Source organism: Hymenobacter glaciei (assembly GCF_039539585.1).
In the GTDB taxonomy this organism is placed as follows: Bacteria; Bacteroidota; Bacteroidia; order Cytophagales; family Hymenobacteraceae; genus Hymenobacter; species Hymenobacter glaciei.
In genome coordinates this window covers 1-57,671 of the sequence record NZ_BAABDK010000010.1, presented here as the reverse complement: position 1 = coordinate 57,671, position 57,671 = coordinate 1, and the positions used below count along the sequence as shown (strand labels likewise).

Here is a 57,671-nt window from a genome sequence, read left to right as displayed (position 1 = left end):
ATCAACGCCCGGGGCCGGCAGCTGCGCCGGCCCGCTCCCACAGCGCCGCCGGCAGCCGAGCCGGCCGAACCCTGGCGTGCCCGCTCATTCGGAGCCGGCACAGTACCGCCCGTTTTGCCCGTGTCGCCCGGTGTAGGTGGAACCGTACGAGCCACGCCTGAGGCAGCCCGGGCTATGCTGCTGGCCGGCCGCCTGCCCGATGAGCTGATTGTGAGCGGGGCCCTGCGCCTGAGCGGAGAAGCCCGGCTACGCGAGCTGCCCCGCTGGCTGGAATGCACCCACCTGGAAGTGAACGACTGCCCCAACCTGGAGCTACTGCCCGAGCGGCTGCGGGCCACGAGTGTGCAGGCCGCCCGCACCGCCGTGCGCGAGCTGACCGGCGACTGGCTGGTGCGCGAGCACGTGGGCCTGAGCGGCAACCCCCAGCTGTGCCAACTGCCCGAGCGCCTCACGGCCCGCTCGCTCGACGTGGCCAACTGCCCGTGCCTGGTGCAGCTACCGGCCACGCTGCACCTCACGCACTGGCTGGAAGTAGCCGGCAGCGGCCTAACGGGCATGCCCACCGGCCTGCGCGTGAACCTGCACTGGCAGGGCACGACCGTAGATGAGCGCACCGCCTTCCGCCCCGAAGACCTCAAGGCAGTGGAAATCCTGAACGTGCGCAACGTGACGCGGCGGCGGGTGCTGCTGGAGCGCTTCGGCCTCGACCGGTTTGTGCGGGAAATGGGCGGGCTGGTACTGGACCGCGACCGCGATGCCGGCGGCGAGCGGCAGTTGCTCAGCATTCCGCTGGAGGGCGACGAGCCGGTGGTAGCCCTGCGCGTCATTTGCCCTTCGACGGCGCATACCTACGTGCTGCGGGTGCCGCCGCACCTGCGCACCTGCCGCCGGGCTGCCGCGTGGCTGGCCGGCTTCGAGAACGAGCATGACTACCGGCCGCTCATCGAGACATAGTAATATCTTAAAATTAAATCTTTCTCTTTACTTTTCCCAGGTCCTGCTCCGGACAGTGGGCCGGGGCACGGTTGCCTTCTCACTCCACACTCTTTTCCAGTACCCCTTTCATGCAGATTACCCAGCAACCTTCCACCCCAGTGCTTCTCGAAAATCTGGCCGACACTACCAGTCTGCTATTGCGCTTCCGCGAAGACGTGCCCAATGCCCAGCGGCGGCCCCTCAACGTGGCCCTCGTGATTGACCGCAGCGGCAGCATGGCCGGCGCCCCGCTCCGCTATGCCCTGCAGGCCGCCGCCGATTTCGTGGACCGCCTCACGGCCGACGACCGGCTGAGCATTGTGGTGTACGACGACGCGGTGGACACCCTGCTCGATGCCCAGCTGGTAACCGACAAGGGCGCCATCAAGAGCATTTTGAAGAACGTGCGGGCCGGGGGCCTCACCAACCTGAGCGGCGGCTGGCTGCAAGGCTGCGAGCTGGTGGCCCGCCACAAAACCGACCAGCACGTGAACCGCGTGCTCCTGCTCACCGATGGGCAGGCCAACAACGGCATCACCAACCACGCGGTGCTGAACAAAACAGCGGGCAAGAAGGCCGAGGAGGGCATCAGCACTACGACGTTGGGCTTCGGCAGCCATTTCGAGGAAGACCTGCTGATTGGCATGGCGCGGGCCGCCGGGGGCAATTTCTACTTCATTCAGTCGCTGGACGATGCGGCCGACGTGTTCGGCATCGAGCTGGATAGCCTCAAGGCCATTGCCGCCCAGAACCTGACAGTCACCCTCACCCCGCTCGGCACCACGGTTATCGACGACGTGCTGAGCCTGGCCCGCCCCGAACCCCAGGCCGACGGCCGCCTGGTGCTGCACCTGGGCGATGTGCACGAGAACGAAGACAAGCTGCTGGGGCTGCAGCTGCGGCTGCCAGCCCTACCCGCCGGCAGCCACCAGCTGCTGCACATCGCCTACCGGGCCGATGCCATTCGCCAGGGCAGCATCGAGGCCATTGCCGGCGAACACACGGTGCAGATAACCGCCGGCAGCGTCGAGGCCGTGGTGGCCGCCACCGACAGCCGCGTGCTGCTGGATTTGGCCCGCCTGCGCATTGCCCGCGACAAGGAGCGCGCGGTAGAAATGGCCGATGCCAGCCAGCACCGCGAAGCCGAAGTCCTGCTGCATCAGCTGGTGGCCGACCTGACGGCTAAGGGCCTGCACGAGCACTTCGAGATTGCCGAGGAAATCGACCAGCTGAACCACTACGCCCAGCGTATTGCCAGCCGCCACCTCGACAACGAGAGCCGCAAGGAGCTGCGCGACCAGGCCTTCCAGGGCCGCCGGTCGCGGGTCGATTTGGCGGGCCGGGGCGTGAGCATTGACCCGGCGGCCCACGCGCTGCCGGTGGTGAGCGAAGCCGGCCCGGGCGTGGAGCTGATGTGCTTCCGCGAGGGCGGCAAGCTGCGGGTGCGGGTGCTCTCAGCAGGCTTTGCCGACCTCAACATTCAGTTTCCACGCGCCATCCGGGCCGAGGGCGCGCACTACGTGGTAGAAGAGCTGGAGCTGAGCGCCGACGGCACGTTTTACCGCGCCAAGGGCAGCATTACCCGCCTAGTGCGGCCGGGCGAAACCGACCCGCTGGCCGGCAGCCACCCCGGCAGCGGCGGCGGACGCAGCCGGAGCAGCAGCGCCAGCTCGCGCCCGGCCAAACCGGCCACCACGCTGGCCGATTTGGAGGAAACCGACACCATTGGCTCGGGCATTCTCATTCAGTGCGTGAAGGACGGTAGCAAGCTGCGCGCCCGCGTGGTGAGCGACGGCTTCGACCCCGACTGGAATATGCGTTTCCCGCGCGGCATTCGCGCCGAAAGCACCCTGTTTGTCGTCGACCAGGTGAACACCGCGCCCGATGGTAAGTCCTACATTGCCAGCGGCGAAATCAAGCGCTTCGTGCAAACCACCTAGCCCCGTGAGGCTGTACGCGCCCAAGCCCTGAACCGGAGCATACAGCCGGCCCCGTTACTTTTGCCTGGCCTCAGCAGCCCGGAAGCCCTGCCGGAGCAGTGGTTTCCGGGCTGTCTGCTTTATTGCTGTTAAGCAGCCGGTAAGTAGCGCGAACTTTCAGTTCGCGTCTCCACGCCGTTGGAATGGCTTTAGCGGCGCGGGGACGCGAACTGAAAGTTCGCGCTACGGCCTGGCGGGCTTCTCTAACAAGGGCTGCGTAGCAGCAGTGTTTTACTTACGTCTTCTTCGACTGCCTATTTCTGTTTGCTTATGCTTCCCACCCGCCGCGCCACCCTCACCGATTTGCCCGCCATTCTCGCCTTGGTGCGCCGCGTGGTGCCCCTGATGCAAGCCAGCGGCAATTTCCAGTGGTCAGTTGATTACCCAAACGCGGAAGTGTTTACCAATGACATCGAACAACGGCACCTCTGGGTGGCCGAGCTCGACGGCGCGGTAGCCGGCGTGGCCGCCCTCACCCAAGACCAAGACGACGAGTACGCCCAAGCCGATTGGGACGTAACCCAGCCCGCCCTCGTAACGCACCGCCTGGCCGTGGACCCGGCCGCGCAAGGCCAAGGCGTAGCGCTGGCCTTGATGGAACAGGCCGAGAAGCAAGCGGTGGCGCAGGGTCTAAATTTTTTGCGGGTCGATACCAACTCCGAGAATACAGCCACGCAGCGGCTGTTCCCGAAGCTGGGCTACCGCTTTGCGGGCGAAATCACGCTGGCGTTTCGGCCGGGGCTGCGGTTCTTCTGCTACGAGAAGCGGCTGGGGTAATGGATTCTTTCCGTCTCGGTTTGGTGGTGCTGTTGCTGGGGACAGGCATGGTATGCAGCGTGCGGGCTGGCAAACTGAGCACGGCCGCTGCTGCCACCGGTGGGGCGCTGGGTTTGCTGATTTATCTCGGTAGCGGCTTCACCGGCCTAGTGCTGCTAGGGCTGTTTTTCGCAATGGGCACGGCTGCCTCCAGCTGGCGCATGGCCGACAAGCGCCGCCAAGGCTTGGCCGAGGAGAACCGGGGCCGCCGCACAACCGGTCAGGTACTGGCCAATGCCGGCATAGCGGGCTTGTTGGGCCTGCTGACCTGGCAGCTGCCCAACCACGCCCCGCTAGCCCGCCTGATGCTGGCCGGCAGCTTTGCCGCTGCTACCGCCGACACCCTGGCTTCGGAGTTAGGTAACGTGTACGGCAGCCGCTATTACAACATCCTCACCCTGCGGCCCGATACGCGCGGCCTCAACGGCGTGGTGAGCCTGGAAGGTACCCTGCTGGGGCTGGCGGGCACGGCAGTGCTAGCGGCGGCTTATTGCACGGGCTTTGGCTGGGGGCCGGCGTTTGGGTGGCTGCTAATAGCCGGCACGGCGGGAAATCTGGTCGACTCGATATTGGGCGCGACGCTGGAACGCAGTGGCGTGCTCCGCAACAATGCGGTCAACTTCATCAATACCCTGACGGGGGCGTTGGTGGCGGGTGCATTGAGTTACTGGCTGGGCTGATGTCGGACCACACTTATTCCGGAAGCCGCTCAGTTGCTGATTGAGTCTGTTGCGCATACGGCCAGCGCCCCAGCCGCCGGCTCCAGAGCAGGAATGCGCCCGTGCCCAGCGCCATCATGCCCAGCGCGGCCACTTGGAAATACAGCTTGAAGTGCACGCCGCCCCACGTCACCTCAACCGGCGCAATGCCCACAAACACGAACAGCCACACGATAATGGCCAGGATGACGGGCAGCGGGTACAGCGGCATTTTGAACGGTAGCGCGCTCGTGCCGCGCCGCTTCCGCAGCAGCATCAGCCCCACGGCCTGGCCCACGAACTGCACGAGGATGCGCATGGCCAGAATGGCCGAAATCACCTCGCCCAGCCGGAACAGCAGGCTGAACACGAAGCCCACGCCGCCGAGCAGCAGCAGCGACACGTAGGGGAAATGCTTGGTGGGGTGCAGCTTGCCGAACACCGGCAGAAACTCGCCATCAGCCGCCGCCGCGTAGGGAATGCGCGAGTAGCCCAGCAGCACCGCGAACAGCGACGCAAATGCCACCAACAGCACCAGTGCCGTAGCGAAGGTGGCGGCAGCCGGCCCGTAAAGCCGTTCCACAAACACGCTCACGATGAACTGCGACTTGTCGCCGGCGCTGGCCTGCCAGCCCTGTACCTCCTGCCAGGGAATAACCGTGCCCACGCTCCAGTTTAGGAGCAGGTACAGGGCCGCGATGCCCAGAATGCTGAGGAAAATGCTGCGCGGAATGACTTTCTCCGGCCCCTTAATCTCGGCCCCGAGGTGGCACACGTTGTAGTAGCCGAGGTAGGAATAGATGGTTTTGACCGCCGCCTGGCCCATGGCCGCCGAGATAAGCAGACCCGGCAGCGCCGGAAAACCGCCCGCCGGGAAAATATCGACGTGGTGGTTAGCATGCGTGAGGCCGCCGAAAATCAGCCAGCCCATGAGGCCCAGCACGCCCACCCACAGCGCCACGCCCAGCTTGCCGATGTCCTCGATGCGGCGGTAGAGCAGCACAACCAGCAGCAACACCACGGTGCCGGCCACGGCTTTGGGCTGCCACCACTCCGTCATGGGCACCAGGTAGCCGAAGTATTGGGCAAAGCCAATAGCGCCCGAGGCCAGCACCAGCGGCGACTGAATAAGTGTTTGCCACACGTACAGAAACGACATGTAGCGGCCCCACTTCTGCTCGCCGTAGGCCAGCTTGAGGAAGCGGTAGCTGCCGCCGGCTTCGGGGTAGGCCGCGCCCAGCTCGCTCCAGATAAGGCCGTCGACCGAGGCCAGAGCCGCGCCCACCAACCAGGCCAATAGGAAATTCGGCCCCATAAAGCCCATCACGAGCGGTAGCGTGACGAAGGGGCCGATGCCCACCATGTCAATCATGTTGAGGGCGGTGGCTTGAACTAGGCCGAGGCGGCGCTGCAGAGTGGGTGCGGACATGGGGCGAAAGTAGTACGGGCGGAGGTAGCTGCCGGTAAACACCGCTGGCCGGACGGGCCGCTAATAGGACTTTATACCGGAGCAGATTCAGGGTAGATTCACTCTGCTTCTATATTGCCTCTAGACTTCTTCTATACTTCTTCTATACTTCTCCTATGGAAGGCAGCTGGAGGGTGGCGGGTGAAATTGAACAAAAGCGGGGCTACCGCTTACAGCGTGAAGTGGCGGGTGGTGCAGTTGCCGGGGCGGTCGTGGGCTTCGACGTCGCAGGTGGTGCCGGCGGCGTGGTTTTGCCGCACGGCGTAGTGCCAGTAGCCGGCGGGCTGCAGGGTAGCGGGGCCGGTTTCGAGCTCGGCGCCGCTGGGGGCGAGGAAGCGCAGGATGACGGCGATGACTTCGAAATCGTCGGTGGCCTGCACGAGGAGGGCGTCGCCGGGGCGGCCGTGGTAGGCGCGGGCGTCGAGGCCGAGGATTTCGGGGGCGCGCATGTAATCGGCAATGGCCACGGTGTAGGCGCTGGTGCGGCGCTGGTCGATGCGGGCGGCGTAGTGGGCTTTGGCGGCGGGGTCGCGCAGCTGGGCTTTGGCGTAGAGTTGGGCCTGGTACATGCGGTCGAGGTGGGCCTGCTGCCTGGGCGAGCGGGGCGCGCGCTTGGCTTTATTCTCAGCAGCCTGCACGATGGTTTGGCCGCCCACCTGGCGCACGACGAGGGGGCCGATTTTACCGCTGATGCCTTGCAGGAGGAGGTTGTGGGTGACGCGGGCCATGCGGGCGGGGGGGGGTTGGGATGGAGCGTGAGGTAGTAGTGGTGCGGGGCCCGGCGAGCGGGCGGGGCCGGGGCTAGGGTTGGGAAGGTGCTGTTTGGCCCCAGCCAGGCTTCTTTGCTCGCTGGCCCGTTGGCTATTTCATGCTCGTACTAAAGTATGGGGTACGAGTCAAAGCTGAGCTAAGTAGTCGAGCAAAAGTAATTCGGCTTCAACCGGTCCGACCGCCCCAGGCGGTCGGACCGGTTGAAGCACCTCCGGTTTTGCGCTGACGACAACCGGTCGGACCGCCTAGGGCGGTCGGACCGGGCCGGACGATGACCTGATTACTTCTGCTCGATTACTTAAAACTGATAAGGTCAGGCAGTTTCTGCCCTTCGCCAAAAGGGAAGAATAGAGACAATGAGACAATCACAGCCTGCTGCTGCCAGCCATGTTTCCAGCCTGCCGGGGCATATTGTTAGCACTGGTACGAGAACGGCGGCGCAGTAGAGCGGGCTGGGCGGGGCTTTTTACCTAGAGCAGTTTCGAAGTTAGTGGATGTAGGGGCGGGGGCGAGCCCTACCGGGTACGACCCCGCCCCTACGTCGTTCAGTCTGTACACTGACCACGAAAATGCGCTAAGAATCAGCACATACGAGTGCGCTGTTGCACCTCGTGAGTTGGTTGGAGTGCATTGCCCTCTGGTACTGCGTCGATTTCATGGTAGCCCGCGCCAACCTCCACCACCCCTCCGACCCCGAAGCCAATAACTGGGTGCTACTCCTGTTGCCGCGGATGCTGGCGAGGCTCATCGGAGTGCGGGTAGTGCGGAGGTTTGCGTTGCGCCAAGTCCAGCAGCAAATAAGATGTACCAACCCCGCCCGGTTTGCCGCGTAAGCCCGGGCATGAGTTCACCGGGTTCCTCTTCCAAGCTGGCCATTTACGGGGCCATTGTGGCCAACGTCGCCATTGCCGCCAGCAAGTTCGTGGCCGCGTATTTCACGGGCTCGTCGGCCATGCTTTCCGAAGGCATTCACTCGCTGGTGGACAGCGGCAATGGCGGCCTGATTCTCTATGGCGTGCACCAGGCCGAGAAACCGGCCGACAAGCGCCACCCCTTCGGCCGCAGCAAGGAACTGTATTTCTGGGCGCTGATTGTGGCCATTCTGGTGTTTTCGGTGGGTGGCGGCATGTCGTTCTACGAAGGCATCGAGCACCTCAAGCACCCCGCTCCCCTATCCGACCCCACCTGGAACTACTGGGTGCTGGGCCTCTCGCTGGTGTTCGAGGCTATTTCCTGCTTTTTGGCCTTCAAAGCCTTCAATGCCGACCGCGGCGAGGCCGGTTTCTGGGAAACCCTGCGCCGTAGCAAAGACCCATCGGTATTCGCCATTCTGCTCGAAGACCTGGCTGCCCTGCTGGGCCTCGTTATTGCGCTGGCGGGCGTGTACCTGGGCCATTTGCTGAACAATCCTTACCTCGACGGCGCGGCGTCCATTGCCATTGGCCTGCTGCTGGTGTGCGTGGCGCTGTTCCTCATCTACAAAACCAAGCGCCTGCTGGTGGGCACCGGCGTCGACGACGAAACGCTGGACGCCATCGAAGCCCTTGTGCGCGCCCAGCCCAACATCGACGAAGTGGGCCCGCCCCTCACTTCCTACCTCGGCCCGGCCGACGTGATTCTGGCCCTTGACGTCGAGTTTGCCCACCACCTTACTTCGGAGGAAATTGAGGACGCCATCGACAAGCTGCAGGATGCCATTCGGGCCAAATACCCCGAAATGAAGCGCATTTTCATCGAGGCCAAGTCACTATCAACCCGTGCTGCGTAAACCGCCGCAGGACCAAAAACCAGAACGTCATGGCGCGTCAGCGCAGCATGACGTCCTTTGAATCTTAATAATAGCTCATCTAACCCTGCCGTATGGCCAACGCTAACGCTTCTAAACTCTCCCTCTACGGCGGCATTGTCGCCAACATTGCCATCGCCATCAGCAAGTTCGTGGCCGCGTATTTCACGGGCTCGTCGGCCATGCTCTCCGAAGGCATCCACTCGCTCGTCGATACCGGCAACGGCGCGCTGCTGCTCTACGGCACGGCCCAAAGCCAGCGCCCACCCGATGCCGAGCACCCCTTTGGCCACAGCAAAGAGCTGTATTTCTGGGGCCTGATTGTGGCCGTGCTCATCTTCGCCATTGGCGGCGGCATGTCGTTCTACGAAGGCATCAAGCACATCCAGCACCCCGAGCCGCTTGAAGACGCCAGTTGGAACTACATCGTGCTGGGCCTGTCCTTTTTGTTCGAGAGCCTGGCCTTTTACCTCTCCGTAAAGGCCCTGCTGGCGCAGTCCGACGCCAACGTGGGCTTCGTGAAGATGCTGCGCACCAGCCGCGACCCGGCCGTGTTTGCTTCCGTGATGGAAAACCTGGCCGCCCTGGTGGGCCTGGCGTTGGCGGGCATTGGCGTGTTTCTGGGTCATTTGCTCGACAATCCCTACTTCGACGGCGGCGCGTCCATCGCCATCGGGCTGCTGCTGATGCTGGTGGCCGTGTTTCTGGTGGGCCGCACCAAGGGCCTGCTGGTGGGCGCGGGCGTGGATGCGCCCACGCTGGCCAACCTCGAACGCATTGCCCGCGAGCAGCCGCAGGTGCGCGAAATCCGCTCGCCCCTCACCATGTACCTCGGCCCGAACGACGTGATTATGGCCCTCGACGTGGACTTTGCCGACAACCTGAGCTCGACCCAGGTGGCTACGGCCGTCGAACATTTGCAGGACGCCATTCGCAAAGAACACCCCGAAGTGAAGCGTATTTTTATCGAAGCCAAAAACCTGGTGCCGCCGGCCGCAACGCCGGCAAAATAAGCCCGGCCTCAACCCAAAAGCCTTTTTTCGGGTAATACAAGGAAACACCCGCATTCGCCCGATGGGCAGACGCGGGTGTTTCCTTGTGTCACGCAGCCTCTTTGCTATGAAAATGCTTACCCCGGTAGCCTCGCCCTTTCGCTCGTTTTGGTGGGGTGGCTACGAATGCACCGACCAACTCAATGCCTTCGGCCACCGCGTCGATTTCCTGCCCCTCACCGGCCACTTGCAGCTGATTGACGCAGATTACGCGGCCCAGCAGCCGTTCGATATCGGCACCGTGCGTGAAGGCATTCGCTGGGCCATGATTGAGAAAACGCCTTATCACTACGATTTCAGCACGGTGAAAGCCATGCTCGATGCGGGCCAGCGCCACGGCGTTCAGCAGGTGTGGGACATCTGCCACTTCGGCTACCCCGACGACCTTACGCCGCTACACCCGATGTTTGCCCGGCGCTTTGCCGCCCTCTGCCGGGCCTTCGTCGATTTCTACCGCTCCGAGCGGCCCGACGATGTGCTCATCGTGACGCCCATCAACGAAGTCAGCTTCATTTCCTGGCTTGGCGGTGAAGCCAACGGCACTTCGCCCTACTGCCACGGCCAGGGCTGGCGCGTGAAATACGGCCTGATGCGCGCCTACATTGAGGGCAGCTACGCCCTGCGCGAGGCCGACCCCAGCATCCGCCTGCTCACCACTGAGCCCCTCATCAGCATTGTGCCGCCGCCTAACCCCTGGGCCAGCCACAGCCGCGAAGCCCGCGAGGCGCACAACAACCAGTTTCAGGCCACCGACATGCTCTGCGGCCGCCTGTGCCCCGAGCTGGGTGGTGCCCCCGAGTTGCTCGACATCGTGGGTTTCAACTACTACTACGACAACCAGTGGCAGCTGCACCCCTACCAGAAGCTGGGCTGGCACGACGCGCAGATGGACCCGCGCTGGGTGCCGCTGCACAAGCTGCTGCGCAAAGCCTACCAGCGCTACGGCCGCCCCTTCGCCATCACCGAAACCAGCCACCCCGGCGTGGACCGCCCCCAGTGGTGGCGCATGATTGCCGAAGAATGTGCCCACGTGCTGCGCAAAGGCCTACCCCTGCAGGGCGTCTGCATCTACCCGCTTATCGACCGGCCCGACTGGGACCACCTGCACGAGTGGCATCGCTCTGGCCTCTGGGATGCCGACCTCTCGCAGCCGGGCCCCGGCCGCGTGCTGCACCAGCCCAGCGCCGAAGCCCTGCTGCAGGCCCAGGCCGTGGTAAATGCCGCCAAGCCCGTGCGTCGCCGGGTTCTGCTGCCGGAGCTGCCGCAACTGCTGTAGGGGCGCCGTAGTTTTAGGGCATGAACGCCACTGCCACCATCGTCACGCCTCTAGGTTCGCTGGCACTCACCGGTTCCGACGCGGGCCTGAGTGCCGTTACGTTCCTCGATGAAGTAGCAGCGGCTACCGCTTCAACGGCTATTCCAGGCTGCCTGCGCCCGGCCCACGAGCAGCTGACGGCCTACTTCGGGCGCGAGTTGCGGGAGTTCAATCTCACTTATGCTCCGGAATGTGGCACCGACTTCCAGCGGCAGGTTTGGCAGGCACTCACGGGCATTGCCTACGGCCGCACGGCTTCGTACCTCGACGTGGCCAAGCTGCTGAATAACCCGAAATCGGTACGGGCCGTGGGCGCGGCCAATGGCCAAAACCCGTTGGCCATCGTATGGCCTTGCCACCGCGTCATCGGGGCCGACGGCAGCCTGACGGGCTACGCTGGCGGCATGCACCGCAAGAAGTGGCTGCTTGAGTTTGAGCAGCCTACTCGCCAAGGCGGCCTGTTCAATTAAGGAAGCCAGTTAACAACCCGGTGCAACCTGGCAACACGATGTAGAGACGCGACCCATCGCGTCTCGGCGTTGAACGATGCTGGAACGGCGCGGTTCCGGAGACGCGAACGGCGCGGTTCCGGAGACGTGAACAGCACGGTTCCGGAGACGCGAAGGGTCGCGTCTCTACGCGGTTCTTACAACTTCCTTAACAGTTTCAATAGCAGCGAGGCGGCCCAGTAGGCTACCGTTTATTCTTGTAAGCCATGAGCCAAGTAGTGATTCGGAAAGCCACGCGAAAGGACCTGCCCGTTTTATTGGAGTTCGAGCAGGCCATTGTTGAGGTTGAGCGCCAATTCGACCCCACCCTGGCGGCGGCCGGTGTGAGCTACTACGACTTGGCGGGTATGCTTGACACCGCGGAAGTGGAGCTGCTGGTGGCTGAAATCGACCACACTGTAATTGGCTCCGGCTACGCGCGGCTCGAAGACTCAAAGGTGTATTTGAAGCACCGGCGGCACGCTTACCTCGGTTTCATGTACGTGGTGCCCGACCGGCGGGGGACGGGAGTAAACCAGCAGATAATAGCAGCCCTGGCCCGCTGGGCAGAAGCCCAAGATGTTCGCGAGTTGCGCTTGGATGTATACCACGACAACCAGGCGGCCGTCAAGGCTTACGAAAAAGTCGGCTTCCGACGCCATTTAACTGAAATGCGCCGGGGGCTCTGACGCCTTGGCTACACTACGCCCCAACGAATTTCAGCAGCCCCTGATAGATGATGTTGTGCTGCCAATACAGCTGTAGCACCATGGGCACGTGGTGCCGACCCGGAATAATGGTGTACGGCGGGGCCTGTCCCGTGGCCTTGAGCCGGTCGCGGAAACGGCCCGAGCTGCCGCTGATACTGGGGTATGTTTCGCCGCCGATGTAGAAAATGAATGGCGGCAGGTTGGGCTTAATCTTGTAGATGGGCGACATCTCCTTCCAGACCGCAGGGTCGTTGCCGAAAGGCACCTTATACTTGGCGTCGCCTTCGTACTTCAGCTCCTTCAGGTAGCTATACATGTCGAGCCCGGCCGGGTCGTCCATAATGGCTCCGCGCACGGGGTTCTGGGGAAGGCCATTGCGGGCCAGCAGCTCATCATCCGTCGTCAATAGTGCGGCCAGCCCACCACCGGCCGAATGGCCCATCACAAACACACGGGCCGGGTCGCCGCCGTACTGTTTGATGTTGGCTACCGTCCAGGCCAGGGCGCGGGCGCAGTCGGCAGCCTGCTCGGGCACGTGCACGGCCGGGGCCAGCCGGTAGTTTATCACCACCGCTACCATGCCCTGCTTGGCCAGCCGCCTACCCACGAAGCTGTAGAAGTCCTTATTGCCGCTAGTCCAGCTGCCGCCGTGAATGAACAGCACCACCGGATAGCCGGCTGCATTTGGCGCCGTCTTTTTGGGTGCATACACGTCGAGCAGGTGCCGCTCTTTGTCGAAGTCGGGGGCCGTAGCTGCCACATAAGCAACGTCTTTGGTGCGGTGGCTGGGGCGGGCCACCACGTATTCGGTGGCCAGAACAACGACTATCACGGCTAGCAGCAGGGCCACCGGGGTAAGCAACAGGAAACGACGCATAGCAGGGAACAACGGGCAACTGCTGCCGAAACCCGGTGCAGTGGCCCCACCTACGCCCGTCAGACCTCAACAGTTTGCCCCGGATACAATCCGGAGCGGCGGGCGGCTTGGCAGCGTTGGCTTTATCTTTGTCAGAACCAGCCCGGGCCAATCATTCAGCCCTGGCGCATCCTTTGTTCTTTATTTCTTCTCCGTGTTGATTTCTGCTTCGCTTAAATCTGTTTCGCAGGCGTTGGGCACCCTGCTGGTGCTGGGCCTGCTTGGTGCCGCGCCTGCCCAGGCCCAGCGCAAGGGCCGTACCAGCGCCGCCAACTCCGATGGCAGCCTGGCTGCCACCAGTGCTCCGGCGCCTCGTGCCGCCCGTCTGCAGCCGTTGTTTGGCGGCCTAACGGCGGCACAGGCCACGCAAATCATTGGCGAAGCCCAGCTCAAAGCCATTGCGGCCAGCTTTGCCTCGCCGGCCGAAGCCAGCTCTTTTTTTGCCACCAAAGGCTTTGAGTATCTGAGCGAAAACAAGCCCGATACGGCCACATACCGCTTCAACCTGGCTTGGCTCCTCGACCCCAAAAATGCCGATGCCTACCGCGGCCTGGGCATTGTGGCCAGTACGCAGCCCTCCCCCGATGCCGCCATTGGCCTGCTCACCACCGGCTTGGCCCTGGCCCCTACCAACACCCTGCTGCTGAGCGACCTGGGCACCAGTTACCTCATTCGCTACGGCCAGACCAAAAAGAAGAAAGACCTCACCGCTGGCCTCGACCTGCTGCAGCGCGCCACTACGCTTGCGCCCAACAATGCCAATGCCTGGCACGAGCTGGCCCGCGGCTATTTCTATCAGGAAAAGTACGTGGAGGCCTGGGCTGCCGTGCACAAAGGCCAGGCCCTGAGCCCCAGCAGCCTCGATTTTGGCCTCGTCTCCGACTTGCTGGCCAAGCAGCCCGACCCACAGGGCACGTTTAAGTAAGCCCGCCCCTGTACCGATTCCAGCCTTGGCTGCGTTAGCGCCGTATAGGCGGCCTTATTCACCATCCACTCTGCGTATGCGCTTTCGAGCATTTGTTTTGGGCCTGATGGCCACCAGCGCCCTGGCCGCCCGGCCAGCCGCTGCCCAGCACCAACGGCAGGTGCGCCATTACAACTCCCAGGGCCGCCCCTACTATCAAGGGCCGCTGCACGTTACCCTGGCCGGCGGCACCGGCTTCTACGATGGCGACTTAGGCAACAGCCCCAGCGACAACTTTTACGGCGTGGCCGGCAGCATTGGCGTCCTCTACCGCCTCACCCCGCACCTGCACCTGGGCAGCGAGTTCAGTTACGTGCCGCTCAGTGCGCGCGACCACCTGCGCGAGCGCGGGCTGGCCTTCACGAGCCACAACGGCGTGGGCACTGTGTTTCTGCGCTACGACCTGCTGGCCGACGAGTCTGTTTTCGCGGCCTCTAATGACGAGCCGCCCATTTTGCAGCTTTATGTACAGGGCGGGGCGGGCTTGTTGCTCTACGACCCCCAATCGTACCCGGGCACCAGCCGCGCCACCCGCAACACCGGGTTTTTCGCGCCCGAGCGCAACGACTACCCGGCCCTGGCCGGGGCTTTCCCCATTGGTGCAGGCTTCAGCGTGCACCTGTTCGACCGCTGGCGCGCTGGCATCGAAGGCAACTACTACTTCACCACCACCGACCAGCTCGACGACATCAGCAACAAGCGGCTGGGCGGGGCATCCGCCAACCGCGACGGCTTCGGCACCCTCATGCTGAAGCTTGACTACTCGCTGGAATAAGCCTTGGTCAACTCCTGGCGTTCAAACGATACCGTTGCTTTTTTTGCTTGTCAAGAACCCAACAAAAAGGCCCCGCCAGCAATGCTGGCGGGGCCTTTTTGGCAGTTGCCTACAGGCTACTCTTTCACGAAGCGCTGACGGAAGGTCTGGCTGCCGTCGCTTACGTTAATGAAGTACATGCCCTTGGCCAGGTTGCTCACGTCGAGGGTGCCGTTGCCGTTGTAGCGGGCCGTGGTTACGGCTGCGCCCCGCAGGTCGCTCAGCTGCACGCTCACGATTTCGCTGTTGCCGTCGAGCAGTAAGTGCAGTTCGTTGGTGGCTGGCACTGGGTACAGGCTCAAGGCATGGCTGTCACCTACCGTTAAAGCATAGTTTGCGCCAGATGCTACGGTCGCGGTGCCCGAAGTCTGGGCTACCATGGCAGCACCGGTGGTTACGCCCACGGCATTCCAGGCATTGGTTACCGCCGTTACCTGCGTCGAGCCGGCACCGTACAGGTCGGTAGCAGCCTGAATTGAGTAGGTACGAGCCTGTGCGTAGGTCGAAGAAGCGACCATGTACACGCTCTCCATACGGAAGGTGATTTTAGCCGCCGCGTCGAGGCCGAGCCCGGCTACCGAGAAGGCTACTCCCTTCTCGTTGGTGCCAGTTTTGCCGGTGGCAATCAGGTAGTACCAGTAGTTGAGCACGCCCGAGTTGGTGTGCACGCCGCCGTTATCGCCCGTGCCAGTGTACCAGTTGATGCCTTTGTAATAATCGGGCTGGCCCAGCGACTTGGGGTCGCTCATCGAGCGCAGAGCCGCCTGCTGCTTGTCGATTTCCTCGCCAATGAGCCAGGTCGACTTAGCCTTCACGCCGCCCGAGGTAAAGCCGAGGCTGGCCACGGCGTACGCCTCAATCGAAGCGCCCCAGATGTCGGACAGGCCTTCGTTCATGGCGCCCGACTCGTTCGAATAGGTCAGGTTAGCCGTTTTTTCGCACACGGCGTGGCCGATTTCGTGGCCGCACACGTCGAGCGAAGTCAGCGGGCGGAAGCGGGTGGCACCGTCGCCGTAGGTCATCACCGAACCATTCCAGTAGGCATTCTCGTAGCTGCGGCTGTAGTGCACGTAGCTTTTGATGATAGCACCGGCGTTGTCGTAACTGTTGCGGCCGTGCACGTTCTTCCAGTAGTCGTAGGTAGCCTCAGCGCCCACGTGAGCGTCGCCGGCTACGTTGTCGAAATTGGCGTTGTTGTACTCGGCCGCCGTCCAGTTGTTGTCGGCGTCGATGAAGTCGACAGCCTTGGCATACTGGGTGAGCTTCTTCATGTTATAGGTCTGGATGCCGTTGCCGCGGCCGGTTTCGCGCAGGAAGTAGCCACCGGTGGTGGTGCCGTCGCCAATGCTGCGGGTGCCGCTGTAAGCGGTGGCAAAGGTGCCCGTAGCCGCCGTGTGCTTGATGATGTTGTCCTGCATCACCACGTCGCCGGTCTGCGCGTCCACGTAGATGTAGGCGCGGCTTACCGGCTCCTGGGCATACACGTCGAACTTCCAGGCCAGGGCCAACTGGTTTTTGCTTTCGGAACGGGTCGAGCGGGTATTGCGCACAATCACCAGCTCGCCCTGCGGGTAGTAGCTGGCTGCCGACTTGCCGGTTTCCTGCTTCAGCAAGGTTTCCTCGCCCAGGTCCTGCCACATGTATTTTTGGGCCCCTACGTAAGCCAGGGCGCGGGTAAGGGCAGCCGATGCACTCAGCGCGGGCTTGGTATTCAGGCCCGAAATCTTCTCAATGTTGCCACTGATGCTTTCGATTGAGCCGGCCTTGGCGTGCGCGGAGTACTCGGCGTGCTCCACTTTCACGCCCTGGTAATACTGGGAAAACCTTTCATGGGTGTAGCCCAACTGGTCGGTTTCGACGCGGGCAGCGCGCAACTGGTCAGCGGTGCCGAGGGCCAGCTGCTGGCGCAGCACCTGCTCGGTGGATACGCCGCGATTGGCAGCCTTGCCTTCGGCCGAAAACCGAACCAGGACCGGCTGACCGTTTTCGCCGAGCACTTTACCGGCCAGGCGGTGAGCCTCCTGGGCTTGGGCAACCTGTGCGGCGAGCGCACCTATCAACAACAACGTGGCAGCAGAGTATTTATTAATCATGTTAGAACCGTTAAATGATGAAAATATTGTTGTGGTTACGCAGATTACCACTAATCGTTTAGTGAATAACGCGCTTTTATGAGGAATTTCGCAATTAACTCGTGCTTTATTAAAAAAATTCCACTTCTATCCTGCTTGCATACCAGATTAAGAGCATAGTGGCCTGCCGGGCATGAAAAAAGGCTTCCGGCGATACCGGAAGCCTTTTCGTTTCAAGCTCAGAAAGACCTACTCCTTCACGAAGCGCTGGTGGTACACTTTCTGGCCGTCGCTCACGGTCAGGGTGTACATGCCTTTGGCCAAACCGCCGATGTGCAGCGTGCCTTCGCCAAACGTAGCGCCGGATACGCGGGCACCGCGCAGGTCGTTCACCATAACGCTGGTGATAGCTGCGTTATCGCTCAGCGAGAGGTTCAGCACGTCGGTGGCGGGGTTCGGGAACATGCTCAGCGTGCGCAGCTCGCTGCGGGTCGGTGCGTCGCCGGTCAGGGTCGGGGCCGTAATGGTGCCGCCGGTTACGCTGATGGTGTAGTCTTCGGTTTCGCCGTAGCTGTAAGTACCGCAGCTGTTGGTAGCCGAGTTGTCGCTCATTACTACCCGCAGGCGGGTCGGGCCGTTTTTGGCGGTGGTGGGCACCGTGAAGCTGGCGCTCCGCGTGGTGGTAACAGCGGCCGTGTTAGTCGAGGAAACCAGCGTTTCGCCAGCATCGGTGAACACGCCGTTCTGGTTCCAGTCGGCGTAGATGCGGAAGTACTCGGCGTAGGCTGTGCCGGTGAAGCCGGTCTGGTACGTGATGGTTTGCGACGAGCCGGCGGCTACGCTGGTGCTGGTGGCCGTGCCATTGTAGTAGCCAGCATCAGCGCCTGAGGTCCGGTTGATGTTACCAAGCTGCACCAGTTTGACGTACTCATATGCCTGGCTGGTACCCTTGCTGGTGCAATAGGCAGTAGCGGGAGGGGGCGTAGTGCCACCTGCTGCAGCGCCCACGCCTACAGCGAACCAGGCGTTGGTTACCGCCGTTACCTGAGCCGAGCCGGCGCCGTACAGGTCGGTAGCGGCCTGGATGGCGTAGGAACGAGCCTGTGCGTAGGTCGAAGAAGCGACCATGTACACGCTTTCCATGCGGTAGGTAATTTTAGCGGCAGCATCGATGCCCACGCCGGTTACGTTATACACGCCACCGCCTTCGTTGGTACCCGACTTGCCTACGGCCAGAATGTAGTACCAGTGGTTGAGTACGCCCGAGTTGGTGTGCACGCCACCGTTATCGCCCGTGCCGGTGTACCAGTTCACGCCTTTGTAGTAGGCGGGCTGGCCCAGCGACTTGGGGTCGCTCATCGAGCGCAGTGCCGCCTGCACCTTGTCGATTTCCTCGCCAATGAGCCAGGTCGATTTTGCTTTTACGCCGCCTGAAGTGAAGCCGAGGGTACCTACTGCGTATGCCTCAATCGAAGCGCCCCAGATGTCGGACAGGCCTTCGTTCATGGCGCCCGACTCGTTCGAATAGGTCAGGTTAGCCGTTTTTTCGCACACGGCGTGGCCGATTTCGTGGCCGCACACGTCGAGCGAAGTCAGCGGGCGGAAGCGGGTGGCACCGTCGCCGTAGGTCATTACTGAACCATTCCAGTAGGCATTCTCGTAGCCGGCCGCCGTGGCAGGGGTGTCGTCGAAGTGTACGTAGCTCTTGATTTTGGCACCGGCGTTATCGTAGCTGTTGCGGCCGTGCACGTTCTTCCAGTAGTCGTAGGTGGCTTGAGCACCCACGTGAGCGTCGCCGGCTACGTTGTCGAAGTTGGCGTTGTTGTATTCGGTAGCAGTCCAGTTGTTATCGGCGTCGATGAAATCGACGGCGGCGGTGTAGCTATTGCCCTTCTTGCAGTTGTAGGTTTCGATGCCCAGGCCGCGGGTGGTGCCTTCGCGCAGGAAGTAACCGCCGGTGGTGGTGCCGTCGGTGAAGGAGCGGCTGCCGCTGTAAGCGGTGGCAAACGTACCGGTGGCGGCCGCGTGCTTGATGATATCGTCCTGCAACACTACCTGGCTGGTGTGGGCATCCACGTAGATGAAGGCGCGGCTCACGGGAGCAGCAGCGTACACGTTGAATTTCCAAGCCAGCACGCGCGGGCCGTTCTCGCCGGCGCGGCGGTCGCGCACAATCACCAGTTCGCCGGTGGGCTTAAAGGACTCCGCATTGGCTTCGGCGGTCTGCCACATGTAGGTACGGGCACCTATGTGCGCCAGCGCGCTGTTGAGTGCTGCTTTCTGGCTTACCGAAGGGTTAACGTCCAGACCCGAGATGCGGTCAAAGTCGCCGTTGATGGATTCTACTGCGCCGCCTTTGCTGTGCACCAGGTAATCGGCGTGTTCAACACGGATACCCTGGTAGTACTGAGCGAAGCGCTGGTGCACAAAGCCGAGCTGGTCGGTTTCGGCAGTGCGCTGCATCATTTGGTCAGCCTTGGTCAACGCCAGCTGCTGGCGCAATACCTGGTCACCGCTCAGGCCGCGCATGGCAGCTTTGCCCTCGGCAGTGAACTGCACCAGCTCGGGCTGGCCGTCGTTGCCGAGTACTTTATTTGCAATTCTTGCTGCATCTTGCGCCTGCGCCGAAGCGAACGATGCGAACAATAACAAGGCAGCTGCCGAGTACTTATTGGTCATAAAAGTGGGGTTGAAGTTGATTGTTGAAAATGAGTATTTGTCAAGCTTAGACGCTATTCTTTGCGAATTGTTCGGCAATATCTTCTATTAATTTGAACTTTTCACATTTTCTAATTAAAAAATCATTAATTACTTTTTAAATTTTATTTTTTACCCCCATAATAACATTTGGGTCCTCAGCTATTACTCCGACTATAATCGCCTTCACATTTCTAGGCTGTAAATCACTTGATATATAATTTTATTTATAATTATTGATTTTGGTATAATCAAAGACCTGAAACACAAAAAAGGTCTGTCGGCATCGCCGACGGACCTTTTTTGCCAGTCTCAAAGACCTACTTCTTCGTGAAACGCTGGGCAAACGAGGTAGGACCATCGTTCCTACATACTAGGTACAAGCCGTTGGCTTGGCCCGACACGTTAAGCTCGCCATTGCCTTTGCAGGGAACAGCGATTCCCATTGCACCGCGCACGTTGGGCACCGTTACCGATACTGGCTCAGCATTGTTGGGGAGCACGAAGTGCAAGCTGGTCGCAGTAGGGTGAGATGCCCTGACCGGCTGCTAGCTGCAGCTGCGGCCGGGACATATAGAATGAATACCCTGCTCAAGCATTATTCATAGCGCTGCCTTAGCGGGTGGAACCGCTGAGGTAGTCGGCGGCCAGGGTGGCTAAGGTTTTCACGCCCAACGTCAGGCCACTCTCATCGATGCGGAAGCCGGCCGTATGGTGGTCGGCGGCGGTAGCAGGTTCCTGACCTTTGCGCATGCCGCCCACAAACAGAAACACCCCCGGTACCTGCTCCTGGTAAAAGGAAAAATCCTCGGCACCGGTCACCGCCTTGATTTCGCGCACGTGCTCGGTGCCCGCCACGGCGCGCAGGGTTGGCAGCATGCGCGCCGTAAGCGCAGGGTCGTTGGTCGTGACGGGTACGTAGGGCTCGATGCTGACGTCGGCAGTAGCGCCGGCACTCTCGGCAATGTTGGTGGCAATACGGCGGATAGATGCCCAGATTTGCTTCTGGGTGCTGGGGTTGAGGGCGCGGATAGTGCCCGTAAGCTCCACATCGGGCGGGATAACGTTGTAGCGTACCCCGCCGTGAATGGTGCCCACCGTTACAACGGCCGCGTCGTCGGTCAGCTTCATTTCGCGGCTTACGATGGTTTGCAGGCCCATAATAATTTGGGCAGAAGTTACCACTGGGTCCACGCTGTTCCAGGGGTAGGCGCCGTGCGAGCCCTTGCCATGCACGGTGATGGAGAACCGGTCGGAGCTGGCCATTTCGCCACCCGGACGGTACGAGAGGTTGCCCACCTCGGTCTGGGCCTGAATGTGCACCCCAAACACGGCATCCACCTTGGGATTAGTAAGCACGCCTTCCTTCACCATAAGCTTGGCCCCGCCCTCGGTGCCGGGCACCGAGCCTTCCTCGGCGGGCTGGAAAATAAATTTGATGGTGCCGGGCAGGTCAGCTTTCACCTGGCTCAGTACCTCGGCCGTGCCCATAAGCATGGCCACGTGAGTGTCGTGGCCGCAGGCGTGCATCACGCCCACGGGCTGGCCCAGGTAAGTGGTTTTCACCTTGGAGGCGAAGGGCAGGTCGTTGCTTTCGGTGAGGGGAAGGCCGTCCATGTCGGCGCGCAAGGCCACCACGGGACCGGGCTTGCCGCCGCGCAGAATGCCCACCACGCCGGTGCGGGCCACCCCGGTCTGCACTTCAAGGCCCAGCTTTTTGAGGTGAGCAGCGATGATACCAGCGGTACGGGTTTCCTGGTTGCCCAACTCGGGGTGTTCGTGAATGTCGCGCCGCCAGGCAATTACCTTGCTTTCTTCCTGCACGGCGAGTTGGGCAATGCGGACATCAAGAGCAGCATTCTGAGCTTGGGCGGTAGTGGCGGCCAGCGCCAGCCCGAGGCCAGCTGGCAAAACACGAAACAATAAACGCATAGGGCGAAGGAAGCAGTTAGGAAAAGAAACACGACACGTTCTGGCCGGCTGGCAATGTTACGGCAGCATTGCCCATCGGCGCGCTCCTGTTCAGCCAATGGCGTAATTTCGCAGGATATTCTGTTATCAGCGCATTATTTCGAGTTACCGTCAGCTTGTGGCCACCGCTTTAATTCCGCCTACTGCTTCTTCCAATCTCCAGTCCCCCGCCCTGTCCCCCAGGCGGCGCGGCTGGCCGGCTGCCTGGGCCCATCGGAGCTTCCGGATGCGGCTGGGCGTGGTAGTGGCGCTGCTGCTGGGCCTGCTGCCGGTGGTGCCGGGCTTCTACCGTTTCGTGCAGGCCCGCCCGGGCCAACCGTTGGCCGACCCGCTATTGGACTTGCTGCCAGTGCAGGACCACTCCACGCTCGTTTTTTCCCTTATTTATGGGGCCATCGCGGCCACGCTGGTGTACCTGCTGCCACGCCCGCAACGCTTGCTGCAAGCGCTGTGGGCCTATTATCTGCTCCAATTGCTCCGCATTGCCACGCTATGGCTGCTGCCCTTGGAGCCACCCACCAACCTGGTTATTCTGCACGACCCGGTGATGGACCGCATTTTCGAGGTAACCACCCAGCCCATCGTGCGCGACCTCTTCTTCTCGGGCCATACTGCCACCATGATGCTGCTGTTGCTGGCAGGCCGGGGCTACCGCTGGCGCTGGGCAATGGGATTGGCGATGGTGGCAGTGGGCCTGCTCGTGCTGGTGCAGCGCGTGCATTATTCCTACGATGTACTGGCTGCGCCTTTGTTCGCTTGGTTTGCCTATTGGTTGGCCGAGCGCATCTGCCAACAACGGCAGCAACATGCGCCGGAGTTATAAAACATCAACACAAAAAAGCCTCTACGGTAGCGTAGAGCCTTCTTTGTGTTGATGTTTTATAACGCTACAAATACTTCTCGTAAATCCCAGCCGCAATTTTCTCGACCAGGTTCTTGGGAACTACGCTGGTGAGGCCAGCCGACACTTTATTGAGCACGCCGGGGATTATTTCCGCTTCATCAGCCAATAGGCCGGCAACGGCTATTTCAGCCACGGCTTCAGCAGTCATGGATACTTTGTTGGCAGTGGCTTGCAGTTCGGCTCCCATGCCCGCGCGGTCGGCGAAGCTGGTGGTGGTAGCGCCTGGGCTCAGGCAGCTCACCGAAATACCAGTGCCCTTCAGCTCATAGCGAAGGCCACGGCTGAAGCTTAGCAAAAAAGCCTTACTGGCGGCGTAAAGCGTGAGCGAGGGCACCGCCTGGTAGGCAGCGGTGCTGGCCACGTTCAGAACATATGATTTCGACACTTTCCGCAGGGCGGGCAGCAGCGCGTGGGTGAGGGCCACGGGCAGGTGCATATTCAACTGCAGCATGTTCTGCTGCTCGGCCAGGCTGAGCTGCTCGAAGCGTCCCCAGAGGCCGTAGCCGGCGTTGTTCACAAGCACCGCTACCTGGTCGGTTTGAGCAGTGGCCCAGGCTGCTACGGCAACGGCAGCATCGGGTGCAGCGAGGTCGGTGGCTAGTACTTTGGCCTGGTGCTGGTAGCGGGTGCTTATTTCCTGGGCCAGGGCGGTGAGCTGGTCTTCGGAACGCGCTACCAGTAGCAGGTCGTAGCCGCGCTGAGCCAATTGGAGGGCAATTGCCCGGCCTATGCCGCGCGAAGCGCCGGTAACAAGTGCGTACATATCTATAATAAGTGGATGGGTGAATGGATGAAGGATGATTGAGGCGAAACTGCCCCATTCACCCATTCATCCATTCACCCATTGATTACTTAACCAAGTGCAGGAAGCGTAGGTAGAACGGCGTGGGGCTGTCCTCACTTTTGGGCTGGTACTTGCCCGAAATGATGGGCACGTACATCACGCGGCGGCGGCTGGCTTCGCCAACGAGCGGCGACTGCGCCACGCGATGCCACATGCGGCCGTCGTGCACGGTGAGGTCGCCGGGCTCGGTTTCGATGGCCATTTCGTTGGGGTCGTAGTACACGTCTTTGTAGTACTTCTTGCGAAACAGCATCTTGTGCAGGCCCTGGCGGTGGGTGCCGGGGATGATGCGCAGGCCGCCGTTGGTGGCTTTGGTGCCGTCGAGGTGCAAGCCTACGTTCAGCATTGGGCCGATGCGCTTGCCATAGAACACGTCGCGGAGCGAGTCGGTGTGCCAGCCCATCTGGCTGAACTCGGAGCCGGGCACGTTCACGTAATGATTCACTACGAGGCCGTCCTTTTCATTTTCGCCCACCCGGCCGCCTTCGGCTTCGAGCAGCGGGAACAGAGCCTCGAAACGCTCGTCCTGGAGCAGCTCGTGCAGCACAGGGTGGTGCTGCGAAGCAAAAGCAAAACGCTGCACAATGCGTGAGCCGTCCACGTCATGCCCGTATTTGATGGGTACCCCGTTCACTTTTTCCACGCTTTCGGCTATCCAATGCGCCTGCACTTCCTGTGTGGCTTGCAGAATCTGTCGGACGTGCTCGGGCGAGGCGAAGGGGCGAAAGTGAAGGAAACCGTATTTAGCAAAAAACGCCCGTTGCTCGGCCGTGAGGGCACTGCCAAGGGTGAAGCGTGGATAATCAGCAGATAAGGCCATAGCAGAAAGAGGGAAGGCCGCCGGGAGAGCCCAGCGCCACGCAAAGGTAATAGGTAGGGCCCGGCCCTTGCCCGTCCGCTGCCGGGCCTGAGTGGCGCGGGCGCTATAACCGCGCAGCGGCACGGCAGTTTTTATCGGGCCCAAAATTCGGCTTGGCCAAGTGAACGCCAGGTGAATTTACTGCCTGGCCCGCCCGCATACTGCCGCACCCGGCCAGCACGTTGTAGGGGTAGCGCGGGGGCCGCGCCTTACCTTATTATCGCCATGCTGCTACTGCCTACTTTCAACGCGAAACTCAATCCCTGCCCGGTAAACCCCACCGAATTCGCGCCGCATCCGCAGGGAAATTTCTGCGGGCAGTGCGAGCGCGTGGTACATGATTTCAGCCAGAGCCCCAACCCGCGCGCCGACTTGGCTGCCGCCCGTGCCGCCGCACCCGATGGGTGCGTGTGTGGCCGGTTAGGAGCCGCGCAAGTGCAGGATGCGCCGGCGCTGAGTAGGCGGTTGCGCTGGTTTGTGGCTGCGTTGGTACTGGTAGTGGCGCAGGGAATGACCGCGCGGGAGGCGCTGGCGCAGGTGCGGCGAACAGTGGCGCGAGCGACGACTAAGCATTTGGTCAGCAAGCAAATGCCCCAGTACCCCGAAAGCTTTGTTGATGGAGAAATAGAAGCATTACCTGATAAAAAGCATTCCTCACTGGCCCCTGCTACAACCAGAACTTACGCCGAAGTAATGCCTACGCTGCAAGGCCGCAGCTACCCGCAAATCGCGGCTTACGTCCAACAACACGTAAAATGGCCCCAGGGCAGTGAACTGGTAGATGCGGAAGGAAGAGTGTTTGTTAGCTTCGTTGTAAGCAGGGATGGGTTGCTCCGCGATGCAAAAGTGGTAAAAGGCATTCATCCACTGCTCGATGCCGAAGCCCTGCGGGTAGTGCGCGAATTGCCCGCTTTCACGCCAGGCAAACAAAGTGGACAAGCCGTACCGGTAAGCATGACCTTGCCGATTACTTTCAGAAGGGAATAACCACGCCCAAACCATGCCCAAACCCGCCCCAAAAGCAACTACAGCGGCTTGCAGAAGCTGGCAAGCAGCGTTCGTGGCGTTAGTACTGCTACCAGCTGCAGCGCATGCTCAGCATTCCCAACGGGAATCAGAGCCAGATTTATCAGGTCTCGTTGTTCACGCCACCGAACGGCCTCCTTTCGTACCGCCCCCAAGTGGTGCCCACATTACTTGCGCTCCCCAATACCAAGATGGTGGACATGCTGGAATGATGCGTGCCATTTACCAACACTTGCGCTGGCCCAAAAGAATGCTTGGGTGTGTAGAAGGAAATGTATGGGTAGCTTTCGATGTAGGCACAGATGGCAAAGTGTACGATGCACGCGTAGTTCGCAGCCTTCTCCCCGATTTTGATATAGAGGCCATAAAGACAGTGTGCGCTCTCGGCAAATTCGTACCCGGAGCTGATACCACTAATAACCCGGCCACAGTCACGCTTACCGTGCCCATTCTATTTAAAATTCGATAATATTCCTCACCTTCACTCCCCCGCACACCTTATCCATCCAACCTCCGCCCCCACTGCTCCTATGGTCTTCACGCCCAGCCCCATGCTTCTCAAGCTGCTCTACACGCGCGGCAGCCTGCACAACCAGCCCGAGAATGCGGGTGTCGCCTTCAGCCTCAAAAACCGGCTTGATACAGTGAAGGTGACCAGCTTCACAAAGGTGCAGATTGGCGACTTGGAAGTGCCAGCCGACAAAATCCGGGTCGACCTGGGCAACGGCGAACAGCGCGCCGCCACCGCGATTGATGCCGATGGCCAGGCCGTGGAGCTCCCCGTGGGCCGCTCCATCACGGTGTTGCTCGATACGCCGACTCTGCCCGAGGGCATGCACCGCGTGCAGATGTGGTTTGCCACCGATGCCTTCGGCGACCTGCACGTGGAGGTGGAAGACGCCATTGTGGGGGTAGCCAGCTCGAAGCCGCGCATTCCGCGCTCGAACGAAGACGACTACGCCGAGGCCGCCATTGCCGCCCGCCAGCGTTTCGCCGAGGAGTTCTCGGGGCAGCAGTTCCAGCACCTCAAGCACTACTCCTTCGACCCCCACCAACTGCAGGGCAACTGCGAGCACTTCATGGGGGTAGCCCAGATTCCGGTGGGCCTGGCCGGGCCGCTCACCGTGAACGGCGAACACGCTCAGGGCGATTTCCTGATTCCGATGGCCACCACCGAAGGCACGCTGGTGGCGAGCTACAACCGCGGCATCCAGCTGCTGAACCTGTGCGGCGGCGTGAAGTGCACCGTTATTGGCGACGCCATGCAGCGCGCGCCGGTGTTTGTATTTGATGACGCGCGAGGAGCCCGCGACTTCGGCAAATGGGTGGAGGATAACATCAACCTGATTCGGCCGCAGGCCGAAAGCACGTCGAGCGTGGCCAAGCTGCAATACATCGATACCTACCTCAGCAATAAGTTCGCCTACCTGCGCTTCAACTTCAGCACCGGCGATGCGGCCGGGCAAAACATGGTGGGCCGTGCCACCTTTGCTGCCTGCTCCTGGATTCTCGAAAACTACAAGGGCGCGAAGGTCGAGCACTTCTACCTCGAATCGAACTTCGCCACCGACAAGAAGGCCTCGCAAATCAACGTGATGCGGACCCGGGGCAAGCGCGTGGTGGCCGAGGCCGTCATCAAGCGCGACGTGCTGATGCAGCGCATGCGCGTGACGCCCGAGCAGCTGGCCTATCACGGGCAGGTGAGCAACGTGGGCGCTTTCCTTTCGGGGGCCAACAACAACGGCGCGCACTCGGCCAACGGCATCACGGCCATGTTCATTGCCACGGGGCAGGACGTAGCCAACGTGAGCGAATCGAGCGCCGGCATCCTGTATTCGGAAGTCACCAAAGACGGCGACCTCTACATCAGCATCACCATTCCGTCGCTGATTGTGGCCACCCACGGCGGCGGCACCGGCTTGGCCACCCAAAACGAGTGCCTGCGCATGCTGGGCTGCGTGGGCCGGGGCACGGTGCGCAAATTTGCCGAAATAGTGGCCGGCGTGGTGCTGGCCGGCGAGCTAAGCCTGGGCGCCGCCATCTCAAGTTCCGACTGGGTAAGCAGCCACGAACAGTACGGTCGCAACCGTTAATTGCCGCAGCTGTGGCACGGTGCTTGAAAAGCGAAGACAACAACATCAATAATGCTCCGCCGATTGTATTTTTGATGGTGTGCTAGTCAATTGTTTTTCTTTATCACCGTTTTAGTAGGACTATTCGTGAAATTTACCTTTCTGTTGCTTCTGCTTGGCTTTGCAGCTGGTACCCAGCCGGCATTGGCCCAGGCCAACCGTGACATTGCCGAGGCCCGCACGGTATATGCGCAAGCCAACCACGAGCCGCAGGAAGCTACCCTGCGTGCCAGCCTGAAAGCTCAGGGCTCGGGTTTTTTTGGCGATGGCTCGCTGCAACCGGGCTCACTGCGCACCTTCGACGGGCGCTACCGGCCTGTGCCCGGCCTACGCTACCACGCCGGCATGCGCCTGCTCGAAGCGCAGGACTCTATCAATACGGATTCGACCCACCTCTGGCCCGTGGGCAGCCTGCGGGGCTTCGACCTGGGCGAGCCCGGCGAGGCTACGCCCCCGCGCCGCTTCCGCCCGCGCCTGGTGAAGGAAGGAAGTGCCGGCCAGCGCCGCGAGTTTGTCGAGGTACTCACCATGGTTGACGCCGGGCCACTGTTGCTGGCCTGGCTTTACACCTCGGGAGCCGATGCCGTGGCCGGCCGCCTCTCGATGGCCCCGCTATTGCTGGTAGGAGCCGGCAACAATCCAACCGAGCCCCTGCGCCCCCTGGAACTGAGCCGCTCGGCGGTGCAGCGCCTGTTCGGCAACCGGGCCGAGGCCGTGAATGCCTTTGCCCAAACCAAGGAGCTGCTCTACGACAAGCCCACCGACGTGGCCCGCATGATTGATTACTTCAACCGCCTGGCCGTGGTGAAATAACGGACCTGGCTCGCGATTAAATACAGAAAAAAGGCCCTTTTCGCACGTGCGAAAAGGGCCTTTTTATTTTCGGGAGGCGAACCTTCTACAACGAGTTGGCAGTAACCTTAAAGCGGGTATCGGAACGAATAGTGAGCGAATCCCTGATAAAATAATTGGGCCGCTGCCGGCTATACACCGTCAACTCATACGTCTCAGCCTTCAGATAGTCGTCGAGCCGTTCGGTGGTCGGAACCAGCGTCAGGGTTTTCACGCCCCTGGGCGGATTATAGAGGTAGGCGAGCAGAATACGGTTATTAACCTTGGGCGTGTTGATGTACACCTTCAGGCTGTCGAGGAAATCGTAGTTGAGGTTAGTTGGACTCACCAGCGTCAGCTGCATCTGGTCGAGCAGCACGTTCTTGACCTTGTCGCGCGTGGTTTTGTTGTTACGGAACGACGCCTCCGAGTTCGTAATGACGGATACCGGCTTGGGCAGGCCGGTATAGAAGATGCTGGGCGGTGGGATGCGGGAATTCTGCGATACGTCCACGGTAAACGTCAGCAGGTCATCGAGCACGCTCTTTTTGCAGCCGAACACCGTTAGTAGCACCAGCACAGGGGCGAGAAAAAGCAGCTTCTTCATAAATAGTTGGAATAATGATTGAGCTTCGTATACGCACCCCTGCCACTAAAAAGTTTGGGAGCAACTACGAGACCTCTTCCTACAAGTTAGGCAGAATTTGACTAATCCATCATATCCGCCGCTTTGGGCGGGTCGGGCACGAAACCCGGGTTCCAGCTCATGGGGTAGCGCCCATCTACATAGGGCAGCGCCGCCTCGGTGAGGTAGAGCGGGCGGAAGGTGTCGACCATTACGGCCAGTTCATGGGTTTCCTTTTTGCCGATGCTAGCCTCCACCGTACCGGGGTGCGGGCCGTGCGGCAGGCCTGTCGGGTGCCAAGTAAAGGAAGCCAAATCAACGCCTTTGCGCGACATAAAATTGCCCGCCACGTAGTACAGCACCTCGTCAGAATCGACGTTGGCGTGGTTGTAGGGCGCCGGAATGCTAAGCGGATGGTAGTCGAACAAGCGCGGCACAAACGAGCAGATGACGTAGTTGTGCCCCTCAAAGGTCTGGTGCACGGGCGGCGGCTGGTGCAGGCGGCCGGTTATCGGCTCGAAGTCGTGGATGCTGAAGGCGTACGGGTAGAAATAACCGTCCCAGCCCACCACGTCGAAGGGGCAGTGGGCGTAGGTGAGCTCGTGCAGCAGGCCTTCTTTCTTTACGTGCACCACGTAGTCGCCTTCGGGAAAATCGCCGCTAATCAGTTCGCTTGGGGGGCGAATATCGCGCTCGCAGTAGGGGGAGTGCTCCAACAGCTGGCCGAAGTGGTTGCGGTAGCGCCGCACCGTCTCCACCGGGCTGAACGACTCCACAATCATCAGCCGCACCGGGCCTTCGTCGAAGTGGAACTGGTGAATGACCGTGCGCGGCACCACCACGTAGTCGCCGGCCTCGAACACGACTTTGCCCAGCTGGCTCCACAGCTCGCCACTGCCTTCGTGCACGAAAATGACTTCGTCGGCCTGGGCATTCTTGTAGTAGTAATTCATCCGCCGCTCCGTGGGGTTGCAGATGCTCATGGTCACGTCGGCGTTGCCGAGCAGCGTCTGGCGGGCGGCCAGGTAGTCTCCCCCGGTGGTGGTCTGAGCTAAAGTGCGCAGGTGCTCGGGTTGCAGCGGCCGGTCCTTCAGCAGCTTGGGTGCATAAGGCTTGGGCGTGCCCACGTGCTTAATCTGGGTAGGCGGGTGTACGTGGTACAGCAGCGACGACACGCCATGAAAGCCCTGCGTGCCCACCAGCTGCTCCGAGTACAGAGAGCCGTCGGGCTGGCGGAACTGGGTGTGCCGCTTGCGCGGAATCTGGCCGAGGCGGTGGTAATAAGCCATAGTGTTGCGGGTGGGAATGGATTCCTAAAAGTACGGATTCGACCGGTGCCCGGCTGTATCAACCGTACAATGCCGGGCAACAAAAAACCCCGCTGGCAAGGCCAACGGGGTTTATCAAATGCTACAGGCGGGGTATTACACCCACTTCTGGTCGTGGTTAGCGCCGTTCACGTCGACTTTGTTGGCCGAGATAACCAGGCTCAACACCATCGAAGCCTGGTCGCCGCTGCCACGAGCGTCGAAGGTCTCGGTGTAACCCACGCAGTAGGCTTCTTTGAAGGCAATCTCCTTCATTTTCGAATCCTGGTCACCGCGCTTGAACACGATTTTACCATCGGCCCGCTTGTAGGGATCCAGCATCCAGCTGATAAGCTTCACGCTATCAGTCGATACGATGGTTACTTTGATAACACCACCCTGCACGACGGACGAAGGACGTCCTTTATCGTCGGTGGTTTGATTGAAGGTGTAGCCGCAGCTTACAACTTCACACTCTTCGCTGCCAGCAGCGTCGAAAACAGCACTAAATGAGGCCATGTGGTAAAGGGGTTTGTGGAAAAATGTGGAAGAAAACTTGAAAAACTCAAGGCAAAATTAAGACATTAGATTTGTTTATCGTTCTTTTTCGATATTAAATCTAATGGAAATACGGAGCTGATTAACAAACTGTTTGTCCGAATAAGAAAATTATTGTTGTGCGTATTCGGCGTTCCAATCGCGGCCGGGGTTGTCCGGGTCGTCGCCCTTGGTACCATCTAATGACACGAGGAAGGTTTTGGCCGGGAAGTACGGCACCATGTGGATGTCGAGAATGATGCGGTCCTTCTGGTCGGGGTCGCGCTCAAACTTCTTGACCGAGAATTTCTCAATCAACTTACCCGGGCCGGCAATGCCATCCAAGAACCGCACAATCTGGTTCTGAATATCCATGCGCATGTTATGGTCCCAGTTTTCGAAGGCGCGCCGGTTGAGGAAGTCAATCAGCACCTTGGTTACGTAGTCGAATACGCGTACCACCGAGTAAGTCTGCAGGCCAATGTTATCGCCGTTGAACAGGGTTTTGGCCGAGAAAGCCATTACCCGGCCGTACTCGTTCACCATGGGCACAAGGCCCAGCTTCTCGAGGTTGGCAATTTCGCTTTTGCGGAGCGGGAATTTCACGCCGTCCACTTCGTTCAGGGTGCCGTGCTTGCGGCCGGCAGTTACCTGCGAGGCCAGCGTGGTGTAGATACGGCCTGCCAGTGCCGACGATGGCGGCACGAACAGGTCTTCCTCTTCGCCAATCTCTTCCAGTTTGCCACGGCCCACGAGCCAGTTAGCAGCCATAATCACGTTGGATTTGTGGGCTTCGGCGCCGGTCAGGTTGGCTTCTTCGAAAAGCTCGATAACGTCTTCGGGCGTCTCGTAATGCTCGAAATCGGTAACCATCATCACCTTATTCTTGTGGGCAATTTTGGCCCACTTGTCAATCACCTTATTCGAGCCCAGGTAACCGGGCACGACCAGCAGCGAGTAGTTGTCGCGTAGGTCGAGGCGGTCGTAGTTCTGCTCCATTTCGGCCGAAACGGCGTCGATGAAGGTGGTGTTATCAAGGTCCTGCAATTGGTCCTTGTCCGCGTTCATGATGGACACGTTCTTTACCTCATCCAAGTCGGTGTTGCGGTAGAACAAGGCCACCGAGCGATAGGCTTGCTCCAGCTCGTGCGTGGCCTCCACTGCCTTTTTCAAGTTGTCGGTGAGCAGGTGCTGGGACGAATCAACACGCTTTTCGCCTTGTTCAATGGCCTCAATTACCGAATTCGACTCGCTCAGCAGCGAGTGCCAGAGCTCGAGGCGTTTTTTCAGCTGCTTGCGGTCGGTTTTCTTGTTATCCTCGGAAAGGAAAATCTTTTTGCGGGCCTTCTTTTCCGGGTTAAGGTTGGACGCTCCGTCGATGGTGGTTTCGAGGAGGTCGAAGCCGCCAACTTTCAGGAGGGCTTGGGTGCTTTGTTCGAGGGCAGGGCCGGCCGCCTCGCGGGTACGGTAGCCCGTAACGGCAGCGTCTTGCTGTTCAAGTGCCATAAAATAGAAAAGGGGAAAGGCGATGTGGGGCTTCCGAAATCAGATGTGGAGTAGAACCGGGATTAGCCCAGTTCGTCCATCATGGCCTGCACAGCCGAGAGAAAGGCTGCTTTGGTTTCGGGGTTTTCCAGCGCCGTTTTCAGAATTTTGTTTGACTTGAGCTGGCGCAGCAGCTTCTGCAGGTCGTCGGTTTCGGTGGCCAACTCCTGCAGGAAATTGCTCTGGCTGATGATGCCCTTTTTGCCAAAATCGCCCAAAGAGGCGAAATGCAGCTTTTCGCGTACAGATGCGCCGGAAGCGTTGTCGAACTCAACGTCGACTTCGGGCTTGTAGTGAGCGAAAACTGCTTCGGGGGTTTTGAGGCCTTCCACAATCACCGGCCGCATGGGGGTGTTGGTAGTGAGCTTCTGCACCATCAGGGTGCGGTTGAGGGGAATGTCCGAAATAGATTCGGAGGCGTTGTCGAGCTTACGCTCCTGACCACCAATTCCGTAAGTATACATAGCCGATATAAGGAGGTGGTTGGGCAGCCCTGGGTAAATGGCTGGCTCCAACCTGTGGAGGCATCTTTTGAGGTGGCAATCTAACGCCCTTACGTCGATATATTGATTAAAGTTGGTACTTCGGTATCTATTTCCTGACCGAAAAGGGGGGGGGTAAATCACTCTAAATCCTCTCCTACAGGCCCATTCGCGGCATTTTCCTGTCTTTTTATTGCACGCTAACTTTTTTTAGTTGGTGGGTAGCTTTCGATAAAGTAGCCCAAGCCAGTGGAGATGCGAAGCGGAAACTACGCAACTTTGCAGCTCACCTTTCCCCTTCATCCGTTGGCCTACTCCGACAACCTCAAACGCAGCCTGCACATCGCACAAGCGGTAGCACACGAATACCGCCAGGAGCATTACGCGGCCCCGCACCTGCTCACCGCCCTGCTACACAATGAAATTGGCCTCGCCTCCTGGCTGGTAGCCGTGCTCGACAAGGACATTCACTACCTGCGCGAGTGGGCCGAGGTGCGCCTCGAAGACCAGCCCAAGGCCGCCCGCCCACCCGAAATGCCCACCCCCGACCCGGGCGTGAAGCAGGTGCTGGAAATGGCCGAGCTGGTGGCCCTGCAGCTGTCCCGCGACCAGGTCGACCCGCTGGCGACCCTGGCGGCCCTGCTGCGGCCGGGCCTGGCTTTCACGGCGGAGCAGCTGAAATCGCTGCCCCTCACCCAGAAGGAGCTGATGGACGCCGCACAGGCTGAAATGCCGGCCCCCGCCCCTACTGCCGAAGGAAATGAGGCCACGGGTAGCGCTGGTGCTGCCCCAACTGCCAAGGGAGGTGCGCTGGCCACCTACTGCACCGACAAAACCGCCCAGGCCCGCACTGGCAAGCTCGACCCGATTGTAGGCCGGGACCGCGAAATCCGGCTGGTGGCCGAGATTCTGGGCCGGCGCACCAAGCCTAACGTGCTGCTTATTGGCGAGCCGGGCGTGGGCAAGTCGGCGCTGGTAGAAGGCTTTGCCCAGCAGATTGCCCAAGGGCAAGTGCCGGTGCATTTGCGCGAAGTGACGTTGTTTGAGCTGGATTTGGGCACGCTGGTGGCCGGCGCTTCTTACAAAGGCGAGGTTGAAGACCGCATAAAGAAGGTGCTGACGGAGCTGAAGCAGTACACCCGCGCCATCCTGTTCATCGACGAAATTCATGTACTGCTCGACCCTAAAGGCAGTGCCGGTAGCGGCATTGCGCAGCTGCTCAAGCCTGAGCTGGCTCGGGGCGAGCTCACGGTTATCGGGGCGACAACCAACGATGAGTACCGGCAATACATCGAAAAAGACGAGGCCTTCAACCGCCGCTTCGACATTGTGCGGGTGGAAGAGCCCACTGTGGTGGTGGCCGAGCGCATGCTGGAGCGCGTGCTGCCCATTTATGCCACGCACCACGGCCTCACGCTGGGCGAGGGCACCATTGGCGAGGCAGTGCGCCTGGCCAAGCGCTACCTGAAGGACCGGCAGCTGCCCGACTCGGCCATTGACTTGGTCGACCGCACCATGGCTGCCATTCGCATGCTCGACGAGCAGGCCGTGGCGGGCCTCTCGCAGCTGCAAACCGACTTTGAAGCCCTCGTGGCCCGGCACAACGAGTTGGCCGAGCCCGACTACCTGCGCGAGCTGCGCTGGTTCCTGTACCAGGTGCAGAACCAGGTGAGCCAATTGTGGCTAAACCAGCTCGAAAGCGAAGAGCAGCCCGAAACGCTGGAAACCAGCAATGAACTGGAAACTTACCTGCGTGATATGCTGACGGCCGTGCTGGCCTTCGCGGATGTCCGCAAGGAAAGCGTGGAAAAGCACGACATCGCGGCCATTGTATCGGGCAAAACCGGCATTCCGCTGGGCAAGCTGCAAAGCAACGAGCGCGAGAAGCTGCTACGCATGGACCAGATTCTGCAGCAGCGCGTGGTGGGGCAGGAATATGCCGTGCGGGCCATGTGCGCCGCCATTCTGGAGTCGCGCTCGGGCCTAACGAAGGCTGGGCAGCCCATTGGCTCGTTCTTTTTGCTGGGCCCCACCGGTACCGGCAAAACCGAGCTGGCGAAGGCGCTGGCCGACTTTCTGTTCAACGACGAGTCGTTCCTGATTCGCTTCGACATGTCGGAGTTCAAGGAAGAGCATTCGGCGGCCCTGCTGTACGGCGCGCCTCCCGGCTACGTGGGCTACGAGGAAGGCGGCCTGCTGGTGAATAAAATCCGGGAGAAGCCCTACTCGGTGGTGCTGTTCGATGAGATTGAGAAGGCCCACCCCTCGGTGTTCGACATCTTCCTGCAGATTCTGGACGAAGGCCGGCTCAGCGACCGGCTGGGCCGTGAGGGCGACTTCTCGAACGCCGTCATCCTGTTCACCTCCAACATTGGTTCGGAGCAGATTGCAGCCTCTTTCGCGACGGGTAAAGTGCCGGCTTCTACGGACCTGATGGAAACTATGACCCGGTTCTTCCGCCCCGAGTTTCTGGCCCGCCTCACTGAAATTGTGCCCTTCGCTCCTATTTCGGAGGAAAACGTGGGCCGCATCTTCGACATTCACTTGCGCCCCCTCACGGAGCAACTGCGGCGCCAGGGCATCACCTTGTCGTTGAGCACGGAGGCCCGGCAGCACCTGGCCCTTTCGGGCTTCACGCCCAAGTATGGCGCGCGCCCCATTACGGGCGTAATTCGGCAGCAGCTGCGCCGGCCCATCTCGCGGCTCATCATCAGCGGGGAAGCCCGGCCGGGCACGGTGCTGGAACTGCACAAAGCCAAGGACAATGAGGAGGTGACGTGGACGACCACGCAAACGGCAGCCGAGCCGGAACCGGAGCTTGTTGCTGCTGAGCCCGACGCGCCTACCGCCGTCCCGACAGCTTTGGAGGAGGCTTGAACCACCAAGTCTCTCAGAAAAGAGCCGGACGTTAACGCCGGTGGGTTCCTCTACCCTTAACTTCTTTTGCGATGGCGTCTTTCCAAGCCGAGCTGGAAGTGAGCGGCCGCGTCTACCCGGTGCGCCGCTGCTACTTCGAATTTACGCAAGCCACCAACGAGCGCGGCCGGACCGCGGCCAAGGTGCGCCACGGCCTGGTGCACCTCGCGCTGGACGTGCCCGACGATGACCTGTTGCTCGACTGGGGCAATACCGCACACAAACCCCTTGCTGGGCACGTCACGTTTTTCGACACCGGGCGCCACACGGCCCGCGAAACCCTGTCCTGGGAGGCTGGCCAGTGCGTGGGCTACCACGAAACGTTTGTTTCGGGCGATGGCACGGCCGGCGCCTACGTATGCAACCTTGTCGTTTCCGCTACTCGCCTGGAACTGATAAGTGGTGGGCCGGTTCGGGCAATGGCGTCGGCCGCCGCCCGGGAGTACGCCTACGTGCCCTCGTCCGAGACCCTGGCACCGCTCGCAGCAGTGGCCGAGCTATCGAAGCAGCAACGCTACGATGTACGGATGAGCATGATGGCCAATGCCCAGAAGAAGCTGACCGGTGTGGCCAACGCGCCCGCTCAAACGGCCTTGGAGCGCTTGCAACGCAACAATGTGGCCGTAGAACGTGCCCGCCTCAGCGGGCACGTGTACCACAGCGACGAGTTTGACCTGGATGAACTGGGCAATCCCGCTACGCTGCGCATACCCGAGCCGGAGGGATGGCACATGCTGAACCCGGCCGAGCTAGGGGCGAAAGGCGTGTCGCCTGAGATGCTGCTCGACCCGAAGTCGGGCTTCAAGGCCGCACTGTACCAATCCTCGTTTGAGCGGCCTCCGAAGCTGGTTATCGCTTACGCCGGCACGGAAGACAAGCCGGATATTCTATCCGACCTGCGCCAGGGCGTGGGGCTGAAAGATGCGCAGTATGACCGGGCCATGAGTTTAGCAACCAGCGTTGCCAACTCAGGCGACCCACTCGATATGGAAACAACCGGCCACTCCCTCGGCGGTGGGCTAGCCAGCGCCGCAACCGTCGTGACAGGCATCAAAAGTTACACTTTCAACGCGGCAGGCCTGCACACCAACACGGTCAAGCGCGCCCCTTACGCAGTTTCACGGTCGGTGATGAAAGAGCAAGGGGCGCTGATTGATGCCTACCGTTCAACTTCGGACCCGCTCAACAACGCGCAGAAAGCTTCGCTGGTTACCCGGGGGGTCGTGCTACCCAAAGCATTGGGGGTGCCCCATCTGGTCGCACCCGCTGAAAAATGGAAACACGGCTGGAGTGAGCTGGTGAAAGGCAACCCGCTCACGGCGGCCAAAACCATGGCGTTGCACGGCCACGGCATCAGCCCGCAGATGGTGGACCATATTGAAGCCGAAAAAGACGTGGATACGGCCACCCTCACCTACTACTTAGCCCCATGAAGCAACGGGTGAATCAGCGGCTGCTAAGTCGGCGGTTACGCATGGCGGTGGCCGTATTTCTTCTTTTTCCTTTTCATCTATTTGGCTGTATGCAAGCGGTTACTAATCCCATTTACAAGCACGCGCCGGAGGAGTATTTTCCGACATCCCCGGCGCTGGACGTGGCCCGGGCCATCCGGGCCGACGACATATCGGCCCTTGACAAAGTTTTTGCCCAGCACCCGGGCCTGGATGCTAACCAGGAAGGCCGGCAGGGCGTCACGTTCCTGTTCTGGGCCTACGCCCACCACCACGTGAAGGCCATGAAAACGCTGGTGGCCCACCACGCCGACCCCAACCGCCCGCTGCACTTACCCAATGAAAAGGGCGGCACCGACACCACGCACCTGCTCAACATCGCCGCCGGAGGCCCCCAAGACGAGTTGCTCGTGGCCCTGCTCGACCTCGGTGCTGACCCCAATGCAAAAGACGAACGCAAGGAACCGGCCTTGCACAATGCCATGTACGCTCACCAATACCAGCGCATGAAGCTGCTCCTTGACCGTGGGGCTGATATTGATGCTATGGATAGCTCCGGGGCGACGGCGGCCGTTGTGCTGGCCCGGCTCAATTATTTTGAATTGGTGCACTACTTACTCGAACGCGGGGCCGACTGGCGCAAGGACAACGGCAGTATTGCGCTAAACACCCAGGAGAAAGACATTGGCAATGCGCAAGCAACCCAGTGGCAAATCAAAGTCAAGCACCTGCTGATGGCGAAGGGCGTGAAGTTTCCGGTGCCCTCCTCCGGCGCCCAGCGCTACGCGGCCATCCGCGAAAAGTGGGAGCAAACGCCCGAAGGCCACGCCTGGCGCATCAAGCTGGATGCCCTCGGAGCCCAGCCCGACGTGGTAGGCAAAGCCTGGACGAAAGAAGAACTACCGGCTCGCCAAGCCATGCGGGCCTGGATGCAGCGCGAAGGCATCCCCTTCCCTCCGCTGTAAGGGCGCCATTGGAAGCCTGACTAATTTTCAGCGGTCAACGACCTATTCTACGCCATTTTGCTGCAGGTTCAGCTCGATGGCGTAGTGAGAGCCAGTTTTTACTTTGGCAAGCCGATGCAGGGCAGCATTGGCTTGCCAAAGCTGCGTTTGCCCGCCGGTAGGCGGCACGGTGCTATTGACTTTGCCCGTTTTATCGGGTTTGGTCTGGCTACGGACCCGGCCAGTAGCATCGAAGTCTCCCACCCATTGGTGGCCCCAGTCGTAATCGTACGAGGTATTGAAAACTTGGTAGGGTGCTGGCCCATCGTGGCGCAGCTCGAAGCGGTAGAACAAGGGTGACAGGCCAGGAAAAGCCAGTCGCGCCAAAAAGGCATCGGGCCGGTGCGGACCGGTAAGAATATTAGTGGTAAACGCTTCGTATCCCTTGATAACCAACTGACCGGCTGAATCGGTGCGCAGCTCCTGAGTGGGATACTCGTAGCGCCACACCAGCACTGGCTGTGCCAATGGCCACTATCCAAGCCAAGCTGCCCAGCGCAGCGACACCCACCCCGCCCAAAATCAGCAGCAATTTTAACATGGCTTACGCATTCCGGTTCTGCGGGCCTATACCCCCACTCCTACTTGTTTCACCACCACCTCGTAGGGCAGGTTCATAGCCGACTGGCTGGCCAGCGTGGTTTGCAGCTCGTGAGCAGCGCGCTGCCACTCCGGGGCACTCAGACGGCTGGGCTCGGACGGCGTGAGGCTGATGCGCATGCAGCGCACGAAGCCGGCAGTAGGCGTGGCGCCCGTCTGGAAGGCCTTGGTGACTTCGATGGCGGCCAGGTGCGTGCCCAGCTCGGCCCAGCAGGCGGCTTTGATGTCGGCCAGCGTGACGAGGCGGTTGCGGGCCAGCAGGTTGCGGCGCAGGGCGTGGGTGCGCTCTTCGGGGCGGGGGCGCTCACGGCCGCCGCTGGTGGTCGTGAGCAGGCGCACTTCATCAACATAATGGCTGTCGTGCACGCGCAGGCGGCTGCCGGCGGCCAGGCGGTTGGCAGTTTCGCCGTTGCTCGACCAGTATTCGAGGTACACGCTGTCGTTCACGTTCTGGGGGCGTAGCAGCACGTAGGGCACCGGCTGTTCGGCGGCGCGGTTGCGGTCGAGGCGTTCTTCCAGGCGGGCCAGGTTCTGGTCGAGCTCGCGCAGAATGGTGCCGATGAAATCGGTACCGGCAGCGGTGAAGGCCCGGCTTTCGTCGCGCAGCAGCTCCAGCAGCTCGCGCAGGGCCTCGCGCCCCGTGCGGGTGTCGAAACGCCCCACGCCGTGGGTACGCAGGGTGTAGGTATCGGTCGCGCCATCGGACAAGTCGCTGAGCGTGGTGGAGCGGTAGGCGACGTTGCTCAGGCTGTAGATGTCGCGCACGGCCAGGAAGGGCTCGTCGCTGGCCAATGGGAACAGGTTGAGGGCCGGCTGCAACCGGAACAATACCTTGTGCAACCGGCGGTTCAGCACCGGAAAGCAGTTGAGCGCGCACACCAGCTGGTCGAATGCCTCGGGCGGCAGCGCGTGCGCAAAGCGTACCTCCAGCCATACCAACGGCTGCGTGAGCCCCTGGAGCTCGGTGGCCGGGGCAGGGAAAGCAGTAGCCAGCTCGGCCGGGTACGGGCGCGGCACGTAGGCCGCCAACGCACCCACCGGGGCCTGCAGCCGCACAAAAGCCGGGGCATACACCTCGCGCACATGCTGCTCGGCACGCTGCAGGAAATCGTATTCGCGGTTGAGGCCGTCGGGCAGACCAGTGGCTCCGGGCGTAGTGGCCGCTTCGGGCAGGCCCGGCACGGGAGTTAGCAAGGTATTGCCCAACCGCCACTCTTCACCTGGCAAAAAGGCCATGTAGGCCGCACGACGCGGCTCGTTTAGCCAGTCGAAATAGAACGTCAAATCCGTTAGCTCAACGCCTTCCGTCGGCAGTTGCAGGCCAACCCAGAGGCGGCGGTGCGTGGCAGGCGGTGGGGCCAACGCCTGCGCTACCGGGCGCTTCTGGCCGCCGGGCTCTATTAGCCAAACCATTGAATCGGTGGCTAGGGCGCGCACGGCGCCACCTACCAGGCGGGTGTTTTGCAGGGGCGAAAAAAACAGCTCCTGCCCCGCCACGCGACGGCCGGCCGTGGGTGGCTCAAACACGAATTGCGCGTCGTCGGGCAGCATCACCAGGGGCTCGCGGGCCTGGGCCTGCGCGATGGCATGGGCCGGGTGCGGGGCGTCCACCACGTCGGGGTTGAGCAGGGTAGCGAGGCGCTCAATCAGCCGGTATTGGGTGTTGTGGAGCTCCTGCCCTACTTTCTCGAACTCGACGGCGCAGGCTTCGAGCAGCAGGTTTACCAAGGGGTCGAAGCCGTCGAGGTCGGCTTCGGTGTAGCCCCACAGCTCGGCGGCCTGGCGGGTGAGCCGGCTTTTGACGCTGGATTTGCGGAAATCGGTGCTGGTAGGCGAAGGAAAGGAAACGGGATGTAGCACGGACAACGGGAAAGGAGGAAAGGGAATGCGCCGCTAGTCGACCGACAGCGGCGCCACGAATAAGCTGGCCTGAAACTGGAACGGCTCGTCGGTGCGGTGGAGCGCGGCGCTCACCTTCACTTCGAGCCGCTTGCGGATGCGCTGCTGCACGTTTTTCAGCTCGAAGTCGGACACGGAAACATCGACACGGGCCCGGGCCAGGCGCGGCTCGTACTCGCCAATGGACTCCTCAATCGAGCGTTGCACGTTGTCCTTCCAGCGCATGGTCGTCATGGCTTCGAAGTCCTGCTCCCACACCTGGCAGCCAAAGTCAGGCTCGTAGCGCGACTCGCCGAAATACGTCGTCAGCATCAGATAGAGGTGCTGGGCAATGGATTCCTGCACCGAGCACCGGGGCAAATGCTGGCGTTCCAGAATTCCTTCCAGGTCGAGCGGCAAGTGGTAGTACGAAGCACTCATAGGGGGCGAAGGTAGCAGATGGGCGGGCAGGCGGCAAACCGGCCCGCAGCGACCAGCTCGGGTGGGCGAGACTATAGCGCCGGCTTTACGTACCTTGCAGCCGGTTCTTTCCCGTCCACTTTCCTCCTTCCACTATATGGCATTCAGCGCTGCGCTTATTCTCGCCAACAAAAGCTACACCGTCCGCCGGTTCAACTGGGGCGTGCAACAAAACACCGACGCCGTGGGCCGGCCCGATGCCCGCGTGCAGGGCGGCCAGCTCATGGTCGAGCTCGACTCGGAACCCGACGAAACGGTTCAGCACTGGGCTCTGGACGACACCAAGCAAATGAGCGGTGAGCTCGTGGTATTCTCCGCTGCCAACCGCCTGGCCCGTCGTAAAACCATTCGGTTCGAAGAAGCCTATTGCGTGGGCCTGAGCAAGAATTTTGATGGTTCGGGCTCTGCCCAAGGCATGACGATGACGCTCACTGTATCGGCGAACAAGCTGAGCAGCGGCGAGGTCACGCTCGACAACAAGTGGCCTGTTTAACTTTTTAGCCCGGCCCATCATGTCTTCCTTCCGCTGCCTTCTCCTGCTCGCTGGGCAGGAGTTACCCGTTGTGCACTGTGCTTACCAATTTAGCCAACCTACCGCCCAGCGCGGCCGGGTAGCGGCCAAAGTGCGCAGCGGCCTCATCACGCTCGAACTCGACGTGCCCCACGACGACCAACTGTTGGCCTGGGCCACCGACCCGCAAAAGAAACTGGGCGGCACCCTGCTCTTTCTGGAAACCAACCGCCCCACGTTCAGCGAGCAGCTCGAGTTCGAAGATGCCTTCTGCGTGTCCTACCAAGAGGACTTTCGCTCCGGAGCCGAGTCTGCAGGTGCTTACCGCTGCACCCTGCAGCTCTCGGCCGCCAAGCTAGTGCTCGGCACCGTGGAGCGCGACAGTACTTGGGCACAGACGCGTTAACAGCCGCCGCCCATTTGGAAATGGGTGAGTAAATCCGCGCAGTAGCACCACCCGGACGCTTGCAGGCGTACCACCGCGTGGTGCTACTGTGCGGTTGCGACGGCTGAGTCTACCTGTATAGCTGCTGCGTTATCGAAAACCCGCAGGTAGTTTATTGGGCCATTTGTGGTATAGCTTGCCGAGCTGTGTTGGCCCTGCCAACGGTACTCGGTGGGGCTAACCTGCTCGCCTGGGCCATACATCATTTTGCCGGCTTCAAGCAGCCCCGAGTGCCGGGAATTGAAATCGATTTGGTAGAGTTTGCCGTGCCAAAACTCGTAGCTGATGCCGCTGAGTGGAATTGTATCAAGGCGTAGCGTATGGCTCGGCACCGTATACATCACTGCCGGCCACAGCCGGGGCACCAGCTTTAGCGAGGAAATGGTGAAGCGACTCAGCGAGTCGCCCAAATGGTGCCCGTCATATCCTGTTTTGGCGGCCAACAAGGCATCGTGCTTGTCGGCCACTGGTGCTTCCATTTCTGCTACACCGCTTTGTGGTGCTGTGGGCGCAGAACAAGCCACCAGTAGTGAGGTGGCGAACAATAACTTCCTCATAAAATTATCCGGAAAAGATGTCCACTCGGCTGGCTTAGCCTCATCGGATGGCCTATGGCCTTATTAGGGAAAGGGGGAATAATCCAGCCACTGGGTGGGCTAGCAGCTATACTATCAGGCACAGAAACGGTAAAATGCCCAGTACTTACCTCCGGGTCTAGGCTATCGTATTCGACCAGAAATCGTGCGCCGTTCTCCGTTTCCATTCCAGCCTCGCTGATATCGGTAGCCTCATATTCTTTGCCCTTTACCGCAAAGCGGTAGCTATAGCTTTTGCCACTTTTGGGTCGGTATATCCCGCCAGTGATGTATCCAATGGTATAACGGGCCCGGGTATGCATCGTTTGCTTGGCCCGCATGCCATACCACCCGCCAGCCAAGCAAATGCCGATGACCAGATACACTAAATATTTACGAGCCCAGGTAAAAAAACGACTCATGGCTTACTCGGCCGCGCAGCTGTTTTTTTCCGCAGCGCCGCTTTTTTGGCCGCCTCCTGTTGCTCTTGCTTGTCGGCAAAGTAGTTTTCAACTCCTTTTTTGATGGTTTCCATGGCCCCGCCCATGTGATAGCTAAGAACTGCCACCATACTTTGGTCAACTTTGCTGGCACTTAAGCGCGGCACCACCCGGCGGTGTTTCAATGCCGTTAACATGCCCATCGTGTTGGGGGTGCTGCGCATTACCTTTTCGAGCCACGGGGCGCCATATTCCTTGGCTTGGTCGAACACGGTGCCTAAAATAACATTGATGACAAAATCTTTGCTTTCCTTGGCATCGTTTATATTTACCATATGCCCCGGGCTATGGTATTTTTCCTCATTGTTGAATTTGAAGGAATAAGCATTGGACCCAACAGAAGTACCAAAAGCAGCCAGTAACTTGGCATGCCAGCGCAAACCCTCAGTATTTACTGCTGCTGCTCCAAGCGCCGAAACCCAGTTTATGTCCATGAAAGACGCTTGCGCGCGTTGACTCCATGAGCCTTTGCCGGTTACCGCACCGACGCCAAACTGCGTAGTCAAATCAACCAATATCCGTGTGCCGGCACCTTTAGCGGTTTTCACTAGATAGGCGCGGATAGCAGTGCCTACCACTGCAACGCCACCTATCTCGTAAATCAGACCTCCGGTGAGCATGCCCGCACTTACGCCCAGAAATCCTTTTTCCATATAGCCCCCCACCACGCCCGTGCCGGCAGCCATGTTCCTAAACTGGGCGTTTGCCGGCATATACGTCCGGTTTTTGGCTGCTATGCCATGTTCTGGCTCGAACGACACCAATACCTGGGTTTTGGTATTGTATACCCAGTACTTGCGTGTGCCAAATGCATCATTGAGCGTGCTGGCAAACACCCAAAGATGCCCTATCACATAACGCTCCTGCCCTAGCGGATTATCATGTTCGTCAACCACATCCTTTTTAGCACTGGGGTCAACTGTATTAGCGTCGTACGCTGAGTAAGGCAGGCGCTCCATTTGCTGGCGCAGCCGAGCATCAGAGTTCAGGCGCCAAGCTTCTTCTTTCGTGAGTTGAACAACTTGGTTTACTGCGCGCTTTGTATTGCTGTGGGCAGCATTTATGCTCGCAACCTGCTGAGCTGACATGGGCTGGGGTCCTGGCCTGTGCGCGTGCGCTACCGTCCCGATGCTGGGCCGGCGGCTTAGGGGGCTTGTATGGCCGGTATGGGCCAACGAAGCCACGGCGTTGGCCCGCGGCCGACGCCCTTCTTGAAAACCTGGATTCATGGAAAGGAAGGTTGGTTTTGGGGCAAGTTACTGCATAGTACTGGAAAGAATTCCACCGTACGGCAGCTCGATGGGACTGCCCGTAGCCCTAGAAGCTCTTCTCTACCCTCTGTCTGGACGCCTTGCCCGGTCATTAACCCGTGGCTACGGCTCGGTGCCCAGCAACTATGCTGATAAACCGCAGCTTGCTCTAGCAGCCATCTTACATGCCTTCTGGTGCGGTTGAGAATGAAAATTGATTGGGTTCTACTGGTGCTTGCAAAGTCCGCCGCAGTCACTCACGGCGCGCGGCGCGCGCGGGCCTCAAGCGAATCGGCCGACGCTTGGGTTGCGTCCATCTCGCGCCACATGGCCGCCTCGGCCGAACTGCGCGCCGGCCGGGCCGCTGGTTGCGGGGCGGAAGCCTCGGGATGCGCCGGGTCGGGCCAGGGACGGTGGCGCCAACCATTGCGTGGGGCCTGCCGAATGCTGTCCGGCACCGATGCTTCGTAGTACACTTGGTGCCAGTCCGGAGAAAGGCTATCGTATTTTACCAGATAGCGAGCCCCGACAGCAGTATTTGTCTTGCTCTCCTCTCTGCGTGAGCCGGTATAAGTTTCGCCGTTCACTTCGAAGCGGTACTCGAGGGTCCAACCGCTACCGACCGTTAGCGCAGCCCCTGTCACATACCCAATGGTGTACTTGCCCCGGTGCATGAGCCCTTCACGGGTACGATAGAGATAGTAGGCATAGACGCCCACAAATCCCAACAGCCCAATCGTGAGCAGCAAGCTTTTTATCCGCATCGTGGGCAGTTTCATTGGCGCGGATGAGCGGGGGAAGGCTTCTCAACGCGGTCTGTCATTCGCTTCTTTTCCTGGTCTTTGGCCACTTTGCTCACCACGCTTGTGCCGATGGTGCCCCACGTTCCTAGGGTTACTCGCTGCGCAGCAATCCAACGGCCGGCAGCAGTGCCTGTGCGCTGCATGGCTTGCGAAGCCCAGCGTGCGGCTGGTATGGCACCGGTTACTAATTTGGCCTTAGCCATGGTAGCCACGGCATCAGTACCGATGTCAGTCAAATATTTAGCAAACCCTTCCATGGAATCCAGGTGAGGCAACTGCACCCTGAAGCTAATGTTGTTTTCCTCATCAATGGTCGTATTGGCTTTCAAGGTAGCCTTGACTATGCTATTACGGGCAGCAGCGGACCACGTTGAGCCTGGCAAGAGCCACGCAACAAGAGGTGCAGTCAAGTTGATTTCGCCTGCTGTTTTTTTCCAATCGGCTCCGTTCTTCAGAGTGCCTGCTGCGCTTTGCACAAAGAGGTCGGTAAAAACCTTTTGCCGGAACGTACTCCAAGTGAATTGCTTGACCATTTGCATTCCCAGGGTGCGGAAGCCCGTGATAACTATTCCGCCAACGGCTGTTTCTGAAGCGGCAAGCACGAGCGGAGCGGCCATTATGCCTACTGAGAGGCCCATAAAGCCTTTTTCAAGGTAGCCTCCTGCTACCCCCGTACCCGATGCCGTACTCCGCACTTGGTCAGCCTCCGACATGTAAACCCGGTTTGGGGGAGCCAAAGCAGCCTCCGGTGTAAACACGAACAGGTTACCGGTCTGGGGGTTCAGCACGGCGTATTCCAGCGTATTGTGGTGTCCCTTCACGCGGATGTACACCCACATTTCTCCGAATTTGTGTCCGTGATAACCGGTGGCCCAACCACCGGTATCCGCCACGTCAACGCCGTACGCATTGCCCCCACGGGGGTCATAGCTGGGAAAAAGCTTGCTTTCCCACGCGCGTTTGGTAGCTCGGTCCGACCACTCTGCTTCGGCAGCAGCGTTTTCACGGTTGAACGCACGCTGGCGCGACGTGTTTTGCGCATCCCGCAAGAACTGGGCTACCACGCGCTTTGTCGCGGCATTCCATTGGTTAACAGCGGTAGTTTGACGGGCCGACATCGGCCGCGGTCCCGGCCGCCCAGTAAGGCTGGGCGCGTGCGCTACCGCGCCGATGCTAGGCCGGCGGCTCAGGGGCTCGCGTGGCCGGTATGGGCCAACGAAGCCACGGCGTTGGCCCGCGGCCGACGCCCTTCTTGAAAACCTGGATTCATGGAAAGGAAGGTTGGTTCGGGGGCAAGGTACAGCACAGTACGGAAAAGCACCGGCGCACAGTGGATGAAAACCGGTGAAAAGCCTCATGCAGGAACTTCCGAAAGCACTCGCTGGCGAAGTTTAGTTAAATCGGTTACTTTTACGCTTCCTCTTTCCACTCTTCCCTTACTGCATGTCCTATCCAGTAAACGTTAGCGTGCATGTTGATGGTGGCACTACCCTTGCCGACTACAACAAGCTCACGCTAAGCCAGCACGTGCTCACGCACCATTCGTTCGCACTCGACTTTTCGTTCGAGGCCCTAGGTAAGGCCCTTGGTCTCAAGCCAGAAACCCTGTTTACTCAGGCCCACCAGAAGCTAAGCGGCAAGAACATCACCATTGGCTGGACGAGTAACATGCCGGACAACGGCGGCCGCTCGTTCGAGTTCAAGGGCATTATCACGCACGTTAGCATCCAAACCGATGCCGACTTGGTGAACTATTACCACGTGAGTGGCTATAGCCCCACCTTTCTGCTGGAAGACGGTACGCAGAGCCGCACGTTTGTGAAGAAGTCACTGCAGGCCATTTTCACGCAGGTGCTGGGCGATTATCCCGGCAACCCGCTGCAAAAGCAGCTCAAGGCCCAAAGCCAGGATGTACTGCCGTACGTGGTGCAGTACAACGAAACCAACTTCAACTTCCTGAGTCGGCTGGCGGCGCAGCAGGGCGAGTGGCTGTACTACGACGGCACCACCTTGCGGCTGGGCCAGGGCGCGGGCAAATCCATTTCATTCAAGAGCAGCAGTGCGCAGGTATTCACGCTCTCGATGCACCTGCAGCCGGGCAAGGCCGAAGGCGCACACTACAACTACCGCACCCACCAGCCCCTAAAAACAAAGGCGGCGGCACCCACGGCGGGGCACCCGTTTGGCCAGTTTGCAGTGCAAAAGTCCGACGAGCTATTCTCGCAGCCGCACCGGCTGCAGGCCGGCACCCAGCTGAACGACCAGGCCCAGTTGCAGCGCGCCATCGATGGGCTGGCTGCTAAGCGGGCTGGCAACCAGGTGAGCCTGGAAGGCAGCGGGGAAACCTTCGATATGGTACCGGGCAGCGTGCTCGACGTGCAGGACGCCGCGGGCGCTGCCTACGGCAAATTTCGGGTGCTAGCCGTGCGCCACGAAGTGGATGGGGATGGTAACTACAGCAACCACTTTGAGGCCATGCCCGACGCGGCCCCCGCCGCACCGGCCAACCCACTCTACCCTGCTTCGGATGCGCAGCCCGAGCTCGCCGAGGTAATTGACTTGGCCGACCCACGCCACCTAGGCCGCATCCGGGTGCGCTATTACTGGCCGGTAGCAAAACCCGCCGACGCCGAAACCGGCTGGGTGCGCGTGAGTACGCCCTATTCAGGCGACGGCAAAGGCCAGATGTTCACGCCCGAAAAAGGCTCGCAGGTACTCGTGGGCTACGAGCACGGCTTGGCCGATTTCCCCGTGGTGCTCGGCAACTTGTTTCACCCGCAGAACAAACAGGGCGCCAAGTACAGCACGCCCGACAACCACCTCAAAGGCATGCAAACGGCCGGCGGCAACAAGGTGGTGATGTCGGATAAGAAGGGCGAGCAGACGATTTTGCTTTCCAACTCCAACAACAAGGACACGGCGGTGTCGGTCAGCTTTAAGGGCGATGGCAGCGTGCACATCCACAGCAAGGGGCCGGTCACGGTCAACGGCTCAGTCATTACGCTCGAGGCAGGCGAGAAAGGCGAGATTAAGATGCACGCCAAGACCATCACCATGGTGGCCGAGGACGATGTGAAAATTGCCGCCAAAAACAAGGGCGTATCTGTGGATGCTGCGAAGGATAAAATGTCCCTCACGGCGAAGGAGGTACTGGTTGTGGGCACATCCAAAGCCACAGTCCAGTCAAATACCGAACTGGCCCTGCACGGCGGCTCGAAGGCGACGCTGCAATCAAGCGACACCAAGGTTCACTAAGCGAAACGCGGCTGCGCCAGCTTTCTCCTCGTTGTTCACTTGCCCCTAGTTTCCCCATGTCCAAACCGTTGTTACTGGCCCAGAATCACTCGGCCCCGCTACGCTACCAGTTGCGTACCACCACCGCTATTCAGGTGGGAGAGCGAAAATTTGAAAACGAACTGCTGTACGTTGTCGAACAGCAGTTGCACCCCGCGCAGGGGCTTGGCTATTTGCTCGAAATCAATGTGCAGCACACCATGCAGAAGGCCGATGACCTGATGAGCCGGGTGGTAGCCGATGTGAACCAGGCCAGCCGCCGGCTGCTGGTGCAAACCGACCTGCACGGGAACCTGCTGCGGGTCGAAAACCAGGAACAGGTGCTAGCTGAGTGGGAGCTGCTACGCCAGCCGCTACTGAAGAAATACGAGGCTCAGCCCGAAGTAAAACCCTTCTTTGAGGCTTTTGGCCAGCAGCTGGCCATTCCGGGCAGCCTCGAGCCCAACCTGCGCTACAAGGGTGTACTGGGCGCGCTGCTGCCAGGCCTCTACGGGTATGCGTATGGCCCGCAGGAGCCGGCTGTGCTCACGAGCCGGCGCATAACCGGGTTCTTCAACACGCTCGATTTGCCCTTGCTGCTGACCAGCCAGCAAGGCCTTCCGGCCGCAGGAGCCCCTACTGGCCCGGCCAACCTACACGTGACGACTACCGGCGCGCTCGACGACGCAGCATTTGCGCACGAGGACTTCCGCCGCATGATTCGGGACCTGGTCGACGACTTCAAATTTCCGGTGGACCTGGAAATTGACTGCACCGGGGCCCACACGTTCGACGCGGCTTCTGGCGCGCTGCTACATGCGCAACAAGTGCTGCGCGCCGAGGTAGCCGGCATCTACCACAATTCGACCATCCACGACGTCGTGGTACAACAGCCCGCCTGACCATGAGCAAGAAGCACGTTCCCGCCAACGTATTCCTGAAGTGTGACAAAGGAGTGACGCCCTGCCGGCTGCAAATTATGCGCCCCGGCCCCAACCTCTACGACGAGAAATGGGCCGTGGAAAGCGACGCCCTGCCCCTGGTGAACGTCACCTCTTTCGGCTTGTGCGCCATCACGCACGCGCCGTGCGTGCCGGCCACCGTGCGCTGGCAAAACCCGCTGCTGGGCAGCACCAAAATCGTGGCCATGGGCATGCCCCAGAACCCGCTGATGGACGACTCCTTTTTGCCTTGTACGCTGGGTGGCAAAATTGATATTTTCTTTACCCGGGCCGCCGTTACCCAGGCCCTGGCCGACGACCAGCAGGAGGCCGCTGCAAAGAAGGTGGCCGAAGAGGCGAAAGCACAAGCCGGCCTGCTTTTCTTCGCGGCAATTGCGGTGGCCGTGGTCGTGGTAGTTGCTACGGGCGGAGCAGCCCTGCCCCTGGTGCTAGGTGCTGCAGCTACAGGAGCTGTAATCGGGGGTGGCGTGGGTGCCGTAGCCGGCGGCATGGAAGGCTACGCGCACGGCGGCACCATGGGGGCCGTGAAAGGCGCGGCCGGCGGGCTACTGATAGGAGCAGCAATGGGGGCCGTGGGCGGTGCGGCGGCCGTGGCCGGCGGGCCGGCTTCACTAGCCTTGATGGAAGCATCAGGGGCCATGTTTGGCATAGCCACGGCGGCCGATGCCTTTGCCTTTTATAAAAAGCCTACCCTGGCGAATGGCCTGGTTCTGGCCAGCGATTTGGTGGTGTTGTTCGGGGCCAAGGTAATTGAAGCCAAGGCGAATGAAATTGGCGGTCGGGTGGAGGAAGTAGCCGGTGCTCAAAAGCTCGAAACCACGCCAGGTGCGGAAAAAACCAAATGTACGGGCCGCAACGACCCAGTTGACGTGGCTTCGGGAGCGATGTTTTTTGATTCGGTCGACTTCACGCTCCCCGGCCCGGTACCGGTAATTTGGGAGCGCACCTGGTACTCGACTTCGGAAAGAAAAGGCCCGTTGGGCTACGGCTGGCACCACCGCTACGACCTGGCCCTGTGGCCCGAGGCCAGTACGGGTACCGTGGCCATGCGCCTGGGCGACGGCCGCCTGGCCGTTTTTGATGCTCCCGCCCCGGAGAATGACCACTGCAGCTACCACCGCGGCCGTAAACTAGAGCTTCGCCCGGCTCCCGGGGGGCTTGATGGCTACGAAGTGTACAGCACCATTGAACAGCTTACCTACCGGTTTGTGCCATCCGTGGCGCAACCGGAACAGTACAGCCTGACGGCAATTGCCGACGGTTACGGGCACGCGGTTCGGTTTGACTACGACGAGCGGGGCCACCTGCAACGCCTTGTCGACAGCGTGGGGCGGCCCGTTGGCATTACCACCGATGCCCAGGGCCGGATGCTGACGGTGAGCCTGCCCCATCCCGACGGCTCGGCCGGCAGTTTCGTCGCCGTGCGGTATGCCTATGACGAGGCGGGCCACATGACCCAGATGAGCGACGCCGAAGGCCACACCCGCCAGTTCCACTTCGAGGGAAACCGGCTGGTGCGCAAAACCTTCGCCGAGGGCACGTCCTACTACTACGAATACGACGCGCTGGGCCGCTGCACGCGCACCTGGGGCGACGAGAACTACTACAACGGACGCTTCGTGTACGAGCCCGGCTGCACCACGCTCTACACCGATGACCCGGCCGCCGTGGATGTGTACTACCACGAGCAGGGCCTGGTCACGACCCACATCGACCCGCTTGGGGCCCAGCACCACTGGCGCTACAACGTCTACGCCGAGCTCGAAGCCGTGCAGGACCCGCTGGGCCACACCACTACCTATACCTACGACGCGCGCGGCAACTGCACCGCCGTGGCCTACCCCGACGGCGGGCAGGAGCGCACGGCGTTCGACGACCGCGACCGGCCCGTGCAGGGCACCGACGCGGGCGGGAGCGCCTGGCAGTGGGCCTACAACGAGGCCGGGCAGCTGGCCGAAAAAACCGACCCGACCGGCGCCACGACGCGCTACCGCTACGACGCGCAGGGCCGGACCGTGGAGCTAGCCGATGCCCTGGGCCACGCCACGCGCCTGCGCTACGACGGCCAGCACAACCTGGCCCACGTGGTGGCCCCCGACGAGAGTATCCGCTCGCGCGCCTACGACGCGCTGGGCCGCCTGGTGGCGTCAACGGACGCGCTGGGCCACACGCAACACCGCCGCTACGACCGCCTGGGCCAGGTAGTGGCCCTGCGCGAGCCTGACGGCCGCGAAACCCACCTGGCCTACGACGCCGAGGGAAATGTGCTGTTGATGCGAACCGACAATCTTGAAGCAGCATTTAAGTATACTGCAGTGAATCGTTTAGCAGTACGGCATCAAGCAGGACAGGAACTGCACTTTGCATATGACCGCCAGGCCCGCCTTATAGGCTGTACAAATGAATATGGGCAGCGCTACAGCTTTGGCCTTAATGCTGCAGGCAGGGTGGTGACAGAAGAAGGTTTCGACGGCTTATTGCGCCGCTACAAGCGGGATGCTACCGGTCGAGTGGTAACTGCTCATCGTGCCAATGGCTGCATCACTACTTATAGCTATGATGCTGCTGGACGAATTATAGAAGTGCGTTTTGATGATGACACCAGCGAACACTTTACCTACGAAGCTAATGGAGAACTGCTTGAAGCTCGTAACGATTCCACTACTATTCGGTTTGAGCGCGATACACTGGGGCGTGTGGTGAAAGAGCAACAAGGCGAACATACGGTTGTAAGTAATTACGACTTGCGCGGTCAGCGCACAGCATTAAGCTCCTCGCTGGGTGCATGCTTTGCTTGGCAGCATGACTCCCTTGGGCGGTTGGCAACCGTAGAAGCTAACGAAAAGTGGCAAGCCAATTTATTTCATGATGCCTGCGGTAAGGAATTGCAGCGAACTCTCAGTGGAGGTGTGCGTGTAGGTTGGCAGCACGACCAATTGGGGCGCCCAACACAGCAGCATGTTGTAGGAAAGGGCAGCACCCGGCAGCGGCGTTATCAATGGGAGGGACTTGACCAATTAGCAGCCATTGACGATAGTAACGACCTGGGCACCTCACGTTATGCTTATGATGCTTGTGGCGCGCTCATTGGTTCCCATTACGCAAACGGCGACCAAGACGTACGGCTAACCGACGCGGTAGGCAACTTATTTCGCTCATCCACTTGCAAGGACCGCCGCTATGCAGCCGGCGGCCAGTTGCGCGAAGCGGAAGGGACACGTTACCATTACGATGATGAGGGTAATCTCGTACGGAAGGTGACGCAAAGCGGCGATATTTGGCACTATACCTGGGGTCCAAAGGGGCAACTGGTGGCTGTAATCCTACCAAGTGGCTATGCGGTTACGTTTACTTATGACGCACTGGGGCGACGTGTTAGTAAAAACTATAGGGGTGTGACAACTAGATGGGTATGGGACGGCAGTAAGCCACTGCACGAATGGCAACAGTTGGAGACATGTAACAAGAATCCCGCAGTGCAGGAGCTTGCTACATGGCTATTTGAGGAGAATTCGCATGCGCTTACCGCTAAGCTTAGGGCGAACGACAACCAAAGTGTTGTATGCGACCATTTAGGGACGCCAATGGCAATGTATGACCAACACGGCAATGCAACTTGGGAGGCCCAATTTGATGCCTACGGCGCTATACGGCAAGGTAAAGGACAACCCCAAGATTGTCCATTCCGCTATCAAGGGCAATACGAAGACACTGAAACGGGGCTATATTATAACCGTTTTCGTTATTATGACCCTAAAGCCGGAACCTATATCAGCCAGGACCCTCTGAGATTGTGGGGTGGCGGAAGACTATATGCGTACGTAAAAAATACTCAAAATTGGCTAGACGTTTTAGGCCTAATTCCTGTATACAGAAACTTAAGGCCAAATGAAAATCCTGCGGAAGGTCTTTCTGCCAAAAATCCTGGACGCGGCATGAGCCCTGCCGGACACGTAAGAAACGGCAGTAATGCCAATTTTAAGGGGTCTCAATACATTTCAACCACTACTGACCCCGAAGTAGCTGCTAAATGGAGAGCAGAAGGGCAAACAACCGTAACTTTCGACACAAATAATGTTGTACCCGACTCTCATGGAAATCGCAGCATTGTAGACCTAACAACGCCTGAAAAGGCCGCAGAGGCTGGGGTAAAAGGTCCAGCACGTAACTACGCCATCAATTCTCAAGAGGTGCTAGTTGAAGGGCATGTACCAGCTGATAAAATCACAAAAATTAGCCCCTGCTAAAAGCAAACGACACTCATGAACGAAGAATCCGCTTTAGACATTGTATGTTCTTGCCTTACAAATGATAATTCTATTCCTCAAGAATTGAGGGAGCACAAAGGATTAGACATTGTCAGATTTGAACATTTAGTATCAGCCATAGAATTTCTTGTTGAATATTATCAAGACAAGAACATGGTACCTAAAAGGTTATCACTGTGCTTCGTTGACATATATGCCTCTTTTTCATTTCGTGAAGGCATTTATGATGAATACCAAACAAATAAAATTGAAGATGCAGGGATACAACTGCAAGACTTGGCTTATTCATTATTTTGTTAACAGAGTAAATTCAGTAAACCATGCCAGTTTATGTTGAAAATAGGCGCACTTCCCGTTCAACTCTATTGAGTCGTTATGATAATCCTACCATAATTGACACAACATCCCAAGCGACAATGCCATATAGGAAACTCAGTCCTTTTTATCCTCACGGCAATATTCCTATTCCCTTTTCTCAAGGCTATTACGCTGTCTCAGTTGAAGGTATCTGGCAAGGTTTGAAAGTATTTGTTAACAGTGACATTGACCAATCTAAGTTTGCTGTAAGCAATATGAGAGGAATCAAACGGACAAGCAAAGCCAATGGGCAGATTATAGGGCATAGAAAAGGCGTAGAAGGCAAAGCAATATTAGATTATGTAACTGCAAAGAAGGAAATTTACATTCCTTGTTATACATGGGTTATAGAGCAATACTTGCAGGACGAAATGGCCTCTCTAAGTAAAATAGCTGCCAATTCATCATTAATCCTTCTTGATTATAATACAGGTTCTGACCCATTCGACTTAACCAAACCAGTGTCTCATGCTACACTTTGCAAGAACCATCTTGAGGCTTTAGTCTGACATATGAGCCAGGTAGTGGCCCTGCGCAAGCCCGACGGCCGCGAAACCCGCCTGGCCTACGACGCCGAGGGCAACGTGGCCCACGCCCAGGACGGGCCGCAGGAAGTGCACTTCGCCTACACGGCCGTCAACCAGCTGGCCGCCCGCCGCCAGGCCGGGCAGGAAGTGCGCTACGCCTACGACCGCCAGGGCCGGCTCACGGGCCTGACCAACGAGCACGGCCGCCACTACCGCTTCGCACTGGATGCCGCCGGGCGGGTGGTGGAAGAAACCGGCTTCGACGGGCTGGTGCGCCGCTACGAGCGCGACGCGGCCGGCCGGGTGGCGCAGGTGCTGCGCCCGGCCGACCGCCACACGCGCTACGCATACGACGCGGCCGGCCGGGTGACGGCCGTGGCCCACCACGACGGCACGGCCGAGCACTTCACCTACGACGCCGGCGGTGGGCTGGCCGAGGCGCGCACCGCCACGACCGCCGTGCGCTTGGCGCGCGACGCGCGGGGCCGGGTGGTGAGCGAGCAGCAAGGGGCGCACACGCTTACCCACGCCTACGACGCGCGCGGGCAGCGCACGGGGCTGCATTCCTCGCTGGGGCAGCCTTCGCCTGGCAGCACGGCGCGCGCGGCGAGACCACGGCCGTGCAGGCCGGCGCGCACTGGCAGGCGCAGCTGCGGCGCGACGTGCGGGGCCTGGAGCTGCAACGCACGCTGAGCGGGGGCGTGCGCGTGGGCTGGCAGCGCGACGCGCAGGGCCGGCCGGTGCAGCAGCAAGTGACGGGCGGCGGTGGAGCCGGCCGGCAGCGGCGCTACACCTGGTAGGGGGCCGACCAGCTGGCGGCCATCGAGGACTCGCTGGCCGGCAGCACGCACTACGCCTACGATGCGGTCGGGACGCTGACCGGGGCGCGCTACGCCGACGGAAGCACGGACGTGCGCCTGGCCGACGCGGTGGGCAACCTGTTCCGCACGCCGGCCCTCGACGACCGAACCTACGCCCCCGGCGGGCAGCTGCGCCAGGCCGGCGGCACGCGCTACCGCTACGACGAAGAAGGCAACTTGGTGCGCAAAACCACGGCCGATGGCAAGGCTTGGCACTACGAGTGGAACGGGGCGGGCCAACTGGCCCGAGTCCAGCGCCCCGACGGCTACGCCGTTGCCTTCGCGTACGACGCGCTGGGCCGGCGGGTGAGCAAGCGCTACCGGGGCCGGGTCACGCGTTGGGTCTGGGACGGGGACGTGCCGCTGCACGAGTGGAGCGAACTGGAGGTCGGGCCCGGGGCGGGCGGCGCCGATGACGTAATCACGTGGCTCTTCGAGGAGCACAGCTTTGCCCCGGCGGCCAAGCTCACGGCCCACGGCAGCTACAGCGTCGTGTGCGACCACCTGGGCACGCCGCTCGAGCTCTACGACCAGGCCGGCACCAAGACGTGGCAGGCGCAGCTCGACTGCTACGGGGCCGTGCGCCAAGGCTTGGGCCGGGCGCAAGATTGTCCGTTCCGCTACCAGGGCCAGTACAAGGACGTCGAAACCGGCCTTTACTACAACCGCTTCCGCTACTACGACCCCGAAGCTGGCCAGTACATCTCCCAAGACCCGATTCGTCTCAGCGGCGGTAGGGCACTTTATTCTTACGTAAACGACCCCAATACATGGGTTGATATACTCGGGTTGGCAGGTTGTCCCTTAAAAGCGACTAACAAAACTATTGAGGAAGCGCGAACAGGAAAAGTGCGAGAAACCAAAGGCTACCATGGTCGTTTAGGCCGCCCCAAGGAAATAGAAATATTGTCTAACCCCGATGCGGTTTACCATTCAAACGGTAGTGGGGGACGTCTTATTTTTAGAAAAGGCGGCGACGTTGTGATAACTGAAGGACCAGGCAGTAGCCGCGGGCAAATAGTGACCAGCTACGGTCCTTCGGGGCCCCAAGGAAAAAGTGGTGCATCAATCTTTGGTGGTCAGCCAACAGAACCTGGTTTACCTGTAAGCCACGAACAAATAGTAGGCGGCCAAGTACCGGCTCCCAACGGCGGTTTCTTAGCTCCGGCGACGCAAATAATTCCCTAATTATAGTTAGTGGTTTAAAGCAGACGGAAGTGTCACGTAAAACATAGTTCGTGCTACCGGGCTCAGGTGCTGGTGCTCATTGAGCCTCCAACTAGAAGTTGGAGGCTCATCTATTTAATTTAACCCACCTAAAATCATTGGAGTATGGAGTATACTATTTCAAACAACGTTGAGGTAGTGCCCGATGGCAGCGCAGGCCCACACAATGCCCTAAAGCCAGGATGGAATTTGGCAGATTGGTCGCTGTGGGCGGGACATTTCCAGAACGGGGATGACTTGGAAGCGTTGGCGAGTTCCTCGTTCGGCAGTTCGGATTGGCTTTGGGACGGGGCCGATACGGCCCTATTCTCCAAGCAAACCAGAATGCTATTAGCTATTGCGCTAAAGGTCCCAGATGTTGTTCAGCTCGCCGGCCGCAATTTTCAAGCCGTCGTGTGTACAAAGTACCAAGGGCAGCTTTTACTTCATACTGCCCATAATTTTAGTTTAGCCCGTTGCCAGTCGAGCATTTACAATTCCGTTGACGACGAGCTTTTCTTAGTCAATGTTAAGAAAGCAGATTCATTCGAGTATGATTTTTCACTGCAAATTTTCGAAAACGTGTGTATATTATTCAACAATCATGCACACGTTGGCTGGATGCTGCAACAAGCATCTAGCTACCTGATATCAGGTGCTGGCCCCCACCAAAGTCGTTACGCAACAAGCGCGAGTAAGAAGAGTGCCCTACGTCGCTACTTGGGGTATTTTAACGAGGAGGCTGCTAACCGTATGGAAGAAGAAGACCCCGCTATCAAAGAGGAATTAATGGCCTTCTTAGCTGAACTTGACCAAAAGCACGACCCACAATTTGCTAGCATTTCGGAGGGAATTGCCAACTTACTCGACGGCTATTTTGGCATTGAACCAGTCCGTCCTACCGAACCTGTAGCTTAGCGAACCACCAGCGCTTGCCGTTTAAACTACAGCCATTTGGGAACATTACCCGAACGATAAAGCGACCACGCCGGCACCAAGACGTGGCAGGCCCAGTTCGACAGCTACGGGGCCGTGCGCCAGGGCCAAGGCAAGCCCCAGGACTGCCCCTTCCGCTACCAGGGCCAGTACGAAGATACCGAAACGGGCCTCTATTACAACCGCTTCCGCTACTACGACCCCAAGATGGGGATGTATATTGAGGTGGTCTAGGTAGGCCGGACAGAAGGAGGACGTATATTTCTTCTGTCATGACAGCAAAAA

The 57,671-nt window shown here is 60.0% G+C and carries 51 protein-coding genes and 1 pseudogene (1 of these 52 running past the window's edge); 31 read left to right on the top strand and 21 right to left on the bottom strand.

Annotated elements, in window-relative coordinates; genetic code table 11:
• From ABD837_RS04825 to ABD837_RS04810, 4 genes are all read left to right on the top strand, one after another.
• Positions 1-954: the 3' portion of a DUF6745 domain-containing protein gene (locus ABD837_RS04825; protein WP_345050959.1), read on the top strand. It extends 9 nt beyond the left edge of the window; the window shows 954 of its 963 coding nt (coding positions 10-963); its start codon lies beyond the left edge, outside the window; it ends in the stop codon at positions 952-954.
• 140 nt (positions 955-1,094) lie between these two features.
• Positions 1,095-2,915: a vWA domain-containing protein gene (locus tag ABD837_RS04820; protein ID WP_345050956.1), complete on the top strand. Its 1,821-nt coding sequence runs from the start codon at positions 1,095-1,097 to the stop codon at positions 2,913-2,915.
• Positions 2,916-3,224: 309 nt separating this feature from the next.
• On the top strand, positions 3,225-3,731 hold the full coding sequence (locus tag ABD837_RS04815; protein ID WP_345050954.1) for a GNAT family N-acetyltransferase: 507 nt from the start codon (positions 3,225-3,227) through the stop codon (positions 3,729-3,731).
• A complete protein-coding gene (locus tag ABD837_RS04810; protein ID WP_345050952.1) occupies positions 3,731-4,450 on the top strand; it encodes a DUF92 domain-containing protein in 720 nt (239 codons plus the stop codon). Before ABD837_RS04815 ends, ABD837_RS04810 begins: the two co-directional genes overlap by 1 nt.
• Before the next feature lie 13 nt (positions 4,451-4,463).
• Here ABD837_RS04810 and ABD837_RS04805 read toward each other — a convergent pair whose 3' ends face one another.
• Both ABD837_RS04805 and ABD837_RS04800 read right to left on the bottom strand, forming a co-directional pair.
• Positions 4,464-5,897, bottom strand: coding sequence for an APC family permease (locus ABD837_RS04805; RefSeq protein WP_345050949.1), 1,434 nt, complete (start codon positions 5,895-5,897; stop codon positions 4,464-4,466).
• A gap of 209 nt (positions 5,898-6,106) precedes the next feature.
• Positions 6,107-6,664: a hypothetical protein gene (locus tag ABD837_RS04800; RefSeq protein ID WP_345050947.1), complete on the bottom strand. Its 558-nt coding sequence runs from the start codon at positions 6,662-6,664 to the stop codon at positions 6,107-6,109.
• An 884-nt stretch (positions 6,665-7,548) separates the two neighbouring features.
• On the opposite strand from ABD837_RS04800, the gene ABD837_RS04795 reads away from it, so the two are divergent.
• The 5 genes from ABD837_RS04795 (at position 7,549) to ABD837_RS04775 (ending at position 12,037) form a co-directional block, all read left to right on the top strand.
• Complete coding sequence (locus ABD837_RS04795) at positions 7,549-8,475, top strand: cation diffusion facilitator family transporter (RefSeq protein ID WP_345050945.1); 927 nt, start codon at positions 7,549-7,551, stop codon at positions 8,473-8,475.
• Between the two features lie 92 nt (positions 8,476-8,567).
• Positions 8,568-9,506, top strand: coding sequence for a cation diffusion facilitator family transporter (locus ABD837_RS04790; protein ID WP_345050943.1), 939 nt, complete (start codon positions 8,568-8,570; stop codon positions 9,504-9,506).
• Between the two features lie 106 nt (positions 9,507-9,612).
• Positions 9,613-10,821, top strand: a complete 1,209-nt coding sequence (locus ABD837_RS04785; RefSeq protein WP_425554295.1) for an amine oxidase — start codon at positions 9,613-9,615, stop codon at positions 10,819-10,821.
• 20 nt (positions 10,822-10,841) lie between these two features.
• Positions 10,842-11,330 carry a methylated-DNA--[protein]-cysteine S-methyltransferase gene (locus tag ABD837_RS04780; RefSeq protein ID WP_345050941.1) on the top strand — a complete coding sequence of 163 codons (489 nt, stop codon included), beginning with the start codon at positions 10,842-10,844 and terminating at the stop codon, positions 11,328-11,330.
• Between the two features lie 245 nt (positions 11,331-11,575).
• Positions 11,576-12,037: a GNAT family N-acetyltransferase gene (locus ABD837_RS04775; protein ID WP_345050939.1), complete on the top strand. Its 462-nt coding sequence runs from the start codon at positions 11,576-11,578 to the stop codon at positions 12,035-12,037.
• Positions 12,038-12,050: 13 nt separating this feature from the next.
• Here ABD837_RS04775 and ABD837_RS04770 read toward each other — a convergent pair whose 3' ends face one another.
• A complete protein-coding gene (locus tag ABD837_RS04770) occupies positions 12,051-12,935 on the bottom strand; it encodes an alpha/beta hydrolase (protein ID WP_345050936.1) in 885 nt (294 codons plus the stop codon).
• A 193-nt stretch (positions 12,936-13,128) separates the two neighbouring features.
• On the opposite strand from ABD837_RS04770, the gene ABD837_RS04765 reads away from it, so the two are divergent.
• A complete protein-coding gene (locus ABD837_RS04765) occupies positions 13,129-13,899 on the top strand; it encodes a tetratricopeptide repeat protein (protein ID WP_345050934.1) in 771 nt (256 codons plus the stop codon).
• Positions 13,900-13,975: 76 nt separating this feature from the next.
• Entirely contained in the window at positions 13,976-14,713 is a 738-nt protein-coding gene (locus ABD837_RS04760) for a hypothetical protein (RefSeq protein ID WP_345050932.1), read from the top strand.
• Positions 14,714-14,829: 116 nt separating this feature from the next.
• Here ABD837_RS04760 and ABD837_RS04755 read toward each other — a convergent pair whose 3' ends face one another.
• The 4 genes from ABD837_RS04755 to ABD837_RS04740 all read right to left on the bottom strand — a co-directional run bounded on the left by ABD837_RS04755 (position 14,830) and on the right by ABD837_RS04740 (position 21,453).
• Complete coding sequence (locus ABD837_RS04755) at positions 14,830-16,845, bottom strand: M4 family metallopeptidase (protein ID WP_345050930.1); 2,016 nt, start codon at positions 16,843-16,845, stop codon at positions 14,830-14,832.
• A 228-nt stretch (positions 16,846-17,073) separates the two neighbouring features.
• Positions 17,074-19,503, bottom strand: a complete 2,430-nt coding sequence (locus tag ABD837_RS04750; protein ID WP_345050927.1) for a M4 family metallopeptidase — start codon at positions 19,501-19,503, stop codon at positions 17,074-17,076.
• 338 nt (positions 19,504-19,841) lie between these two features.
• Complete coding sequence (locus tag ABD837_RS04745; RefSeq protein ID WP_345050925.1) at positions 19,842-20,033, bottom strand: hypothetical protein; 192 nt, start codon at positions 20,031-20,033, stop codon at positions 19,842-19,844.
• A 103-nt stretch (positions 20,034-20,136) separates the two neighbouring features.
• Positions 20,137-21,453, bottom strand: coding sequence for an amidohydrolase (locus tag ABD837_RS04740; RefSeq protein ID WP_345050923.1), 1,317 nt, complete (start codon positions 21,451-21,453; stop codon positions 20,137-20,139).
• A gap of 157 nt (positions 21,454-21,610) precedes the next feature.
• Here ABD837_RS04740 and ABD837_RS04735 point away from each other — a divergent pair, with 157 nt between their 5' ends.
• Complete coding sequence (locus ABD837_RS04735; RefSeq protein ID WP_345050921.1) at positions 21,611-22,315, top strand: phosphatase PAP2-related protein; 705 nt, start codon at positions 21,611-21,613, stop codon at positions 22,313-22,315.
• A 64-nt stretch (positions 22,316-22,379) separates the two neighbouring features.
• Here ABD837_RS04735 and ABD837_RS04730 read toward each other — a convergent pair whose 3' ends face one another.
• Complete coding sequence (locus ABD837_RS04730; RefSeq protein WP_345050919.1) at positions 22,380-23,159, bottom strand: SDR family NAD(P)-dependent oxidoreductase; 780 nt, start codon at positions 23,157-23,159, stop codon at positions 22,380-22,382.
• A gap of 85 nt (positions 23,160-23,244) precedes the next feature.
• A complete protein-coding gene (locus ABD837_RS04725; protein WP_345050916.1) occupies positions 23,245-24,060 on the bottom strand; it encodes a phytanoyl-CoA dioxygenase family protein in 816 nt (271 codons plus the stop codon).
• A gap of 264 nt (positions 24,061-24,324) precedes the next feature.
• On the opposite strand from ABD837_RS04725, the gene ABD837_RS04720 reads away from it, so the two are divergent.
• The 4 genes from ABD837_RS04720 to ABD837_RS04710 all read left to right on the top strand — a co-directional run bounded on the left by ABD837_RS04720 (position 24,325) and on the right by ABD837_RS04710 (position 28,070).
• A complete protein-coding gene (locus tag ABD837_RS04720; protein ID WP_345050914.1) occupies positions 24,325-25,086 on the top strand; it encodes an energy transducer TonB in 762 nt (253 codons plus the stop codon).
• A 13-nt stretch (positions 25,087-25,099) separates the two neighbouring features.
• Positions 25,100-25,594 (top strand): TonB family protein, encoded by a 495-nt coding sequence (locus tag ABD837_RS24945; protein ID WP_425554293.1) that lies wholly within the window; start codon positions 25,100-25,102, stop codon positions 25,592-25,594.
• A gap of 61 nt (positions 25,595-25,655) precedes the next feature.
• Positions 25,656-27,218 (top strand): hydroxymethylglutaryl-CoA reductase, encoded by a 1,563-nt coding sequence (locus ABD837_RS04715; protein ID WP_345050912.1) that lies wholly within the window; start codon positions 25,656-25,658, stop codon positions 27,216-27,218.
• Between the two features lie 126 nt (positions 27,219-27,344).
• Entirely contained in the window at positions 27,345-28,070 is a 726-nt protein-coding gene (locus ABD837_RS04710; RefSeq protein ID WP_345050910.1) for a hypothetical protein, read from the top strand.
• 85 nt (positions 28,071-28,155) lie between these two features.
• Here ABD837_RS04710 and ABD837_RS04705 read toward each other — a convergent pair whose 3' ends face one another.
• The 5 genes from ABD837_RS04705 to ABD837_RS04685 all read right to left on the bottom strand — a co-directional run bounded on the left by ABD837_RS04705 (position 28,156) and on the right by ABD837_RS04685 (position 32,566).
• Positions 28,156-28,695, bottom strand: a complete 540-nt coding sequence (locus ABD837_RS04705) for a hypothetical protein (RefSeq protein WP_345050907.1) — start codon at positions 28,693-28,695, stop codon at positions 28,156-28,158.
• A gap of 101 nt (positions 28,696-28,796) precedes the next feature.
• Positions 28,797-30,002, bottom strand: coding sequence for a homogentisate 1,2-dioxygenase (locus ABD837_RS04700; RefSeq protein WP_345050905.1), 1,206 nt, complete (start codon positions 30,000-30,002; stop codon positions 28,797-28,799).
• Positions 30,003-30,137: 135 nt separating this feature from the next.
• On the bottom strand, positions 30,138-30,539 hold the full coding sequence (gene tssD / locus ABD837_RS04695) for a type VI secretion system tube protein TssD (RefSeq protein ID WP_345050902.1): 402 nt from the start codon (positions 30,537-30,539) through the stop codon (positions 30,138-30,140).
• A 150-nt stretch (positions 30,540-30,689) separates the two neighbouring features.
• A complete protein-coding gene (locus ABD837_RS04690; RefSeq protein WP_345050900.1) occupies positions 30,690-32,063 on the bottom strand; it encodes a DUF5458 family protein in 1,374 nt (457 codons plus the stop codon).
• Between the two features lie 62 nt (positions 32,064-32,125).
• A complete protein-coding gene (locus tag ABD837_RS04685) occupies positions 32,126-32,566 on the bottom strand; it encodes a hypothetical protein (protein ID WP_345050898.1) in 441 nt (146 codons plus the stop codon).
• A 324-nt stretch (positions 32,567-32,890) separates the two neighbouring features.
• On the opposite strand from ABD837_RS04685, the gene ABD837_RS04680 reads away from it, so the two are divergent.
• The 3 genes from ABD837_RS04680 (at position 32,891) to ABD837_RS04670 (ending at position 37,916) form a co-directional block, all read left to right on the top strand.
• Positions 32,891-35,461 carry an ATP-dependent Clp protease ATP-binding subunit gene (locus ABD837_RS04680; RefSeq protein ID WP_345050896.1) on the top strand — a complete coding sequence of 857 codons (2,571 nt, stop codon included), beginning with the start codon at positions 32,891-32,893 and terminating at the stop codon, positions 35,459-35,461.
• Between the two features lie 71 nt (positions 35,462-35,532).
• Positions 35,533-36,933, top strand: a complete 1,401-nt coding sequence (gene tssD / locus ABD837_RS04675; RefSeq protein ID WP_345050893.1) for a type VI secretion system tube protein TssD — start codon at positions 35,533-35,535, stop codon at positions 36,931-36,933.
• 89 nt (positions 36,934-37,022) lie between these two features.
• Positions 37,023-37,916, top strand: coding sequence for an ankyrin repeat domain-containing protein (locus ABD837_RS04670; RefSeq protein WP_345050891.1), 894 nt, complete (start codon positions 37,023-37,025; stop codon positions 37,914-37,916).
• A gap of 42 nt (positions 37,917-37,958) precedes the next feature.
• Here the strand turns inward: ABD837_RS04670 and ABD837_RS04665 are convergent, their stop codons facing one another.
• From ABD837_RS04665 to ABD837_RS04655, 3 genes are all read right to left on the bottom strand, one after another.
• Entirely contained in the window at positions 37,959-38,423 is a 465-nt protein-coding gene (locus tag ABD837_RS04665) for a hypothetical protein (protein ID WP_345050889.1), read from the bottom strand.
• A 99-nt stretch (positions 38,424-38,522) separates the two neighbouring features.
• Entirely contained in the window at positions 38,523-40,415 is a 1,893-nt protein-coding gene (locus ABD837_RS04660) for a hypothetical protein (protein WP_345050887.1), read from the bottom strand.
• Positions 40,416-40,448: 33 nt separating this feature from the next.
• The gene (locus ABD837_RS04655; RefSeq protein ID WP_345050884.1) at positions 40,449-40,874 is read right to left on the bottom strand and encodes a GPW/gp25 family protein; all 426 of its coding nucleotides are present in this window, start codon (positions 40,872-40,874) and stop codon (positions 40,449-40,451) included.
• A 136-nt stretch (positions 40,875-41,010) separates the two neighbouring features.
• On the opposite strand from ABD837_RS04655, the gene tssD (ABD837_RS04650) reads away from it, so the two are divergent.
• Positions 41,011-41,406: a type VI secretion system tube protein TssD gene (gene tssD, locus ABD837_RS04650; protein ID WP_345050881.1), complete on the top strand. Its 396-nt coding sequence runs from the start codon at positions 41,011-41,013 to the stop codon at positions 41,404-41,406.
• Positions 41,407-41,425: 19 nt separating this feature from the next.
• Positions 41,426-41,830: a type VI secretion system tube protein TssD gene (tssD, locus tag ABD837_RS04645; protein ID WP_345050879.1), complete on the top strand. Its 405-nt coding sequence runs from the start codon at positions 41,426-41,428 to the stop codon at positions 41,828-41,830.
• Positions 41,831-41,913: 83 nt separating this feature from the next.
• Here the strand turns inward: tssD (ABD837_RS04645) and ABD837_RS04640 are convergent, their stop codons facing one another.
• The 4 genes from ABD837_RS04640 to ABD837_RS04625 all read right to left on the bottom strand — a co-directional run bounded on the left by ABD837_RS04640 (position 41,914) and on the right by ABD837_RS04625 (position 46,115).
• A complete protein-coding gene (locus ABD837_RS04640) occupies positions 41,914-42,426 on the bottom strand; it encodes a hypothetical protein (RefSeq protein ID WP_345050876.1) in 513 nt (170 codons plus the stop codon).
• Positions 42,427-42,862: 436 nt separating this feature from the next.
• Complete coding sequence (locus tag ABD837_RS04635; RefSeq protein WP_345050874.1) at positions 42,863-44,032, bottom strand: hypothetical protein; 1,170 nt, start codon at positions 44,030-44,032, stop codon at positions 42,863-42,865.
• A gap of 419 nt (positions 44,033-44,451) precedes the next feature.
• Complete coding sequence (locus ABD837_RS04630) at positions 44,452-44,973, bottom strand: hypothetical protein (protein WP_345050871.1); 522 nt, start codon at positions 44,971-44,973, stop codon at positions 44,452-44,454.
• Positions 44,970-46,115, bottom strand: a complete 1,146-nt coding sequence (locus tag ABD837_RS04625) for a hypothetical protein (protein WP_345050869.1) — start codon at positions 46,113-46,115, stop codon at positions 44,970-44,972. The genes ABD837_RS04630 and ABD837_RS04625 overlap by 4 nt, the downstream gene beginning before the upstream one ends.
• 325 nt (positions 46,116-46,440) lie before the next feature.
• Between ABD837_RS04625 and ABD837_RS04620 the strand changes: the two genes are divergently transcribed.
• From ABD837_RS04620 to ABD837_RS04575, 10 genes and pseudogenes are all read left to right on the top strand, one after another.
• Positions 46,441-48,252 (top strand): type VI secretion system Vgr family protein, encoded by a 1,812-nt coding sequence (locus ABD837_RS04620; protein WP_345050866.1) that lies wholly within the window; start codon positions 46,441-46,443, stop codon positions 48,250-48,252.
• 56 nt (positions 48,253-48,308) lie between these two features.
• Positions 48,309-49,172 carry a hypothetical protein gene (locus tag ABD837_RS04615; protein ID WP_345050863.1) on the top strand — a complete coding sequence of 288 codons (864 nt, stop codon included), beginning with the start codon at positions 48,309-48,311 and terminating at the stop codon, positions 49,170-49,172.
• A 2-nt stretch (positions 49,173-49,174) separates the two neighbouring features.
• Positions 49,175-53,479 carry a DUF6531 domain-containing protein gene (locus tag ABD837_RS04610; RefSeq protein ID WP_345050861.1) on the top strand — a complete coding sequence of 1,435 codons (4,305 nt, stop codon included), beginning with the start codon at positions 49,175-49,177 and terminating at the stop codon, positions 53,477-53,479.
• Between the two features lie 15 nt (positions 53,480-53,494).
• Positions 53,495-53,800, top strand: a complete 306-nt coding sequence (locus ABD837_RS04605; protein WP_345050858.1) for a hypothetical protein — start codon at positions 53,495-53,497, stop codon at positions 53,798-53,800.
• 20 nt (positions 53,801-53,820) lie between these two features.
• A complete protein-coding gene (locus ABD837_RS04600; protein WP_345050856.1) occupies positions 53,821-54,366 on the top strand; it encodes a DUF6939 family protein in 546 nt (181 codons plus the stop codon).
• A gap of 3 nt (positions 54,367-54,369) precedes the next feature.
• Positions 54,370-55,077, top strand: coding sequence for a hypothetical protein (locus ABD837_RS04595; protein ID WP_345050853.1), 708 nt, complete (start codon positions 54,370-54,372; stop codon positions 55,075-55,077).
• The gene (locus ABD837_RS04590; protein ID WP_345050850.1) at positions 55,047-55,184 is read left to right on the top strand and encodes a hypothetical protein; all 138 of its coding nucleotides are present in this window, start codon (positions 55,047-55,049) and stop codon (positions 55,182-55,184) included. Before ABD837_RS04595 ends, ABD837_RS04590 begins: the two co-directional genes overlap by 31 nt.
• A 12-nt stretch (positions 55,185-55,196) precedes the next feature.
• Positions 55,197-56,432 (top strand): RHS repeat domain-containing protein, encoded by a 1,236-nt coding sequence (locus tag ABD837_RS04585; protein WP_486326991.1) that lies wholly within the window; start codon positions 55,197-55,199, stop codon positions 56,430-56,432.
• A gap of 144 nt (positions 56,433-56,576) precedes the next feature.
• A complete protein-coding gene (locus tag ABD837_RS04580) occupies positions 56,577-57,368 on the top strand; it encodes a hypothetical protein (protein ID WP_345050845.1) in 792 nt (263 codons plus the stop codon).
• 111 nt (positions 57,369-57,479) lie between these two features.
• Positions 57,480-57,620 (top strand): annotated as a pseudogene (locus ABD837_RS04575) (RHS repeat-associated core domain-containing protein); the annotation flags it as partial.
• Between the last annotated feature and the right edge of the window lie 51 nt (positions 57,621-57,671).

Bases quoted from the DNA above. Each gene is read 5' to 3' on its own strand.
- ABD837_RS04815 (WP_345050954.1), top strand. From the start codon at position 3,225: ATGCTTCCCACCCGCCGCGCCACCCTCACCGATTTGCCCGCCATTCTC.
- ABD837_RS04810 (WP_345050952.1), top strand. From the start codon at position 3,731: ATGGATTCTTTCCGTCTCGGTTTGGTGGTGCTGTTGCTGGGGACAGGC.
- ABD837_RS04805 (WP_345050949.1), bottom strand. From the start codon at position 5,897: ATGTCCGCACCCACTCTGCAGCGCCGCCTCGGCCTAGTTCAAGCCACC.
- ABD837_RS04800 (WP_345050947.1), bottom strand. From the start codon at position 6,664: ATGGCCCGCGTCACCCACAACCTCCTCCTGCAAGGCATCAGCGGTAAA.
- ABD837_RS04795 (WP_345050945.1), top strand. From the start codon at position 7,549: ATGAGTTCACCGGGTTCCTCTTCCAAGCTGGCCATTTACGGGGCCATT.
- ABD837_RS04790 (WP_345050943.1), top strand. From the start codon at position 8,568: ATGGCCAACGCTAACGCTTCTAAACTCTCCCTCTACGGCGGCATTGTC.
- ABD837_RS04785 (WP_425554295.1), top strand. From the start codon at position 9,613: ATGAAAATGCTTACCCCGGTAGCCTCGCCCTTTCGCTCGTTTTGGTGG.
- ABD837_RS04780 (WP_345050941.1), top strand. From the start codon at position 10,842: ATGAACGCCACTGCCACCATCGTCACGCCTCTAGGTTCGCTGGCACTC.
- ABD837_RS04775 (WP_345050939.1), top strand. From the start codon at position 11,576: ATGAGCCAAGTAGTGATTCGGAAAGCCACGCGAAAGGACCTGCCCGTT.
- ABD837_RS04770 (WP_345050936.1), bottom strand. From the start codon at position 12,935: ATGCGTCGTTTCCTGTTGCTTACCCCGGTGGCCCTGCTGCTAGCCGTG.
- ABD837_RS04760 (WP_345050932.1), top strand. From the start codon at position 13,976: ATGCGCTTTCGAGCATTTGTTTTGGGCCTGATGGCCACCAGCGCCCTG.
- ABD837_RS04755 (WP_345050930.1), bottom strand. From the start codon at position 16,845: ATGATTAATAAATACTCTGCTGCCACGTTGTTGTTGATAGGTGCGCTC.
- ABD837_RS04750 (WP_345050927.1), bottom strand. From the start codon at position 19,503: ATGACCAATAAGTACTCGGCAGCTGCCTTGTTATTGTTCGCATCGTTC.
- ABD837_RS04740 (WP_345050923.1), bottom strand. From the start codon at position 21,453: ATGCGTTTATTGTTTCGTGTTTTGCCAGCTGGCCTCGGGCTGGCGCTG.
- ABD837_RS04730 (WP_345050919.1), bottom strand. From the start codon at position 23,159: ATGTACGCACTTGTTACCGGCGCTTCGCGCGGCATAGGCCGGGCAATT.
- ABD837_RS04725 (WP_345050916.1), bottom strand. From the start codon at position 24,060: ATGGCCTTATCTGCTGATTATCCACGCTTCACCCTTGGCAGTGCCCTC.
- ABD837_RS04720 (WP_345050914.1), top strand. From the start codon at position 24,325: ATGCTGCTACTGCCTACTTTCAACGCGAAACTCAATCCCTGCCCGGTA.
- ABD837_RS24945 (WP_425554293.1), top strand. From the start codon at position 25,100: ATGCCCAAACCCGCCCCAAAAGCAACTACAGCGGCTTGCAGAAGCTGG.
- ABD837_RS04715 (WP_345050912.1), top strand. From the start codon at position 25,656: ATGGTCTTCACGCCCAGCCCCATGCTTCTCAAGCTGCTCTACACGCGC.
- ABD837_RS04705 (WP_345050907.1), bottom strand. From the start codon at position 28,695: ATGAAGAAGCTGCTTTTTCTCGCCCCTGTGCTGGTGCTACTAACGGTG.
- ABD837_RS04700 (WP_345050905.1), bottom strand. From the start codon at position 30,002: ATGGCTTATTACCACCGCCTCGGCCAGATTCCGCGCAAGCGGCACACC.
- tssD (WP_345050902.1), bottom strand. From the start codon at position 30,539: ATGGCCTCATTTAGTGCTGTTTTCGACGCTGCTGGCAGCGAAGAGTGT.
- ABD837_RS04690 (WP_345050900.1), bottom strand. From the start codon at position 32,063: ATGGCACTTGAACAGCAAGACGCTGCCGTTACGGGCTACCGTACCCGC.
- ABD837_RS04685 (WP_345050898.1), bottom strand. From the start codon at position 32,566: ATGTATACTTACGGAATTGGTGGTCAGGAGCGTAAGCTCGACAACGCC.
- tssD (WP_345050893.1), top strand. From the start codon at position 35,533: ATGGCGTCTTTCCAAGCCGAGCTGGAAGTGAGCGGCCGCGTCTACCCG.
- ABD837_RS04670 (WP_345050891.1), top strand. From the start codon at position 37,023: ATGCAAGCGGTTACTAATCCCATTTACAAGCACGCGCCGGAGGAGTAT.
- ABD837_RS04655 (WP_345050884.1), bottom strand. From the start codon at position 40,874: ATGAGTGCTTCGTACTACCACTTGCCGCTCGACCTGGAAGGAATTCTG.
- tssD (WP_345050881.1), top strand. From the start codon at position 41,011: ATGGCATTCAGCGCTGCGCTTATTCTCGCCAACAAAAGCTACACCGTC.
- tssD (WP_345050879.1), top strand. From the start codon at position 41,426: ATGTCTTCCTTCCGCTGCCTTCTCCTGCTCGCTGGGCAGGAGTTACCC.
- ABD837_RS04640 (WP_345050876.1), bottom strand. From the start codon at position 42,426: ATGAGGAAGTTATTGTTCGCCACCTCACTACTGGTGGCTTGTTCTGCG.
- ABD837_RS04635 (WP_345050874.1), bottom strand. From the start codon at position 44,032: ATGTCAGCTCAGCAGGTTGCGAGCATAAATGCTGCCCACAGCAATACA.
- ABD837_RS04630 (WP_345050871.1), bottom strand. From the start codon at position 44,973: ATGAAACTGCCCACGATGCGGATAAAAAGCTTGCTGCTCACGATTGGG.
- ABD837_RS04625 (WP_345050869.1), bottom strand. From the start codon at position 46,115: ATGTCGGCCCGTCAAACTACCGCTGTTAACCAATGGAATGCCGCGACA.
- ABD837_RS04620 (WP_345050866.1), top strand. From the start codon at position 46,441: ATGTCCTATCCAGTAAACGTTAGCGTGCATGTTGATGGTGGCACTACC.
- ABD837_RS04615 (WP_345050863.1), top strand. From the start codon at position 48,309: ATGTCCAAACCGTTGTTACTGGCCCAGAATCACTCGGCCCCGCTACGC.
- ABD837_RS04610 (WP_345050861.1), top strand. From the start codon at position 49,175: ATGAGCAAGAAGCACGTTCCCGCCAACGTATTCCTGAAGTGTGACAAA.
- ABD837_RS04605 (WP_345050858.1), top strand. From the start codon at position 53,495: ATGAACGAAGAATCCGCTTTAGACATTGTATGTTCTTGCCTTACAAAT.
- ABD837_RS04600 (WP_345050856.1), top strand. From the start codon at position 53,821: ATGCCAGTTTATGTTGAAAATAGGCGCACTTCCCGTTCAACTCTATTG.
- ABD837_RS04595 (WP_345050853.1), top strand. From the start codon at position 54,370: ATGAGCCAGGTAGTGGCCCTGCGCAAGCCCGACGGCCGCGAAACCCGC.
- ABD837_RS04580 (WP_345050845.1), top strand. From the start codon at position 56,577: ATGGAGTATACTATTTCAAACAACGTTGAGGTAGTGCCCGATGGCAGC.